Genomic DNA, 57671 nt, shown 5'->3' with positions numbered 1-57671 from the left:
GTCGCCCACTGCTCGACGGCTCTGGCGCTGCTGCACGGGCCGGAGTACGGCCTCGGCTTCCGGGAGCGCTACGCGGCACAGGGCGGCAGGCGCCTGGCCGACGGCGCCGGGCATCTGTACTGGCGGCTGCTCGACGCCCTGGCCTACGTCCCCGACGCGCCGAAGGTGGCGCGCCCCTGGCGCGATCTGGGCCGGACGGATCTGACGCCGGAGGTGCTGGGCGGGCAGCTGGAGGCGTATGTGGCGGGGCTGCTGGAGCGGTACGCCTGACGGGTGCGACGGGGTGATGGTCAGTGGCGTCCGCGATGATGCAGTCGGGTCCGGGCGTGAGGAGTGGAGGCCGTCATGGGTGGGCAGCGGTACATCGGCGTGATGGAGCGGCGGGCCCGGCTCGCGCTGCGCCAGCGGCTGGTCGGGCGGGCGCGGGCCGGGACACCCGAGGAGGTCGCCGGTTCCCTGGTCGCGCTGCACGGCACGGACCCGGCGACGGTGTATCTCGCGGTGGGAGCCCGGCTCGCGGACTCCGCAGGGACCGTCGAGGAGACCGGGCGGGCCCTGTACGAGGACCGTTCCCTGGTGCGGATGCACGGCATGCGGCACACGGTGTTCGTGTTCCCCACCGAGCTGGCCGCCGTCGTGCACGCCTCGACCGGTCTGGCGGTCGCCGCCCGGGAACGGGCGGCGCTGCTCGCACACATGGCGGCGGCCGGGGCGCCGGACGCGGCCTGGCTGAAGGACGTGGAGGACTCGGTGCTGGCCGCGCTCGCCCGGCGCGGGCAGGCGACCGCCGGCGAACTCGCTGAGGACGAGCCGCGCCTGCGGGAGCAGTTCGTGTACGCGGCCGGGAAGAGCTACGAGGGGATGCACACGGTCTCGACCCGCCTGCTGAAGGTGCTGGGCGTCGAGGGGAAGGTCGTGCGCGGCCGGCCGCTCGGCTCCTGGACGTCCAGCCGGTTCCGCTGGGCCGTGGCGCCCGAGCATCCCGAGCTGGACACGGCCGGGGCGCAGGCGCAGCTGCTGGGACGGTGGCTCGCCGCGTGCGGTCCGGCGACCGAGGCCGACCTGAAGTGGTGGACGGGGTGGCGCGTGACGGAGGTCCGCAGGGCTCTGGTCGCGATCCGGGCGGAGCCGGTGGCGTTGGACGAGGGCACCGGGTACGTGGCCGAAGGGGACGCGGACCCCGTGCCCTCGCCCGACGAGTCCTGGGCCGCGCTGCTGCCCGCTCTCGACCCCACCGCGATGGGGTGGCGGCAGCGCGACTGGTATCTCGCGCAGGAGCTGCGGCCCCGGTTGTTCGACGGCAGCGGCAACGTCGGGCCGACGGTGTGGTGGAACGGACGGGTGGTCGGCGGCTGGGCGCAGCGCCCCGACGGGGAGATCATCTGGCGGATCCTCGACGAGGAGGGCAACGGCCGGGAAGCCCTCGCGGCGATCGGGTCGGAGGCGGAGCGGCTCGGCGGGTGGGTGGGGGCGACCAGGGTCACGCCGCGTTTCCGCACACCGCTGGAGAGGGAGCTGACGGCGGGGTGAGGTGGGGCGTCGCCGTCCCGGGTGCCTGTCGGCCGGCCGGCACCCGGGACGGGCGACGCCCCTCACACACGCCGGGGCGTGTCCGTCTCCCGCGGCCGGGACCGGCCCGCGTCCCGTACGTACACTCCGGCTCCCGCCGCCGTCGCCGCCGCCTCGGCGGCCCGGTCGGCCAGGGCCTCGTCGAGCCGGCCGCCGCTGATCAGCAGGTGGTAGTAGAGCGGGGCGGAGACCGCGCGGATCACCTCGTGCGGGTCGGTGCCCTCGGGTGCCTCGCCCCGGTCGACGGCCTGCCGGACGCAGGGGGCCCACTCCCGGACGCGGATGTCGTAGAAGCGGTGCAGGGCCGCGGCCGTCTTCCCGTCCCCCGTGGCGGCGGCGATCAGGGCCTTGAACAGCGGCCCCTGCCGAGGATCCGTCAACGTCCGCTGCACGAGCCGGGCGTTGGCCGTCAGATCGCCGAGCAGTGAGCCGGTCTCGGTGCGCGGCGCGGACTGCTCGGCCATGTCCTCCAAGAGGTCCGCCACGAGACCCGTCACGGTCCCCCAGCGGCGGTAGACGGTCGTCTTCCCCACCCCGGCGCGGCGCGCGACATCGGCCAGGTCGAGGCCGGTGAGGCCCTGCTCGATCAGGGCGTCCTCGGCCGCCCGCAGCACCGCCTCACGCACCCGCGCCGTGCGCCCACCGGGCCGGATGGTCCCCGGCTCCCCTCCGTCATCCATAACGGCACTCCCGTTCCGTTAGCAGCCTCACCCTGCTACCTTAGCGACTACTAACGGAACCGCAGAACCGTTAAAGCGGGAGTCGCTCCTGAAAGGGGCCCGGAATGGAATACAGGCGATTGGGCGCGTCCGGACTGATGGTCCCCGCGCTGAGCTTCGGAGCCGGCACCTTCGGCGGGCGGGGCCCGCTCTTCGGCGCGTGGGGCACGACCGACGCGCAGGAGGCGCGCCGGCTGGTGGACATCTGCCTGGACGCGGGGATCACGATGTTCGACACCGCCGACGTCTACTCCGCCGGCGCGTCCGAGGAGGTGCTCGGAAAAGCGATCAAGGGCCGCCGGGAGCAGGTGATCGTCTCCACCAAGACGAGCCTGCCCATGGGCGACGGGCCGAGCGACGCGGGATCCTCCCGCTCCCGGCTGATCCGCGCCTGCGAGGACGCCCTGCGCAGGCTCGGCACGGACCATCTCGACCTCTTCCAGCTCCACGCGTACGACGCCGGGACGCCGGTCGAGGAGGTGCTGGCCGCGCTCGACTCACTGGTCCGGGCGGGCAAGGTGCGCTACACCGGCGTCTCCAACTTCTCCGGCTGGCAGGTGATGAAGTCCCTCGCGGCCGCGGAGCGGCACGGCCACCCGCGTTATGTGGCCCACCAGGTGTACTACTCCCTCGTCGGCCGCGACTACGAGTGGGAGCTGATGCCGCTCGCCCTCGACCAGGGCCTCGGCGCGATCGTCTGGAGCCCTCTCGGCTGGGGGCGTCTGACCGGCAGGGTCCGCCGCGGCACGCCGCTCCCGTCCGGCAGCCGGCTGCACCGTACCGCCGACCACGGCCCGCCCGTCTGCGACGAGCACCTCTACGACGTCGTCGACGCACTGGACGAGATCGCGCAGGAGACGGGCAGGGCCGTGCCCCAGATCGCCCTGAACTGGCTGCTTCGGCGGCCGACCGTGTCCTCCGTCCTCATCGGCGCCCGGGACGAGCGGCAGCTGCGCCAGAACCTCGGCGCCGTCGGCTGGACCCTCACCCCCGAGCAGGTGGCGAAGCTCGACGCGGTGAGTCACCGCCCGGCTCCCTACCCCTACTTCCCCTACGAGCGGCAGGAGGGCTTCGCCCGCCTGAACCCGCCGGTGTTCGCGGCACCCGGCCGGGCGGCGTGAGCGAGCGCCGGGCACCCCGCCGTCCGGGGCACCCGGCGCTCGGACCGGAGCGGACGGGTCAGCGGGAGTAGCGCATGAACGCCCGCACCATGTGGCACGTCGTGGCCGACGGCGGGTGGACGCCGATCAGTTCCGCCGTGTCGCGGATCGTCTCGTCACGGGCCTGGTTCGGCAGGTAGACGCCCGAGTCGAGCAGGGCGATGGCCAGGCGCATCGCCTTGAGGCGGCGGTTGTGCGACACGTACCACTCGCGGGGCCGGCCCGGCGGCAGCGGCCGCTTCTCCACGGGCACGTAGGGCAGGTCGAGCAGGACGGGACGCTTCGCGGTGGACTGGGTGGGCGACGGCTTCGACTTCAGGGCGGCAGCGGGCACAGGCATCCTCCTGTCGCGGTCGGGCGGCTCACCGAAGACGTCGGCATCCCCGGCGCCACCCTCGAACACTGCTTACAGTTTACCGCCCGGCACTGACAACAGGCAGTCCGTAGGGACTGATAAATGCCCAGGTGGGAATGGGAATTGGCAGCGTGTCACGGCTGAATCACGAGGTAAGGGAGGGGCTCCAGGAAATCGAACAGGAACGGTCGGCGCGTACCGTGTGCACATGGAGATCTGGATCAATCCCGCGTGTTCGAAGTGCCGCAGCGCCCTGACGCTGCTCGACGCCGAGGGCGCCGACTACACCGTCCGCCGCTACCTGGAGGACGTGCCGAGCGAGGACGAGATCCGCGGCGTGCTGGAGCGCCTCGGGCTCGAGCCCTGGGACATCACCCGCTCCCAGGAGGCGGATGCCAAGGAGCTCGGGCTCAAGGAGTGGCCGCGGGACGCCGGTTCGCGCGACCGCTGGATCACGGCGCTCGCCGAGCGCCCGAAGCTGATCCAGCGCCCGATCATCACCTCGGACGACGGCACGGCCGTGGTCGGCCGGAGCGACGAGGCCGTGCGGGACGCCCTGTCGCGCTGACCGGCCGCCAGACCTCGTGTGGCGCAGGTCACTTGAGTGACTCCTGTAACCGCTGAGTAACCGCGTTCGGTATCTCGTACATAGCGGCGTACGCTCCCCTACCTCTTCAGGAGGCGCGCATGTCGCGCAGGAGAACTCTCGGCACGAAGAAGAAGATCGCGCTGCTGGTGAGCGCGGCGACGGTGGCGGGAGGCGGGGCCTTCGTCATGGCGAGCACCTCGAACGCCGCGCCGACCCCCAAGTCGGCGTCGGAGTCGACGGTCTGCCTCGGCCTCGCCACCGCCCTCGGCAACAACCAGAAGTTCATCGCGGACCAGCGGGCCAAGCCCGACGCGCAGTCCGAGGCGCGGATCGCCAACCGCGAGGCGGTCGTCGCGGAGATCAAGCGGAAGCAGGAGGCGTCGGGGTGCGCCGTCGGGGAATCGGCTCAGGACTCCCAGACCGCACAGCCGTCGCAGCCCGCGCAGCCGGCACAGCCCCCCGCGGCATCGGCCCAGCCGTCGCAGCCCGCCGCCTCCGCCCCCGCGGGAGAACCCGGCGGCGCCGCGGCCTCCGGGCAGCAGGTGTGCAACGGCTCGACCGTCACGCTCTCCGGTGAGGGCGGCGCGCCCGCCGCGTCCAGCAACCAGTTCCCGGCCGGCACGAAGCTGAAGGTCACCAACCTGGACAACAACAAGTCCACGACGGTGGAGGTCACTTCGGTCTCCGGCAGCTGTGCGCTGCTCAACAACGCGGCTTTCGAACAGGTCCGTGAGCCCGGCAAATTCCTGATCCGCCGGGCCCTGATCGAGAAGGTGGGGTGAGGCGTAGTACCGACTGAACCGATGAGGCGGCGGCCACCCCCTCGGCCGCCCTCCTCGTACGTGTCACCGGTCCTGCCACCCCCGGCCAGGGGTGGCAGGACCGTCGCGTCCGGTCCGCGCGGCACGGGTCCCCGGCTCGACGGAGGGGAGCCGGGGACCCGTGCCGTCTTGGCACAGCTCCCTCCCGGCGTGAGGTGCGGCACAGCGAGACCAGGTAACACGGGGTTCACATCCGGGCAATGGCCGGGAAATCGCCTGTTGCGAGGCTGCCGGGCAGCAGACGCGGCGCATCGGTGCCGCAGCGCCGCAGCACCCGCGATACGCGCCCAGACACACCCCCGAAGGATGTGGCCCGTGACCTTCAAGGCTGAGTACATCTGGATCGACGGCACCGAGCCGACGGCCAAACTGCGTTCCAAGACCAAGATCATCGCGGGTTCCCCCGCCGGTCTCGACGCGCTGCCGATCTGGGGCTTCGACGGGTCCTCCACCAACCAGGCCGAGGGCCACGCCTCGGACTGCGTGCTGAAGCCGGTCTTCACCTGCCCGGACCCGATCCGCGGCGGCGACGACGTACTCGTCCTGTGCGAGGTGCTGAACATCGACCTCACCCCGCACCCCACCAACACCCGTGCCGCGCTGGCCGAGGTGGCGGAGAAGTTCGCGGCGCAGGAGCCCGTCTTCGGCATCGAGCAGGAGTACACGTTCTTCAAGGACGGCTACCCGCTCGGCTTCCCCAAGGGCGGCTTCCCGGCCCCCCAGGGCGGCTACTACTGCGGTGTCGGCGCGGACGAGATCTTCGGCCGTGACGTCGTCGAGGCCCACCTCGACAACTGCCTGAAGGCGGGTCTCGGCCTGTCCGGCATCAACGCCGAGGTGATGCCCGGCCAGTGGGAGTTCCAGGTCGGCCCGCTGTCCCCGCTGGAGGTCTCCGACCAGCTGTGGGTGGCCCGCTGGCTGCTCTACCGCACCGCCGAGGACTTCGACGTCGCCGCCACCCTCGACCCCAAGCCGGTCAAGGGCGACTGGAACGGCGCCGGTGCGCACACCAACTTCTCCACCAAGGCGATGCGCGAGGGCTACGACGCGATCATCACCGCGTGCGAGTCGCTCGGCGAGGGCTCCAAGCCCCTCGACCACGTCAAGAACTACGGCGCCGGCATCGACGACCGCCTGACCGGTCTGCACGAGACCGCCCCGTGGAACGAGTACTCCTACGGTGTCTCCAACCGCGGCGCCTCGGTCCGCATCCCGTGGCAGGTCGAGAAGGACGGCAAGGGCTACATCGAGGACCGCCGCCCGAACGCCAACGTCGACCCGTACGTGGTGACCCGTCTGATCGTCGACACCTGCTGCTCGGCGCTGGAGAAGGCCGGCCAGGTCTGACCCCGCACGCCACGGCTCCCGAGGGGGCGCCCACCGTTCACGGTGGGCGCCCCCTCGCGTGGTCAGTGGGCCGTGCCGGGGTGAGGGCGTGGAGATGCTCCCGTCGCGTCTGCTGACAGCAGATCCCGTTCCGTCCCCTCGCCCCACGGGGCAGAGTCACCGGCATGAGACTTCTGATGCTGGGTGGTACGGAGTTCGTGGGGCGGGCCGTCGCGGAGGCGGCGCTGGGGCGGGGCTGGGAGGTGACCGTATTCCACCGGGGCCGGCACGAAGCGCCGCCGGGCGTGCGGTCGCTGCTGGGCGACCGCACCGTTCCCGGCGGTCTGGCCGCCCTCACCGACGACCCGGGTGAGTGGGACGTCGTCGTCGACACCTGGTCGGCGGCGCCCCGCGCGGTGCGGGACGCGGCGCGGCTGCTGCGGGGCCGCGCCGGCCGGTACGTGTACGTGTCGAGCTGCTCGGTGTACGCGTGGGCGCCGCCCGCCGGATACGACGAGGACGCGCCCTTGGTGGAGGGCGCGTCGGCCGACGCGGAGCAGACCGCCTACCCGCAGGACAAGCGGGGCGGCGAGCTCGCCGTGCTGGACGCCTTCGGCGCGGACCGGTCGGTGCTCGTGCGGTCCGGGCTGATCCTCGGCCCGTACGAGAACATCGGCCGGCTGCCCTGGTGGCTGGGCCGGACGGCGCGCGGCGGCCCCGTACTGGCGCCGGGCCCGCGCGACCTGCCGCTGCAGTACGTGGACGTCCGCGACCTGGCCGGGTGGATCCTGCACGCGGCCGAACGGGAGGTGAGCGGGCCGTACAACCTGGTCGCTCCGCAGGGGCACGCCACCATGGGCACGCTGCTCGACACCTGCGCGCGGGTCACCGGCGGCGCCGCCGAACTGCGCTGGACCGAGCCCCGGGTGATCCTGGAGGCGGGCATCGAGCCGTGGACCGAGCTGCCGGTGTGGGTGCCGCCGGGCAGTGACCTGCACGACGCCCTGCATCGTGCGGACGTCTCCCGGGCGGTCGGGGCCGGGCTGGTCTGCCGGCCCGTCGAGGAGACCGTGGCGGACACCTGGCGCTGGCTCCAGGACGCCGGGGGCGTGGCACCCCAGCGCCCGGACCGTCCGCGCTCGGGCCTCGATCCGGAGGTGGAGGCGAAGGTGCTGGCGTCCGGCACCGGTGCCTGAACGACCCACCCGGGGTGTACCCAGCCCCCCCGGCCGGGTGCCCGGCCCGCGGTTCTCGCGTATCTCGACCACGGCCGGTGAAAACCGCACCGGTCTCCTCTCCCCTGCGGGTGATCGGCAACTCCCGATGCGCCAGAGGCTGTTGAGCACACGGAGTCCTCACGAATCTCGCATCAATTTCCGGGACCCCTGAACGCCCGTGGGACGGCCTGCGTATGGAAGGGAGCCGCTTCACTCCTGTCGGGCGCCTCGATGCCCCCGAAAAAGGAAGTCAGAGGAGTTCCATGGGACGCAACACAAGAAAACGCCGTACGCCGCTGGCCACCAAGGCCGTTGCCGCATCGGCGGCCCTAGCGCTCGGTGGGGGCGGGCTGATCTGGGCAAACTTCTACGCCTCGGCGCACGAGGAGAACCCAGCGAACCAGACGAAGTCCGCGGGCGCGCAGATCGCCACGATCCAGTGCCCGGACGTAGGACAGAAGCTGACCGATGTGCCGGACGGCGCTCGCCAGGGGGTGGACAAGGAGCTGGCCAACCTCGACAAGCAGATCACCGAGGCGTACTCCCGGCTCGCCTCCACGCGGCAGGCGCAGGCCGGTGACCCGGGCTTCGTCAACAACGCGATTCTCGGCCCGCTGAAGTCCAAGCGCGTCGCCGCCATCGACCGGATCGGGATCAACATCCGGCGGGTGGGTGGCAACGCCCCGGGCAACCTCGAACAGCTCGCCGAGTGCCAGGGCATGGGGGCCGAGCAGCCGCAGGCCAACGACGGTGACGGTGGTGGCCAGAACAACGGCGACCAGAACCAGGGCGGTCAGGACCAGAACCAGGGCGGCGACCAGAACCAGGGTGGCGGTCAGGACCAGGGTGGCGGTCAGGTCGGCGACAACGGCAACGGGGCCGCGGGCCCGGTGGCTGCCGACTTCGTGAACATCAACGACGTCCAGCCCAACTCCCGCGACCTGCCGAACGGTCTCGCCGCGAACGGGGACTCCGGTTCCACCGGCTCGTTCACCGCGAAGTGCGGTGTCAACGAGAACAACCTGTTCAACAGTGACAACCTGATCGTCGCCCCGGGTGTCGACAACGGTGCGCACCACACGCACGACTACGTCGGCAACCAGGACAACGACGCCTTCTCCAGCGACGAGGACCTGGCCAACGCCGAAACCTCTTGCCAGAACCAGGGCGACAAGTCCACCTACTACTGGCCCGTGCTGCGCCTCCAGGACGGCACCCAGGAGTTCGACGCGGGTGACCTGGGCGGTGGCGCCGAGGGCAACGTCGGCAAGATCCTGAAGGCCAGCCAGGCGGAGCTCAAGTTCGTCGGCAACAAGAAGAGCGACGTCGTCGCGATGCCGAAGTTCCTGCGCATCATCACCGGTGACGCCAAGGCCTTCACCAACGGCCTCGCCAACGCCAACACCTCGTTCAGCTGCACCGGCTTCGAGGACCGGCAGGTGACGGACAAGTACGTGATCTGCCCCGAGGGCAGCCAGGTGGTGCGGACGTCCAACTTCCAGAGCTGCTGGGACGGACAGAACATCGACAGCGCCAACCACCGCGACCACGTGGCGTTCGTCCAGGCCGACGGCAGCTGCCCGAACGGCTTCCAGGCGATCCCGCAGCTGCAGGCCCGCCTGGTGTACGACGTGCCGGCCCCGACCATCGAGAACGGTCAGGTGAAGGCCCCGTACGCGGTGGACGGCTTCCCGGAGCAGTTGCACAAGCCGATCACCGACCACAACGACTTCATCAACGTCATGGACGAGAACCTGATGAACCAGGTGGTGCAGTGCATCAACAGCGGCGAGGACTGCGAGTGACGGACCGCTAGAAAAGTCGGCGGTGGGATCTCCCACCGCCGACTTTCGCATGTCCCCCGAAGCGACGCGGTCAGTTGTCGTCGTGACCGGAGTGCGCCGGCTCGTCGCTCTTGCCGCCGCCGGGGGCGTGACTCGCGTGGTTGAGCCCCACCTCCACGGTGCCGCCCAGCGTGCCGCGCAGCGTCTGCAGCACATCCTCGTGGCCGACGGCCACCCACTTGCGGCCGACCAGGTAGAAACCGCCGTAGTCCTTGGCCGTGTTGATCCACTCGCGCTGCCCCCGGTCCGTGGCGAAGGTGGCGAGGACGTACTTCTCCTTGCCCTTCTTGCACAGCGCCTGGCGGATGGTGTCCGCGTCGGTCTGCATGTTCGGCTTGCAGTCGGCCTCGGCCGCGATGTGCTCCAGGCTGCCGGTCACCGCCTCGGGAACGGCAGCCTCGTCCTTGTCGCCGGATCCGCCGCAGCCGGTCAGCGCCAGCATCGCCACCGCGCCGCTCAGCGCGAGCATCGGTCGGGTCACCCTCATCTGTTCCTCCGGTCCTTGTCCGGCACGGTCCCTGTCACGGCACGTTCCGGACGCATGCCGCACGGAGCCCCGGCACGAGGCTCTCGCCCTCGATACGGCTGCGGCGCCCGCCGTGCTCAAAATCCCGCTGCCCCGGTGTGCACGCGTGTGCGAGGGTGTCCGGGTGGATCAGGACTGGGAAGACCGTGTGGCCGCCCTCTGGGACCGTTTCGACGACTACGCCGAGACGGAGGAGGACGAGGCCCGCTTCCGCTCCGACGTCGACGCCCTCGTCGCCGAGCTGCCGGAGGGCAGTCCGCACGGCCCCTTCGAGCAGGCCTGCGCCTGGGACTCCACGGGCCGCTCCGACAAGGCGGTCCCTCTGTACCAGGAGGCGCTGGGGCTCGGCCTGGCCGACGTGAGCCCCTACAAGGCCCGCCGGACGAAGATCCAGCTGGCCAGCTCGCTGCGGAACGTCGGCCGGGCCGAGGAGGGCGTAGCCCTGCTGACGCCCGAGCTGGTCGCGCCGTCCGACGAGCTGGACGACGCCGTACGCGCCTTCCTCGCCCTGTGCCTGTCGAGCCTCGGCCGCGACCGGGAGGCCCTGGCGCTGACCCTGGGCGCCCTGGCCCCGCATCTGCCGCGCTACCAGCGGTCCATGGCGCACTACGCCCGACTGCTCGTGGAGCCCGGGGAGCACCCGGGGGCGTGACGCTCCGCAGCCAGGTGACCATCCAACGATTCGCTCGTTCTGCTGAACGTGCAGTCACAGGATGTCGCCCAGCGCCCCGCACCCCCCGCCCCCGCCGGCCCGGTCGTCGACGTCGAGCAGGCCGAGGCCGCGCTCGTCGAGCACTACCCGCGGCTCGTCCGGCTGGCCTATCTGGCGCTGCCGCCGGGGCTGGGCCGCAGCCGCCGCGTCCTGACCGCGCACGCCCTCACCCAGCGGGCACTCCCCCGCACCCGCACACCGGCCCCGGTGATCCCGGCCCAGTCCACCGGGCGGGACGGTGACCCGGGCTACGCCCTGATCCGTGTGCACGTACTGCGCACGGCACTGGAGGCGGGGGTCCCGCTGAAGGTGAAGGCGTGGCCCAAGAGGTCCCAGCTGCCGCCGCTGCTGCCGCACGTGTGGGGCCTGAAGCTGTTCCCGCGCTCCGGCGGCGCGGACGAACTCGCCCTGGACCAGCGGCTGTCCACCCTGTCGGGCCCGGCCCGGGCCGCGTACGCGCTGCGTGGTCTGGAGCGGCTCACCGACGACGGGGTCTGCGAGGTCCTCGCCGCCGCCGGCGTCGCCGACCCGGAGGGCGCGGTGCTGGAGGCCGACGGGATTCCCGCCCAGTACGGGCTGCTCGACTCCCCCGAGTTCGACCCCTGTTCGCTCCAGGCCCGGCCCACCGACCTGATGCGCCGCCGTCAGCATCTGCGGGCCGCGCTGGCCGGCGGCGCCGCGCTGCTGGTGTGCGGGGCGCTGCTCGGTCTGCCCGGTGAGGGCTGGGGCCCCGAGGGCGCCGCGGCACCCCCGTACGCCCGCAACCCGGCCGCGCAGGCCGCCCTGGACCCGGCGAAGCTGACCCGAGTCCCGTCCGGCGTGTGGCGCAACTCGGCGCGCACCGACTTCTCCGTGTGGCCGGCCCGCGGCGACCGCACCGGCGACAAGGCCCTGCTGCGGCGCGCCCTGGCCGTGTGGGCCCGCCCCGGCGAGACGGTCCAGGTGTCGGTGACGCCCGGCACCCTCTCCGGCGGCCCGGCCGGACCGCCCCAGCTCCTGTTCGCGGGGACGGTCGACGCGGCGCGCGTGGTGATCCTCTACGACGGTCTGCGCATCGCCCGCTACGCCGAGCCGAAGGAGAGCACCCAGGGCGCCGCCCTCGACTTCGCCCGGGTCGACGGGGCCGGCCGGGCCGAGGCGGGCGCGCTGGTCCTGGGCCGGTCCGACGGCAACGTCCGCTACCTGACGGCCCCTTGGGTGACGAAGGCGAGCGAGCGGGACCTGATGAAGCCGGGGCCCGGCGCGATGGACCTCACGCTCACCGACGGGGTGACCGCGCCGCTGGCCAGTCCGGCTCTGCGGTCCGGCCCCTGTACCTCGTGGAATGCGCTGCAAGTGACCGACGGCTCCCGGACCCGGCTGCTGACCGACCTCGGCGAGCTGGTCCCGGCGCGGCTCACCGTCGGACGGCCGGGCTCCCCCGGTGAGGTGTCCGGCGCCGCGGCGCTGCGCACCTGGCAGCCGTTCGCCTGCTCCCTGGGCACGGTGCGCTCGGCGGGGGTGCGGAGCGTCAACGCCTGGGCGTTCAACGAGCAGCCGCTGCCCGACGCGAGCGGTTCGGCGGCGTGGGTGTGCACCCGGGCCGAGACCTGGCGGGGCGGCGGGGCACGGGTGCTGGCACAGTTCCACACGCCGGGCGGGGCGTACGGGGCGGTGGCGGCGAAGGCCGAGAACGTCCCGGCGTGCGGGGTCCGTGACCCGCATGTGCTGGCCGGTGTGCTGTGGAAGTCGAAGGGCGGCGACTGGTACCTGCTGGCCGCCGGCGGCCACAAGACCGCCTCGATCCGGGCGACGGGCGCAGTGGAGGGGGAGGCGCGGAGCAGTCTGCTGACCGTGCCGGCCGAGCAGGGAGCGCAGGCTGAGCTCAAGGGGACCCTGAAGGACGGGCGTTCGCTCAGCGGGCTGCACTGACGGGCGCTTCCGGCGCCCACCCGGGGGCCTCGGGTGGAGCTCCGCGATCGATCCGGCCCGTTCGAGGCCGGAATCAATCGGTAAGGTGTTCGTATGACTATCGGGGTTCGCCGCAGAATGGGAGTCGAGGAGCGACGGCAGCAGTTGATCGGCGTCGCCCTCGAACTGTTCAGCCGCCGCTCGCCCGACGAGGTCTCCATCGACGAGATAGCGTCGGCCGCGGGCATTTCACGCCCGCTGGTCTATCACTACTTTCCCGGCAAACTCAGCCTGTACGAGGCGGCGTTGCAGCGGGCCTCGGACGATCTGGCGGCCCGTTTCGTGGAGCCGCACGAGGGTCCGCTGGGGGCGCGGCTGCTGCGGGTGATGCGCCGCTACTTCGACTTCGTGGACGAGCACGGGCCCGGTTTCTCCGCGCTGATGCGCGGCGGCCCGGCGGTCTCCGCAGGCGGGGCCTGTTCGATGAGCACCATCTCGACGACCAACGCGCTCGTCGACTCCGTGCGGCAGGCCGCGTATGTCCAGATCCTTTCGCACCTGGGTGTGACCGATCCGCCAGCGCGCCTCGAACTGGTCGTGCGGTCCTGGATCTCGCTCGCCGAGTCGACGGCGCTGATCTGGCTGGACGGCCGGCGCATCCCGCGCGAGGAGCTGGAGCCGCAGCTCGTCAATGACTTCGCCGCCCTCGCCGCCGTCAGTGCCGCCTACGACGAGGAGATGGCCGAGCTGCTGCGCGCCATCATGAAGGACGAGCCGGCCGACGGGCCGTTCGCGCACCTGGCCGGCCGGCTCATCGCACTGGCGAGCTGAGCGGTCTCAGCTCTCGAACTTCGCGTACGAGGGGTCCAGGTCACGAACCTCGGCGGAGGCGTGCAGCGCGAGCCCCTCGGGCTGCTTCAGATACGTCCGCAGCAAGTCCAGTGCGGCCTGGGTGAGCCGGGCCTTCGTCTCGTCGGTGCGTCCGGCGAGCAGCGCGATGTGGATGTGCACATGGGCGTGCCCCTCGGCTTCGGGGCCGACGACGATGTCCTCGGTCGGGCGGAACCGGCTCTTGCAGGCCGGTGGCTTGGCGGCCGCGATCTCGACCGTCGCCTCGTGCAGCGCTTGGGCGAATCCACGCCGGTCGAAGCCGTCCGCGAGGTCGGCGGAATAGTCGACGGTGATCTGCGGCATCAGTACTCCTGTTCTGGACCAGTGGACTCACCTTAGACAGGCCCCAACCGCAGGGCCAGCATCGCGATGTCGTCCTCGCGGTCGCGGCCGAAGCAGCCCAGCAGCACGTCGCACAGGGGGTCGAGGCCGGCCGGGGCGTCGGCGGCGGCCGTGCGGAGCTGGTCCATGGAGGTCGTGAGGGGGACGCCGCGGGTCTCGATGAGGCCGTCGGTGACCATGAGCAGGCGGTCGGTGCGGTGCAGACGGCACTCGGTCGCCGGGGGCCGCTCCAGCCCCAGCCCGAGCAGCGGACCGCAGACGTCGGCGTACCGGGCAACACCCCCGTCGCGCAGGATCAGGGGCGGGATGTGGCCGGCGTTGGCGATCCGGACCCGTCCGCTGCCGGGGTCGACCAGGGCCAGGCACACCGTGGCCGTGACATCGGGGTGGTACCGCTGGAGCATCCGGTCGAGGCGGGCGGCCAGTACGACCGGGTCGCTCTCGTCGACGCAGTAGGCGCGCAGGGCGTGACGGATCTCGACCATGACGGTGGCCGCGTCCAGCGAGTGCCCGACGACGTCTCCGACCGCGGTGAGCACCCCGTCGCGGGTGCGCAGGGCGGCGTAGAAGTCGCCGCCGATCTCGGTCTGCTCGGAGGCGGGCACGTAGCGGACGACGATGTCGACGCCCGGCAGGTGCGGCAGCTTGTGCGGCCGGGGCAGGAAGCTGTGCTGGAGGGTGAGGGCGACGTGCCGTTCCACCCGGTACATCAGCAGCGGTTCGGCGGCGAGCGCGGTGGCCTGGGCGAGGCGGGCGCGCAGCCCGTCGTCCGCGGGGTCGCTGATCACCGTTCGCCGCACGGGCGTGGCGAGGCACACCGTGGTCCCGCCGTTCTGGGCGCTCGCCACGGTCAGGCGGGCGTCCTCCTCGACGCCCGGCCGGAAGATCCCGGCCGGCCACAGCGGCGCGGGGACGACACTGGTGTGCACGCCGGAGCGGCCCTCCGCGAGCCGGGTGACCAGCCGTGCCGCCGCCTGGTGTGCGTCGCCGTCCGCCGTGGGGCGGCCCCGGGCGGTGGCGCGGTGGGACTCGCCGTCCGGGTCGATGACGTACACCACGGCGGGCGAGCCGGTGAGGGCCGCTGTGCCGTCGGCGGCGGCGGTGGCGAGTTCCCGCGGACAGCGGGCCGCCTGCACGGCGATGATGGCCTCGGCCAGCAGCGTCAGCCGGTGGACGACGGTCTCGGCGCCCGTGCCGCGGCGGGCTCCGCGTACGGCGGCCCGGACGACGGCCTGGATCTCCAGCGGCTCGGCCGGCACGGTCAGATACGCGTCGCCGCCGGCGTCGAGTCCCCGGCACCGGTCGCCGGGCGCGGTCGCCGCGGCGGAGAAGTGGACGACGGGCAGTGCGGCCATGGGCGGCCGGGCCCGGACCCGGCGGCACAGTTCGAAGCCGCTCATGTCGGGCAGGCCGACGTCGACGAGGGCCACGTCGGGCAGGGTGCCCTCGCGCAGCCGTGCGTCGAGTTCGACGAGCGCCTCACCGCCGCTGGCTACGGGCACCACCCGGTGGCCGGCCCGTTGCAGCACCGCGCCCATGGCGTACCGGCTGGCCGCGACGTCGTCGACGACCAGCACGGTGGTGCCGGGGCTGTGCTGCCTGCCGCTGGCGTTCATGTCGGCGGCCCCTCGGGGCGTGTGGGTGGGGCGGACCGTGGGTCACGGCCCGCCCCACCCAACGTAGTGCGCTATCCGGCGGTCCGGGTGAAGACGGCGACCGTGCGCCCCGGAACGGCGAACGTGCCCGATTCCGCCGCGTAGGAGGAGGACTTGACGGTAGAGTCCGCCCCCGCCGCCTGCACCGGGTGCAGCCGGTAGCCGGTCCCGGCGAGCGCGGCGACCCGCTGTTCCCGTCGCTGTGGCGTGGCGTTGAAGACGACGACGAGGTCACCGAGCCGCATGGTGATCACGCCGGGTGTCTCGTCCTTGCCGGACAGCGGGAAGGAGAGCCGGGACTGCACCTGCTCGGCGGTGCCGAGGGAGAAGTCCTTCTCGGTGCTCCGGATCCGCAACAGGTCGCGGTACGCCGCCGAGGTGCCCTCGATCTGCTCGCAGCCCACCTCGACCGTGTTCAGCAGAGGCTTGGCGTACGGCCACTTGTCGGCGTTGTCGGCCGCCATGGGCAGCCCGCGGCCGAAGCCGTTGCCGTCCTCGCACCTCCAGTGGACGGCGTTGAACCAGTCGCCGCTGTCGTAGGAGTTGCGGTCCAGGGACTTGGAGCGCAGCAGGTCGGTGCCCGCCTGGGAGAGGGCCGGCCCCTGCGAGAGGGTGGCCGTCGCCATGGCGAGGACCTGCATCCGGGCCCGGTCGGCCGCGCTCGTCGAAGCGGGCAGTTTGAAGGCGAGCGCGTCGAACAGGGACTCGTTGTCGTGGGCGTCGGCGTAGGCGAGGGCGTCACCGGGGGCGTCGGCGTAGCCGGCGGGGGCGCCGTTGTAGTCGACCTCGGAGCCCGTGACCTCCCGGCCCGCGGTGTCGGTGAAGCGGTACCCGGCGAGGTTGCCGGAGAGCCCGACCTTGATGAGGTCCTGGTAGTGCCGCAAGCGGGCCTTCTGCTCGGCGGGAGTGCCGTTGTTCTTCGAGGAGTTGGGTGCGGTGTACAGACCGGACGCGAAGCCCTGGACGCCGGGGTCCTCGTCGAAGGGGCCGCCGCCGCGCACCGCGTCACGGGCACGGTCGGAGAAGGTGGCGATGCCCGTCCCGGCCATGTTCTTCTGCGTGGCCTGCGTGAACCGGGCGTCGTCGGCCACCTCGCCGAAGTTCCAGCCCTCGCCGTACAGGATGATCTTCTTGCCGTCGACGCCGTCCTCGGCGAGGGTGAGCGCGTCGAGGGCCTTCCTGACGGCCAGGATGTTGGCCTTCGGGTGGTGGCCCATGAGGTCGAAGCGGAAGCCGTCGACCTTGTACTCCTTGGCCCAGGTGACGATCGAGTCGACGACCAGCTTGCCCATCATGGTGTTCTCGGTGGCGGTGTTGGCGCAGCAGGTGCTGTTCGCGACCGAGCCGTCGGCGAGGAGCCGCTGGTAGTAGCCGGGGACGATCCGGTCGAGGACGCTCGTCTTCTCCTGGCCACTGGCGGCGGTGTGGTTGTAGACGACGTCCATGACGACCCGCAGCCCGTCGTCGTTGAGTGCCTTCACCATCTTGCGGAACTCGACCGTGCGGACCGTGCCGTCCGGGTCGGTGGCGTAGGAGCCCTCGGGGACCGTGTAGTGGTACGGGTCGTAGCCCCAGTTGTAGGCGTCCTTCGCGGCGATCTTCCCGACGCACTCCTGCTGTCGGTCGGAGTCGGCCGGGTAGGAGGCGAGGTCGCAGTCGGTCGTCGCCTGGTCGGCCTTCCTCTCCGGGATGGTGGCGATGTCGAAGGCGGGCAGCAGGTGGACGTACGACGTGCCCGCCTTCGCCAGCTCGCGCAGGTGCCGGGAGCCGTCACTGGCCTTGTCGGCGAAGGCGAGGTAGGTGCCCGGGTGCTTCGCCGTCCGGTCCTCGACGGAGAAGTCGCGGATGTGCAGCTCCTGGATCTGGGCGTCCCGCAGCGGCACGGCCTTCGGCTTGGTGTACGCCGACCAGCCGGAGGGCTTGAGCGCCGTGTCGTCCAGGTCGACGACGAGGCTGCGCTTGGAGTCGGCGGTGAGGGCGAGGGAGTAGGGGTCGGTGACCTTGTTGGTGACGACCTCGCGGACGCTGGGCGCCCACACCGTGACGACGTACCGGTAGGGCTTGCCCTTCCAGGACTTCGGGCCGGTGACGGACCAGACGCCGGTGCCGGCGTCGCGCCGCATCGGGACGGTGGAGTCACCGATCTCCAGGGACACCCGCTGCGCGGTGGGCGCCCACACGGACAGCGTGGGGCGGTTCTTGGGGAACGTCGGTCCCAGGTCGGCCTTCGTCGCGTCGTAGAGGTCGTCGAGGACACCGGCGATCTGGACGCCGGTCGCCGCGAGGACGGCTCCGTTGGCGGCGTGCTGGGCGGCGACGACCTGGCCGCGCAGGGCCTCGCGGACCCGGTCGCGGTCGCGCGGGTCGACGCTCCAGGCGTCGTACGCCTTCAGATGCGGGAACTTCGCCTTCTGCGCGTCGGTCAGCTCGCTCTTCGTCAGGCGCAGCCACTTGGCGTCACCGGTCAGGGCGCCGTCCTTGACCGCGAGGGAGCCGTCGCGGGAGTACAGCAGCTGGGTGGAGGCGGCGGCGTCGGAGCCGTTCCAGGCGAGGGTGTGCCGGTCGATCCAGACGGCCTTGGAGGTGGTCAGGTCGAGGGCGGCGGCGCTTCCCGCGGGCTGCGGGAGCAGGTGCTTCTCCTGGCCGCTCACCAGCCACACCTCGTGGCCGTTCGCCTTGAGGTCGAGCGACCGGTCGGTGGGCAGGTCCTTCTCGTCCCCCTTGTGCAGGATGTAGCTGAGGCTGGTGGCTCCGTCGGTGAGCGGTACCTCGAAGACTGCGCCATAGGAATCAGTCTTGACCGGCTTGAGGGGGTTCGACCAGTCAGTGGGGTCGGCCGCGCCGGTCCAGACGTGCAGGCCCCAGCCGTCGTAGTTCCCTCCCCCAGAGCCGAAAGCCTGGGAGGTACCCCCAGCCCGGTGGTAGTGCAGGACGGCCTTGCTCGTGTCGGGCGCCGGATACTCGGGGCGCTCGGTGGTGACGGTGTCCTTGCCCTGCTCGATCCAGACCTCGCCGGTCCTGGTGACGTCGATCGTGCGGTCGGTGGAGACGTCCTTGGTGCCGTCCTTGTCGATGACGAGGAAGCCGACGCTGGAGGCGCCGGGCTTGAGCTTGACCCAGGCGAAGGCGCCGTAGGCGTCCCGGCCGGTGAAGGGGCGGCTCTTGGGCCATTCGGTGGCCTCGCCCTCGGCGAGGTCGCCCCAGGCGTACAGGCCCCAGTCGGCGTAGTCGCCGTCGGCGCGCTTGTAGTGGACGATCGCGTAGTCGCGCATGGACGCGGTGGGCGGCTCCGCGGCGGGCGGGGTGCCGGTGGTGGAGGCGGCCAGGGCGCTCGCTTTGCGGCCGGCCGAGTCGACGACGACGGCCTTGTAGCGCAGGGCGGTGCCGGGCGGCACGTCCTTGCCGATGGTGTGGGTGACCTTGTAGGGGGCGTGGTCGGCGGAGCCGAGGACCCGCCACGTGCCGTGGCCGGTCTGCGCGGCGAAGACGACCCGGTTGAGCTGCCCGCCGTCGACGTCCGCGGTGACCTCGACCGTGCCGGTGGCGCCGGCCGCCGGGGCCTTCAGGGTGAGGGTCGGCTCGGTGGCGGGCGGGGCGAGCCGGCCGGCCGCCTTCAGCACGATCGCCGAGCCGGCCGGGACGGTGACGGTGAGCTTCTTGCCGCCGTCGCTCTTCGGGGCGGCGTCGGTGCCGTGGATGCTCTTGAAGGTCATGCCGGCCGAACCGGTCGGGAAGGTCGCGGTCTTCTTCTCGCCGGCGTTGTTGAAGGCGACGACATACTCGGTGCCGGTCCTGGCGTCGGTGCGGGAGAAGGCGTAGACGCCCGGGCCGTCGGCCGCGTACCGCTGTTGCTGGACACCGTCGGTGAGGGCCGGGTGGGCCTTGCGGAGTGCCGCGAGGGCGCTGATCCGGCGGTAGAGCGGTGCGCTCGTGTCGTAGGCGTCCTCGGCGTGGGTGCGGTCGGTGCCGATCCGGTCGTCGTCGAGGTAGTCGGCGGTGCGCGAGGCGAACATGCTCTGCCGGGCGTCCTTGTCGCCGCCCGAGCCGGTGAAGCCCTGCTCGTCGCCGTAGTAGACGACGGGGTTGCCGCGGCTGAGGAACATCAGCTCGTTGGCGAGCTGGTCCTTCTTGAGCAGTTCGGCGTCGGTGGCCTTCGGGTTGTCCTGGTTCAGGAAGAACCCGATCCGGCCCATGTCGTGGTTGCCGAGGAAGGTGACCTGCTCGTACGCGTTGGCCTTGCCGGTCGTGTACTTGTAGTCGTCACCGAAGACACCGGCGAGCTTCTGGGCGCTGCCGCCCTGTGAGGCGTACTGGCGGGCCGCCTCCTGGAAGGGGAAGTCGAGGGTGGCGTCGAGCCGGCCCTGGGTGACGTACGGGGAGGTGACGTTCGTGTCGGCCGAGTAGACCTCACCGAACATGAAGAAGTCGTCCCGGCCCCGCTTGGCGGCGTAGGCGTCGAGGGCGGTGGCCCACTGTGTCCAGAACTCCATGTTGACGTGCTTCACGGTGTCGATCCGGAAGCCGTCGATGTCGAAGTCCCGCACCCAGCGCTGGTAGATCTTCTCCATGCCGCGGACGACCTCGGGCCGCTCGGTCCACAGGTCGTCGAGTCCGGAGAAGTCGCCGTGGGCGGAGCTCTCACCGGCGAAGGTGGAGTCGCCGCGGTTGTGGTACATCGTCGGGTCGTTGAGCCACGACGGCACCTTGTTCTTCTCGGTGACCACCGGGGTGCGCGGGAAGGAGTCCCGGTCGACCGCGGGGAAGCCGCGCCGGCCGTCCGCGTAGTCGGCGTCGTCGAAGGGCACGCCGTCCTTCGTCAGGTACGGGAACGCGCCCTTGGAGAGGTAGTCGTACGACTTCTCCTTGTAGCCGACGACGTCGGCCGTGTGGTTGGTGATGACGTCGAAGAAGACCTTCATGCCCTTGGCGTGGGCCTTGTCGATGAGGGTCTCGAGGTCCTTGCTGGTGCCGAAGTGCGGGTCGACCTGGGTGAAGTCGGTGATCCAGTACCCGTGGTAGCCCGCCGACGCGTTCGCCCCGGTGCCCTGTACGGGCTGGTTCTTGAAGATCGGGGCCATCCAGAGGGCGGTGGTGCCCAGGCCCTTGATGTAGTCGAGCCTCTTGGTCAGGCCCTTGAGGTCGCCGCCCTGGTAGAAGCCCTTGTCGGTGGGGTCGTAGCCGGTCGACAGGCGCGAACCGGTCAGGCCGCCCTTGTCGTTGCGCGGGTCACCGTCGGCGAAACGGTCCGGCAGGACGAAGTAGAACTGCTCACGGGTGGCGTCGTGCCGGGCGGGCTCGGCGGCCAGCCGGGCGTCGGACGGAGGCGCCGGCGGGGTGGCCGCCCCGGCGGCGAGCGGCTGGACGAGTGCCGCGGTCAGCGCGGTCGCCATGACCGCGGCGACCCGTCCGGCACGGGCGGTTCGGCGCCTTGAGGGCGCACGCCATCTCGGTATCACTGACGTGGACTCCTTGCGTTGCGGCTCTCTCGGGTCCGACCCCGCGCGACCGTATCGCCGCCGAAACCCTTACAGCAAGAGTTCTGAAACCATTGGAAAGAACTTTCAGCCACCGGAGTTGGTCCGGCACGGCGGCCCCAGCCGTCACAGGACGTGCCGCGGGGGCCGCTCGCACCGGGAAGGGGTGTTCTTCCGCGTCAGCAGGCGGACTTGCCCACGTGGATCGCCAAGGCCGTGCGCGCGCCCAGGGTCGCCGTGAACCGGCCGCCGGAATCCACCGTCACCAGCGTGTTGTTCTGCACGTCGCAGTACGTCCCCGCCGGCAGCGAGGTCCGGTAGGTGCGGGTCAGGGAGCCGGACTCGTGGTTGACGGCCACGAAGCCCTTGCCGCCCCGGCCGAAGGCGATGGCGTCGCCGCCGTTGTCCCACCAGTCGGTGACCGCCTGGCCCCGGGTGGCGTTGCGGAAGCCGACCATGGACTTGATCTCCGGCCAGTTGTGCTGGCACTTCCAGCCGTCCCGCCAGCAGGCGTTCACCTGGCCGCCGTTCGGCGGACCGGCGTCGTGGTCGGTGAACTCGTAGCCGGAGTTGATGTCCGGGGCGCCGTAGGGCCAGGCCAGCATGAAGACGTTGGCCAGGGTGTAGGTGGCGTTGTCCTTGTAGCTGAGGGTGGAGCCGTTGCGCTCGGTGTCGTGGTTGTCGACGAAGACGCCGGAGACGCCGCTGTTCATGTAGCCCCAGCCCTCGCCGTAGTTCTTCAGGTAGGCGAGGTTCTCGTGGAGGAAGACCCGCTTGAGGTCGTAGGCGTAGCGAAACTCCTGGACGTCGCCGTTGCCGGTGTACTCGGTGGGCTGGACGGCCTCGCCGGCGCCGTGGATGACCTCTTGCTTCCAGTACACCGACGGATTGTTCAGCCGGGACTTGATGTCGGCGAGGTCGGCCGCGTCCATGTGCTTGGCCGCGTCGACGCGGAAGCCGTCGACGCCGAGGGAGAGCAGGTCGTTCATGTACCCGGCGATCGCGCCGCGGACGTAGCCCTCACCCGTGTCGAGGTCGGAGAGACCGACCAGCTCGCAGTGCTGGACGTTCCAGCGGTCCTGATAGTTGCCGATCCGGCTCGTGCAGTCGTCGAAGTCGGGCGCGGAGTACAGGCCGGGGTAGGTGTACTTGCCGTACGACGAGCCGCCGGTGCCGGTGCCGCTGCCCGCCGCCATGTGATTGACGACGGCGTCCACGACGACCTTCACCCCGGCCGCGTGACACGTGTCCACCATGTTCCGGAAGGCCGTGCGGTCGCCGAGCCGGCCGGCGATCTTGTAGCTGACCGGCTGGTACGAGGTCCACCACTGCGGTCCCTGTATGTGCTCGGCAGGTGGGGAGACCTGCACGTAGCCGTATCCGGCGGGGCCGAGGGCGGTGGTGCACTCGCGGGCGACCGAGGCGAAGTTCCACTCGAAGAGGACGGCGGTGACGTCCTTGGTGCCAGGCGGAGAGGCCTGCGCACCAGTCGGGTTCATGACAACCGACGCCGCGGTGAGCGCGGCGACGGCGAGGTATCTGCGTGCCATGTGGGGCTTCCTTCTTCGTTGAAGGTTCTTGCTGCAAGGTTCACAAAACCTTGCGGTGACGCAGATAGTAAGGGCCCGCCGCCCGAAAGGGCAGCGGGCCGTACGGAATTCAAAGGAAAATCAGGCGCGGTCCCCCGCGGTCGCGGTGGTCCACCACACCGTGGTGTCGGCCGGCACCTTGGCCTCGTCGTCGACCTCGACGATCTCCCCGCTGGCCAGCAGCACCCGGCCGTACGCCGGCATCGCCACCGACTCGCCGGTGGTGTTCGCGACGCACACGAACTCCCCGCGCCGGAAGGCCAGCACGCCCTCGGGCGCCCGCAGCCACTCCACGGACGTGCCGGCCCCGAGGCCGGCCTGCTCACGGCGCACCGCGAGCGCGGCGCGGTACAGCTCCAGGGTCGAACCGGGCTCGCCGGTCTGCGCCTCGACGCTCAGCTCGCCCCAGCCCTCCGGCTGCGGCAGCCAGCTGCCCCCGGCGCCGAAGCCGTACGACGAACCCGTCCGGGTCCACGGGATCGGCACCCGGCAGCCGTCGCGGAAACCGTCCTGACCCGCGCCCCGGAAGTACGCCGGGTCCTGGCGCACCTCGTCCGGCAGGTCGACGACGTCGGGCAGGCCGAGCTCCTCGCCCTGGTAGATGTAGGCCGAGCCGGGCAGCGCCAGCATCAGCAGGCTCGCCGCCCGGGCCCTGCGCAGTCCCAGTTCGCGGTCGCCGGCCAGGCGGATCTGGGTGCCGAGGCCGGGCGGGTTGGCGAAGCGGGTGGCGTGCCGGGTGACGTCGTGGTTGGAGAGCACCCAGGTGGCGGGGGCGCCGACCGGGCGCATGGCCTCCAGGGTCCGGTCGATGACCTCGCGCATCTCCGCCGCGTCCCAGTGGGTGCTCAGGTACTGGAAGTTGAAGGCCTGGTGCAGCTCGTCCGGGCGGACGTAGTTCGCGGTGCGCTCGATGGTGGGAGTCCACGCCTCCGCCACGAAGATCCGCCCACCCGTCTCCCGCCACCACCCTTCTGACGAAGGCCCTTCGGGCCCCTTCCTTTCCGCGTACTCGTCGAGGATCAGCCGCCACTGCCGGTAGATCTCGTGCACACCGTCCTGGTCGAAGAACGGCATGACATCGTTGCCCAGCAGTTTCAGCTGATCGTGGGATCCAAGGTCGGGCAGCCCTTCCGCCTTCACCAGGCCGTGGGCGACGTCGATCCGGAAGCCGTCGACGCCCATGTCGAGCCAGAACCGCAGGATGGAGCGGAACTCGTCGCCGACGGCCGGGTGGTTCCAGTTGAAGTCGGGCTGCTCCGGGGCGAAGAGGTGCAGATACCACTCGCCGGGCGTGCCGTCGGGCTCGGTGACCCGGGTCCAGGCCGGGCCACCGAAGATCGACTCCCAGTCGTTGGGCGGCAGTTCGCCGTCCTTCCCCTTGCCGGGGCGGAAGTGGTAGCGCTCCCGCAGGGGGGAGCCGGGGCCCTCGGCGACGGCCCGCTTGAACCATTCGTGCTGGTCGGAGGAGTGGTTGGGGACCAGGTCGACGATGATCCTGAGGCTCAGCCGGTGGGCGTCGCGGATCAGTGCGTCGGCGTCCAGGAGGTTGCCGAACATGGGGTCGACAGCGCGGTAGTCGGCGACGTCGTAGCCGGCGTCGGCCTGCGGTGAGGCGTAGAAGGGGCTGAGCCACACGGCGTCCACGCCGAGGTCGCGCAGGTACGGCAGACGGGTGCGGACACCCTCCAGATCGCCCATGCCGTCGCCGTTGCTGTCGGCGAAGCTGCGCGGGTACACCTGGTAGATCACCGCGTCCCGCCACCAGTCGCGGCGCTTGGCGACGGCCAGTGCGGACATGGGGGTGGGGGCAGGTGCGGCTGAGTGCTGGCTCATGTCGTCCTTGATGCGTAACAGGAGGTCGGTCATGGAAGGCGTGGGTGGGGTGACGAGGCGGCCGCGGCACAGCGGGGTCGGATGGGCGCCGCGGCCGCCTCGGGCTTGTGACGTGCGGTTCGGGCGTACCCCGAGGGGCGCGCCGTCACCCCTTCGTGCCACCCGCGGTGAGCCCGGTCACCAGGTTCTTCTGCACGAGGTAGAAGAACAGGGCGGCCGGTATCGCGATCAGCACGGCCGTGGCGGCCATCAGGTTGCGCTGTGCGTCGTGCTCGCTGACGAACGTCTGCAGACCGACGGCGAACGTGTACTTGTCGTCGCTCAGCATGAACGTCGAGGCGAACGCGACCTCACCGAAGGCCGTGAGGAAGCTGTAGAACGCCGCGACCGCGAGGCCGGGCTTGGCGAGCGGCAGGATGAGCCGCGCGAACGTGCCGAAGGGGGTCAGCCCGTCGACGCGCCCGGCCTCGTCGATCTCGAACGGGATGGTGTCGAAATAGCCCTTCATCAGCCAGGCGCAGTACGGCACGGTCGTCGTGCAGTAGACCAGGATGAGACCAAGGTAGCTGTCGATGAGCTGCAGATCCGAGAGGATCTGGTACATCGGCACGATCAGTACCGCGATCGGGAACATCTGGGTGACCAGCAGCACCCACATCAGCTTGCGGTAGCCGGGGAACCGCATGCGGGAGACCGCGTAGCCGGTGGACGCGGCGACGATGACGCCGATGAGCGTGGCGCCCAGCACCACGACCAGCGTGCTCTTCAGCCAGTCGAAGAAGCTGGTGTCCTGAAGGACGAACGCGTAGTTGTCGAGCGTCATCTTGCCCCAGATGCGCCCGGGGTGGAGGTAGTCGTCCTTGTCCGGGCCGAGGGACAGGAAGACCAGCCAGGCGACCGGGAAGAGCGCGGTCAGGCTCGCGAGGATCAGCACGGCGTGCGAGGCGAGCGAGGCCCTGCGGCTGCGTTCGCCGCGGTGGCGGACCTTGCCGGGGGTGGGCGCGGGACGCCGCTCGCCGGCCGGGGCGGAGGTCTCGACGGTGGTCGTACTCATGGGGAACTCCTGCCTCAGATCGCGAGCTGCTGGTCGTTGCGGTTCAGCCAGCGGCGGTAGAAGGAGGTGAAGACGATCAGGATGGACAGCAGCAGGATTCCGTAGGCGGCGGACTGCGCGTAGTCGCGCGGTTGCTGCCCGAAGCCCAGCTGGTAGGCCCAGGTGACGAGGATCTGGGCATCCGGCGCGGTGTTGCCGAACAGCAGGAAGATGATGGCGAACTGGTTGAAGGTCCAGATCACGCCGAGGAGTACGACGGTGGTGCTGACGGACCTCAGTCCGGGCAGGGTCACGTACCGGAAGCGCTGCCAGGCGTTGGCGCCGTCCATCTCGGAGGCCTCGTACAGGCTCCCGTCGATCGACTGCAGGCCGCCGAGCAGCGAGACCATCATGAACGGCACGCCGCACCAGGTGTTGACCATGATCGCGGCGAACCGCTGCCAGAAGGTGTCCTCCAGCCACATCGGAGTGGGCAGGCCCAGGCCTCCCAGGGCGGTGTTGATGACGCCGCCGTCCGCGAGCATGAACCGCCAGCCGAAGACGGTGACGAAGGTCGGCACCGCCCAGGGAAGCACCAGCAGCATCCGGTAGAGCGTGCGGCCGCGCAGCTTCTGGTTGAGCAGCAGGGCGAGGCCGAGACCGAGGCCGTAGTGCAGGGCGACGCAGGCCGCCGTCCAGAAGACCGTCCACAGGAAGTGCGACCAGAAGCGGTCGTACGCCGTCGGGCCCCACAGGATGTCGGCGTAGTTGTCCAGGCCGATGAACTTGTAGGTGGCGTCGATCTCGTTGACGCCGATCGTGCGGGCGGTGTTCAGGCTGGTGGCGTCGGTGAGGGTGAGGTACAGGCCGTACCCCAGCGGGTACAGCACGAGGACGCCGAGGACGATCGCCACCGGGGCGATCATCGCGTAGGCGTACCAGTGCTTGTGGAAGCCGTTCTTCAGCCGCTGGGCCGGTCCGGGTCGCGGTTCCCGCTCACCGTGCCGCTTGCCGGTCGCTCGGTCGATGGCGACTGTCATGGTTCGACACCTTCTGGAGGTTCAAGGAGGTCAGGGGGGCGTCTGATGGATTTCCGCGGGCGCCGCGGAGATCCGTCGGGCGCCCCCTGGGGGCTGCCGGGCTGCAGGCGCGGGCCGGTGGCCGCCGGGTCCCCCCATGACAGGGGGACCCGGCGGCCAGGCGGCTGTCACTTGGAGAAGTCGGGCACCAGCTTGGCGATGGCGGTCTCGGCGTTGCCGAGGCCCTTGTCCAGGGACTCCTTGCCACCGGCGATCTTGATGAGCTCGTCGTCGAGCGGCCCCCACAGGGAGCTGTACTCGGGCAGCGCCGGGCGCGGCTGGGCGCTGGCCAGCACGCCCTGGTAGCCGGCGATACCGGGGTCGGCCTTGACCTTGTCGGTGTAGGCGTCCTCGCGCGTGGGGAGCGTGGAGTTCTTCAGCGCGATGGTCTCCTGGGCCTTCGCCGAGGTCATGAAGTTGACGAACTTCATCGAGGCCTTCTGGTGGGCGGCGTCGGAACCGGCGTAGACGGAGAGGTTGTGGCCGCCGGTCGGGGCGCCCGCCTTGCCGGTGGAGCCGGCCGGGACGGTGGCGATGCCGAGGTTGTTCTTGTCCTTGAAGGCCGAGCCCTTGTAGAAGTTGGTGATCTCCCACGGGCCCTGGACGATCGAGGCGACCTTGCCGCTGACGAACGCCTCCTGGATGTGGGCGTAGGCGTCGGCGGTGGTGTCGGCCCTGTGCAGGCCCTTGCCGGAGAAGAGGCTCTTCCAGGTGCCGTACGCCTTCTTCGCCTCGGGCGAGGTGACGGTGATCTTCTTGGCGTCGACGTCGACGGTGTCGGTGCCCTCGCCGTAGAGGAAGGACTGGGCGTAGTAGGCCTGGGTGGAGCCCCAGTAGCCGTCGACGCCGGTCTTGTCCTTGATGGTGGCGGCGGCCTTCTTCAGGTCGTCCCAGGTCTTGGGGGCTTCCTTGATGCCGGCCTTCTCGAAGAGTTCCTTGTTGTAGACGAGGGCCAGGGTGTCCGTGGTGAAGGGGACGCCGTAGGTCTTGCCCTCGTACGTGGCCTGCTCGATCAGGCTGGGCTGGAACGCGGCCTGGTCCTTCAGGGCCTCGGTGCCGTCCAGCGGGGCGAAGAAGCCCTTCTTGGCGAAGGCGGGGGTCCAGCCGACCTCGGAGCGCAGCACGTCGGGGGCGCCCTTGGAACCGGCGGCGGTGTCGAACTTGTTCTGCGCCTGGTCGAAGGGGACGTTGACGTACTTGACCTTGATGCCCTTGTTGGCGGCCTCGAACTCCTTGACCAGGGCCTGGTAGGTCGGCGCCTCGTTGGTCGCGTTGGAGGTGTCCCACCAGGTGATGGTGACCGGACCGTCGGCCTCGTCGCCGCTGTCGCTTCCGCCGCAGGCCGTCGCCGCCAGGGCGAGGGACGCCACCAGAGCGGTGGCCGCTATGCCACGCCGCATGAGTTCTCCTTGAGGGTGAAGCCCGTTCGTGCTGCCGACTGCGCCGTTGGCCGCCGGGCGTCGGTGAGATTAGCCGCGCTGCAACGCGTTGCGAAAGACCTTGCAGCAAAAAGGTGCAAGAGGTGTGGATGGTTATCCCGCCGTGACCTCCCCTCGACCGCCCTGAAGCCCGGACTCACGGCTGTTCGGCGGGGAGTCGGACAGCTGTGCAAGACTCTGCAAGCACTTGCCATCCGTTTCCGCCGGGGGAATCATCCGTTGCGGATCGGACGCCGACCACGACTTCGAGGGATCGCGATGACCCAGCAACCCGCAGCGGGCCGTGCGACGGCGCGCCCCCGGCGTCCCGTCGGTGTGCAAGGAGATTCCCGGCCGCTACAGTCCAGTGCTGTGACCACACGGCTTGCCGACATCGCTGTGCAGGCGGGGGTGAGCGAGGCGACCGTCAGCCGCGTCCTCAACGGCAAGCCGGGCGTCGCCGCCACCACCCGCCAGTCCGTGCTGGCCGCTCTCGACGTGCTGGGCTACGAACGCCCGGTCCGCCTGCGCCAGCGCAGCGAGGGACTGGTCGGGCTGATCACCCCGGAGCTGGAGAACCCGATCTTCCCGGCCCTGGCCCAGGTCATCGGCCAGGCGCTGACGCGGCAGGGCTACACGCCGGTGCTGGCCACCCAGACCCCGGGCGGCTCGACCGAGGACGAGCTCACCGAGATGCTCGTGGACCGCGGGGTCGCGGGCATCATCTACGTCTCCGGACTGCACGCGGACACCACCGCCGACATGCAGCGCTACGACCGGCTGCGGGCCCAGGGCGTGCCCTACGTGCTGGTCGACGGTTTCTCGCCGAAGGTGCAGGCGCCGTTCATCTCCCCCGATGACCGTGCGGCGATGAGCCTCGCGGTCACGCACCTGGTGTCCCTGGGGCACACCCGGATCGGCCTGGCCCTCGGGCCCAAGCGGTTCGTACCGGTGCAGCGCAAGATCGAGGGGTTCGTGCGCTGCGTGCAGGACCAGTTGGGCCTGGGCGCCGAGACCGTCGAGACGGAACTGGTCCAGCACTCGCTGTACACGCTGGAGGGTGGCCAGGCGGCGGCCACGGCGTTGATCGGGCGCGACTGCACGGCCGTGGTGTGCGCCAGCGACATGATGGCGCTGGGCGCGATCCGGGCGGCCCGGCAGCTCGGTCTGGACGTGCCGAAGGACATCTCCGTGGTCGGCTTCGACGACTCCCCACTGATCGCCTTCACCGACCCGCCCCTCACCACCATCCGCAAGCCGGTCCCGGCCATGGGTCAGGCGGCCGTGCGCACCCTGCTGGAGGAGATCGGCGGGACTCCGGCGCCGCACAGCGAGTTCGTGTTCATGCCGGAACTGGTGGTGCGCGGTTCGACCGCTTCGGCGCCCGGGGAACGCGGTCGTTCCTGAGGCCTGTGGCCTGATGCCGCCGTAGGACATGCGGCCCGGGCGGAGCCGCGGGATGATCGGTGGGTAAGTCCTTTTCTGGCAGACTTTACGCCTATGGGTGAAACGACCGTAACGAAGCCGGAGGGCCTGGAAGCGGCCCTCCCGGACCCCGTTGCGGCCGATACGGGGCGTGGTCCGCTGCGCCGGCTGCGCACCCCCCGCCGGCCCCGGTTCTGGTTCGAGATCCTGCTGATCGCGGTGAGTTACTGGACGTACTCGCTCGTCCGCAACGCCGTGCCCGAGCAGAGAACCGAGGCGCTGCGCAACGCCGACTGGATCTGGCAGGTCGAGCACCATCTGGGCATCGCCGTCGAGGAGTCGGTCAACCACGCCGTGAACTCCGTGCATTGGCTCATCGTCGGGATGAACTACTACTACGCGACGCTCCACTTCATCGTCACCCTGGGTGTCCTGGTGTGGCTGTACCGTCGCCATCCCGGCCGCTACGCGGCGACCCGTCTGGCCCTGTTCGCGACCACGGCCGTCGCCCTGGTCGGTTACTACCTGTATCCGCTGGCGCCCCCGCGGCTGATGAACGGCGGCGACTTCATCGACACGGTCCTGGTCCACCAGACCTGGGGTTCGATGGCGTCCGGCGACCTGAAGCACATGTCCAACCAGTACGCCGCGATGCCGTCGATGCACATCGGCTGGTCCCTGTGGTGCGGGCTGACGATCTTCGCCCTGGCGAGCGTCCCCTGGGTGCGGGTGCTGGGCCTGCTGTACCCGGCGCTGACGCTGGTGGTCATCGTGGCCACGGCCAACCACTTCTGGCTGGACGCGGTCGGCGGCCTGCTGTGCCTGGCCTTCGGGTTCGCGGTGGCGACACTCTGGTACGGACGTCAGCCGTATGCGCTGCCGAAGGTGGTGCCCACGCGCAGGCCGGGCGGGACCCGGCCGGCGGCCGAGCTGTCGGACGCTCCCTAATGTGCTGCGCCTGAAGTTCCCAGGCGGTTCCGGCTGAGCCACGGACGCTCGACGCGCCTGGTTTGGCGGCGGGAATCCGACCGCAGAGGCGAGAGAGAGTTGCGGACGGATTCAGGCGCGGCACACTAGCGTTCGGCGACGCCGTAGAACAGTTCCTCCACGACGCCGCGCGCCCGGCGGGCCGTCCGGCGGTAGGCGTCGAGCATGTCGCCCGCGTGGCCGGGGCCGTACCCGAGGTACCGGCCCACGGCGGCCAGTTCCCTCGGCTCCGTCGGGAAGGTGTCGCCGGCCCGGCCGCGCACCAACATCACCGCGTTGCGGACGCGCGTGGCGAGGACCCAGGCCTCGTCGAGGATCGCCGCGTCCTCGTCCGTCATGAGCCCGGCCCCGCGGGCGGCGGCCAGGGCCTCCCGGGTGCGCGTGGTGCGCAGGCCCGGCTCCGCCGAGCCGTGCCGCAACTGCATGAGCTGCACCGTCCACTCCACGTCGGACAGGCCGCCCGGGCCGAGCTTGGCGTGCAGCTTGGGGTCGGCGCCGCGCGGCAGCCGCTCGGACTCCATGCGGGCCTTCAGCCGCCGGATCTCGCGTACCGCCTCCTCGGCCAGCCCGTCCGCCGGATAGCGCAGCGGGTCGATCAGCTCGATGAAGCGGCGCCCCAGCTCCTCGTCGCCGGCGACCGGCTCGGCCCGTAGCAGCGCGTGCGACTCCCACGTCAGGGCCCACCGGCGGTAGTACGCCTCGTACGACTTGAGGGTGCGGACCATCGGGCCCGACTTGCCCTCCGGGCGCAGGTCGGCGTCGATCAGCAGGGGCGGGTCGGCGCTGGGGATCTGGAGCAGCCTGCGCATCTCGGAGACGACCTTGTTGGCCGCCTGGGACGCCTCCCGCTCGTCGACGCCGTCGCACGGCTCGTGCACGAACAGCACGTCCGCGTCCGAGCCGTAGCCCAGCTCATGCCCGCCGAACCGGCCCATGCCGATGATGGCGAAGCGGGTGGGCAGGCCGTCCTTCCAGCCGTCGCGCACGACAGCGCGGAACGTGCCGGCCAGGGTCGCGGCGGTCAGGTCCGACACCGCGCCGCCGACCCGGTCCACCAGGGCGCCCTGATCGGCCTCGGCGGGCTGCTCCTCGGTGCCGTAGGAGCCGACGATGTCGGCCGCGGCCGTACGGAACAGCTCGCGGCGGCGCACACCCCGGGCCGCGGTGACCGCCTGGGCGCCGCCGTCGGCGCGTCGCACCGCGGCGAGTATCTCCTGCTCCAGGTGGGCGCGCGGCCGGGGTTCCAGGCCGCCGCCGTCCCCGTCGCCGAGCAGGGCGACCGCCTCCGGGGCGCGCATCAGCAGGTCGGGCGCGAGACGGCCGGCGGACAGCACGCGGGCGAGGTTCTGCGCGGCGGCGCCCTCGTCGCGGAGCAGCCGCAGGTACCAGGGCGTCTTGCCGAGGGCGTCGGAGACCTTGCGGAAGTTGAGCAGGCCCGCGTCCGGGTCGGCCGAGTCGGCGAACCAGCCGAGCAGCACCGGCAGCAGGGTGCGCTGGATGGCGGCCTTGCGGGTGACGCCCGAGGCCAGGGCCTCCAGGTGGCGCAGGGCGGAGGCCGGGTCGGCGTAGCCGAGGGCGACCATGCGTTCCCGGGCCGCCTCGGTGCTCAGCCGGGCCTCGCCGGTGGCGAGTTGGGCGACCGCGTCGAGCAGCGGCCGGTAGAAGAGCTTCTCGTGCAGCCGGCGTACGACGGTCGCGTGCCGCCGCCACTCGCGGTGCAGATCGGCGACCGGGTCCTTGCGCAGTCCGAGGGAGCGTCCGATGCGGCGCAGCTCGGCCTCGTCCTCCGGGACGAGGTGGGTGCGGCGCAGCCGGAACAGCTGGATGCGGTGCTCCATGGAACGCAGGAAGCGGTAGGCCTCGTCGAGCTGGGCCGCGTCGGACCGGCCGACGTAGCCGCCGGCGGCGAGGGCCTCAAGGGCATCCAGGGTCGTACCGCTGCGCAGAGAGGTGTCGGCCCGGCCGTGCACCAGCTGGAGCAGCTGCACGGCGAACTCGACGTCCCTGAGGCCGCCGGGGCCCAGTTTCAGCTGGCGGTCCACCTCGGCGACGGGGATGTTCTCCACGACCCGGCGGCGCATCTTCTGTACGTCGGACACGAAGTTCTCGCGCTCGGCGGCCTTCCACACCAAGGGCTGGACGGCGGCGACGTACTGCGCGCCGAGGTCGAGGTCGCCGGCCACCGGGCGGGCCTTGAGGAGCGCCTGGAACTCCCAGGTCTTGGCCCAGCGCTGGTAGTAGGCGAGGTGACTGGCGAGGGTCCGGACGAGGGGGCCGTTGCGGCCCTCGGGCCGGAGGTTGGCGTCGACCGGCCAGATGGAGCCCTCGACGGTGGTCTCGGAGCAGATCCGCATCATGTGCGAGGCGAGCCGGGTGGCGGCGCGGACGGCCTTGGTCTCGTCGGTGCCCTCGGTGGCCTCCCCGACGAAGATGACGTCCACGTCCGAGACGTAGTTCAGCTCGTGGCCCCCGCACTTGCCCATCGCGATGACCGCGAGCCGGCACAGGGCGGCGTCCTCGGGCGCGGCCGCCTCGGCGATACCGAGGGCGGCGCGCAGGGTGGCGGTGGCGAGGTCGGCGAGCTCGGCCGCGGACTCGGCGACGCCGGTCGTGCCGCAGACGTCCCGGGCGGCGATGGACAGCAGACAGCGCCGGTAGGCGACGCGCAGGGAGACCGGGTCGGCGGCCTCGGCGAGACCGGCCTCGAACTCCTCCACCCCGGGGTGCAGGTCGTAGGCCTCGTACATGACGAGCGCCTGCCAGTCGTCCGGGTGCCGGGTGAGGTGGTCGGCGAGGGCGGTGGAGGCGCCGAGCACACCGAGGAGGCGGTCGCGCAGGGGCTTGGCCGCGATCAGGGTGTCGAGCAGTTCCCGGCGGGCGCCGGGGCTCTGCTGGGCCTCCAGCAGCCGGACGAGGCCGAGCAGCGCGAGATCGGGGTCGGCGGTGGCGCCCAGCGCCTCCAGCAGCACCGGGTCGTCGCGCAGGGCCACGAGCTCGGGGCTGTCCAGGAGCCGCTCGGCGGCGGAGGCATCGGTGAAGCCATGCCGCAGCAGTCGTGTGAAGGTACTGCTCCTGCGCCCCGGCGCCGCCGTCATCCGGGCCTCCCTCGCACTGTTCCTCGGACGTCCATCGGATCAAGGTCGTACGGCTTTGAGCCTAACCGCACGGGCCTGGGGAAGCGCCGGTGAGTTCGGTGGGCGGACGGGGTGCGCGCGGCGTCCGGGGCGGGGCGCGGCTACGGGGACCGGGCGCGGCGAGGGAGGAACGGTACGGCGGTTTCCGGCCACAGGGGGTATGCGAGGGCCATTTCCCGTACGGCGCAGGCCGTGCGGCCGTCCACTCGGTGGCGGCGCGCATCGTTTTCGGCTTCGGTGAGGGGAGCCGTTCAGCCGGCTTCGACCGGACGGGGCGGCTTCTCATGAGGCCGGACGAAGGAGTCACGCCATGGACATCACCCTCGAAGTCATCCCGCTGCCCGTGACCGACATCGATCGCGCCCGGGACTTCTACCGGGACAAGGTCGGCTTCCACGTGGACATCGACCAGGAGGTCATGCCCGGGATGCGGATCGTGCAGCTGACCCCTCCGGGCTCCGGCTGCTCGATCGCCCTGGGCGAGTCGATCTGGCAGATGACCCCCGGCCCCACCCCGGCCCCGGGCTCCTACCAGGGGCTGCAACTGTGCGTGGCCGACATCAAGGCGGCCCACGCGGAGCTGGTCGCGCGCGGCCTCGACGTCTCGGAACCCGTCCAGTACTCCCCGGACGACGGCGCCACGTTCATGCACTTCCAGGACCCGGACGGCAACGGGTGGGCGGTGCAGGAGTACCGGCGCAGGGCCACGGAGCCGCTGCACCAACTGCTCGCGGATCTGAAGCGGCGGCAGGCCTGAGGAGCCCGGAGAAGCCGGTCAGGAATCGAGAAGCACGGGTGCCGGAGCGCGGTTAGCGTCGTTGTCATGACTTCCCTCGCATCCGTCACCCTCGAGGTGGCCGACCCCGCCGCCGCCGGCCGCTTCTACTCGACCGCGTTCGGCCTGGACGACCGGCTGCGCCTGCGGGCGTCGGAGGCACCGACCTCCGGCTTCCGCGGGTTCACGCTGTCGCTGGTGGTCGCCCAGCCCGCCGATGTGGACGCCCTCGTCGAGGCGGCCGTGCGGGCCGGCGCGACGACGCTGAAGCCCGCCGCCAAGTCGCTGTGGGGCTACGGGGGCGTCGTGCAGGCCCCCGACGGGACGATCTGGCAGATCGCGTCGTCGTCGAAGAAGAACACCGGCCCGGCGACCCGGCAGGTCGACGAGGTCGTCCTGCTGCTCGGCGTGGAGGACGTGAAGGCCAGCAAGCGGTTCTACGTGGAGCACGGTCTGGCCGTGGCGAAGAGCTTCGGCGGCAAGTACGTCGAGTTCGCCACCGGCACGGGCCCGGTCAAGCTGGCCCTGTACAAGCGCCGCGGCCTCGCCAAGGTCGCCGGTGTCTCCCCCGACGGCACGGGCTCGCACCGCCTCACCATCGGCGCCGACGCGGAACCGTTCACCGACCCGGACGGCTTCGCCTGGACGACGGCGTCGCACAACGCGTCGGTGTGAGCGCGCCGGGGACGTCCGCAGGCCCCGGCGAAGGGGACCTGCGCGGGCCGGGCCCGTGCAGCGGAACAGGGTACGGCCGGGGCTCGTCCAACGGAACCGGGCGCGTTGGGGCTCGCCCAGCGGAACCGGGCGCAGCCGGGGCTCGTCCAGCGGAGGGGGCCGACGGTTCGTGACCCGCCGGCCCCACTCACCGGACAGCGCTCACCCCGCTCCGGCGGGCGCTACAGCGCCGGAAGGTTCTTCCGCAGCTCGAACGCCGTGACCTCGCTGCGGTACTCCTCCCACTCGGACTTCTTGTTGCGCAGGAAGTGACGTCAGACCGGAGCGACCTCGCGCGATCGACGTCGACACAGCGCTGACCTGTGCTCGGGCGGTCGTCATTGGTCGTTGTTGGTCGCTGCGGGCCGCCCTTCGACGGCCCAGAGACGGCCCGGCGACACTGCAAGCCCTGACCTCTTCATCACGACCCGATCAGCCTCGTCGCTGTTCTTCCTTCGGCGACGTGACCTGGCCGTGGGCGATCAAGGGGGCGCCTTCAGGCAGGATGAATCTTCGACGCCAACGAATTCCAATCCGCGACGGATTGCCGCACTAGGGCAAGGTAGGGTCGATCCTTTTTGATCATATCTATAAGCGCGGTCCCTGCGGGCAGGCCAGCAGCCACCAGCAGGCGCAAGGCGATGATAGATCTTGTGATCTGAACAATGCCAACAAGGGCTTCAAAGTCGTACTCCACGCCATGAGTTGTCCTATATCCGTGACTCAAGGCATTTCGGACTGTTGAGCTGACGATAGCCCATTTCTCGACGTCTCCCTGTAGGTACCAGTCGCAAAAGTCGCTTCCTAGGGCGCCCGCCAGCTCCTCTAGCCTATTCTTCAGTGAGTATTCCGTGAACTTAACCGCTGAGCGTACTCTCTCGCGGTCTTTCCGACTGAGCCCCTCAGCACCCTTCGGCAGGGCGGCCCAGACTTTCTCAGCGAAAGGGAAGTCCTCAGGTTCCCCATGTAGGGATCGATGAAGGGTCTCTGCCGCATTGACGCACTCCACCACCTGTTCTTGCAGTGGACCTCTGCTGTCGCTTGGTTCAGCAGCATAGACAGGGACGATGTTCCGACGGACCAAGCTGATCCAACTACTTATAAGCGACTGCACGTCCACTTGATCAGGAGTAAAAATGACCTGACCGTACGGCCTGACGTCCTCCCTCTTTCGCATCCCAGGGTCAACCTCGATGGGGAAGGTGGGATCGTAGGTCTCACCGATAGGCTGCAACTTCAAGTTAAAGCACTCGGCGCGCTCGTGGGTCACGATCGAGATGAGAGTACGCAGCGGCATCATCAACTCATCTTCCAGCACGGGCAATGTGAACCCGGAATCCCGCTCGACTAGAACAGTGGTCCATTTACTGATGGTATGCGAATATGCGTCTGATGACTCCATCCCGCTGACGCCAATTTTGACGACCCATCCATCTTCACATTCGGCAATCGCGTGCACTTCGGAAAGGGAATTTCGGTCATCTTCAGGGCCCGGGTAGGTATTTGGCCACCATTTATTCAAGCCGCTAATTTCGAACATCGCCGCTCCATAGCTGGCGCTTTCCGGTAGCACGTCGCCCAAAATCAGGCTGTACCCTTCCCAAAGTTGGGAATATTGGTCATCGGCGCGATCGCGGTCATCTAGGGGGACATCGAAACGCCGAGATGGCCCTTTGGAGCGCCTGAGATAAGCGTGGCGAAGTGTGTATCTCCTCCCAAGGCAGGCGCCGTAAATTGTTGCAGGAGGCACCAGAGAGAGCCCATCCGACTGCGTGTTATCGGCCGGCAGCCTACCTACGAGGTTCAATTGCCACAATTCGCCAGTGTATGCAAGGGTACCAGCGACCCGCTTATCTGGGTTCCCGTCAACCCACCAAACTCCGCTAATTGCTTCCATACTTTGTGTCCTCACCATTGACCCCTTGCGCCCAACTTTCACGGCCGCTCGTGGTGAAGGGACCCGGACACTGTGTCCGGGTCCCTTCACCACACAGCACTCACCCTTGATCTGGCCCGGTGCGAGCAAGGCCGACTACCTGCCCTGTCACTTGATCTGTACCGTGAGTTGGGCTTCTACAACCGCAGGAGGCAGCACGTAATGCGTGGTCTTGGAGATCACCTCAGCATCGGCGAACGCATCGCGTTCTACCGGAAGCGTCGCGGCTACACGCAAGAGGTGCTCGCCGGCCTGGTCGGGCGCAGCACCGACTGGTTGGCAAAGATCGAGACGGGGCGCCGGAAACCTCCCCGCATTGACATGCTCGCGGAGCTCTCGCGCATCCTGCGTGTGCCCCTCGGGGATTTGCTCGGTCAGACCGTGCTCATGGAGGACGAAAAGCAGCAGGACGACGTTCCGGCCGTGCGCGACGCGCTCATGAGCCCGCGCCGACTGTCTCGTCTGCTCTTCGGCCCCGAAGCTGAGGTGCAACTCCCCACGCCGGCGCCTGTTGCCATGCGTGTCGAGCAGGCCTGGAATGACTACCAGGGTGGGCGACTCGGCAGCGTCATCGCCGCCCTTCCTGCGCTCCTGCGCACTGCCCAAGAGCTGGAGGAGCGAGCCGCACGGCGCGGCGCGGACCGAAGCGACTGCTGGGCAGTGTCGGCCCGCACTCACCATCTCGCAGCAACGACCCTCGCGAAGATCGGCGAATCGGACCTCTCATGGCTCGCTGCCGAGCGTGCGATGCGCGCCGCTGACGAGTCTGACGACCCGCTCGTGTTGGCGTCCGCCGCACGGTCCGGCACGCACGCCCTGCTGGCCAACGGCCGGTACGACGACGCGTTGGAGCTGGGCAACACCGCCGCAGTATGGCTCTCGTCTCAGGTGACCGACAACGACCCTGCGGCACTGAGTCTGCTGGGGATGATCCACCTGCGGGCCGCTGTCGCGGCGGCCCGTCACCAAGACCGGCCCACCGCAACCGGCCTGTTGGACCGAGCCGAGGACCTCGCGGATGACCTCGGCTCGGATGAGAACTACTGGCAAACCGGGTTCGGACCCACAAACGTCCTGCTTCACCGTCTGTCAGTTGAGCTGGACCTCGACAACGTCTCGTACGTGGTGGAGCACGGCCAGATCAACGTCGACCACATGCCGCAGGAACGCAGCGTCTCGCACCGAATCGACTATGCGCGCGCTCTGTCACTCGCCGGACAAGGTGACGCGGCGTTCACGGAGCTCCGAACGGCCGAGCGCACCTCACCGCAGCTCGTACGCAACAATCCCAGGGTGCGCGAGACGCTGCGTGACCTGATCAAACAGTCTCCGGTCACGGGCGGCTCGCGTTCGTCCGAGGTGTTCGTGATGGCTCAGAGGTGCAGGGCGGTGCAGTGAGTTCAGGCATGCGGGGAGTGCTCGGGGTCGTCGGATCTGCGGCCGGAGGCGTCGAGTCGCTGCGTACCGGTCTCGTAGAGCCCGCGATGGATCGCGGATGGCAGGTGGCCGTCACGCTCACCCCGACGGCAGGTCAGTGGCTACGGCTCAGCGGCGAAGTCGGGCGGCTGGAGAAGCTCACCGGGCTGCCCGTCCGCGATGAGCCGCGGTTGCCCGGCCAGGCCCGACCGCACCCGCCGGTTGACTGCTACGTCGTCGCCCCCGCGTCAGCCAACATGGTTGCCAAGCTCGCGACCGGCCTGATGGACAACCAGGCACTGACGCAGGTGGGTGAGGCCATTGGCACCCTCGGATTGCCCGTCGTCGTCTTCCCTCGGGTGAACGCGGCGCACGCTCGCCATCCGGCTTGGCAGCACCACATCGACACTCTCCGGGCGGGGGGCGTGCATGTCGTCTACGGCCCGGATGTGTGGCCGCTGTATGAGCCTCGGGAAGCGCCGACCGGTCGCCCACTCCCCTGGTCGGCAGTGCTGGACACAGTGGATGCGGCTACCCGATGACGATTCGTCAACACGCCTGACCTGCAAGGAAAGAGGACCCGGACAGTCTGTCCGGGTCCTCAGGCGTTCCGGGCCACATCCTCATTGGCATGCCAGGGATCAATGAGCAAAGCGGCGAGCTGGAAGGCCTGACTCCCGCCGAACTCGCTTTGATCAAAGCGAGTCTGAGTGAGGCGCGCGCCAGCGTCGAACGACTGCTGAGGCGCGCGGACGAACTCACGGCGACGGTGGAGTCCCGCTACCCACAATCCGCTCAAGACGATCAAGTCGCTCGCCAAGTAGTCGCAGGGCGTCATGAATCGTGTTGAGCTCCGCCGCCAAGGCAGTGAATGCCGGGCTACTGCCCGGCTCGGTGCCGAGGGGCACGGAAGGATCGCGGACGAACGTGCCGCGGCCCTGCTGGGTGAGAACCAGCCCCTCGTCACGGAGCTGACCGAACGCGCTCTGAACAGTCATGAGCTGCACGCCAAGTTCCTTGGCGAGCTTGCGAGCGGCTGGGAGCTGATCGCCCGGCTCGTACTCGCGGTCGGGGCCCGCGATCTTCTCGCGGAACTGCGCCGCGATCTCCCTGGCCGTGGGCGTCTGTTTGGGCGCTTCGGGGCTCTGGTCCATGGCATCGAGAGTAACCGGACCTAGGTCAATCTCTGATTCTTCGGCGACTCTCTTGACAGCCAGATTGACCTAGGTCAATCTGAAGTCATCGCCGGAACGGGCGACCCGCAAGGGCTGCACCTCCGTGCCGGTGCACGACAACTCCACAGCGTGATCCGTCACAGACGTGACGGCCGTGACCATTCCGGCCGAGGTGAGCGGAGACCAGTCGGTCATCTCCCGTCAGGGACACGTGCCGACTCAAAAGAACGGATCTGCCCAAGGGCACGGACGCCGCGCGAAGAGACCGAGATGCGATTCCTCGGAGGAGCGGGACTGAGGCTCAGATCCATATCGCGCAGTACGGGCCGTCACCTCCCGCAAAAGGTGTCCGGCGCGGCTCAGGTCCGCGCATCTCTGACCTCCGCCACGACACGGCGGCCGGTTGCCTCCGCTGCTCGTCTCGTACGAGCAGCGCTGAGGGGAGCCGCGAGGGCTTCACCAGCCGAGAGGACTGTTCATGGACCGCCTGAAGACTCAGGCCGCGAAGAACCGTGAGGCGGCGAAGGTGCTGCGGCGCCGGGGCAAGGACACCGCCGCGAAGGAGATGGAGGCCCGGGCCGACGAGTTGGAGTCCGGTCGGGTCACCGACTGCACCGACGCCGTCACTGGCCTCATCTCCTGGGCCTTTCGCCGCTGACCTCAGACCTGCTTCACCCATAAACGGCGCGCGGCTCCCGGGGTGCCTCCCGGGAGCCGCTGTCGGGCCGTTCACCTGTGAGAGGACACACGACCCAATGAGCCACATCGTTACTGTTCAGGACGCTGTTACCGCGTTCGCCGACTGGATTGAGCCGACGGACGCCGAGCTGGACGCGATCGAGCAGGAGATCCCCGTCATCCTGGCGGACGTTGACCTGCTGGACGCGCAGATCATCACCCTGGACCGCATCCCGACCGAGCTGGACCACCAGCGCCTTCGCCGGGCCCGCCGCCGGGCCCTGGCGGCCCGCGTGGCCCTGGCCAACCGCACCGCCAGCGCTGCCCTGCCCGGGGGTGCGGCATGAGCGCCACCACACGGAGCCTGACCGCCGCGCACGCTGAGGTGAAGGCGGAGATCACGCGGACCGACACCAAGACCGGTCTCCTGCTGGCGTTCGTCGGCGCCGTGCTGGCCGGTGCCTGGACGGTCGCCCGGGACCTGCCGCTGAACCTGCCCTCCTACCTCGTGGGCGGGACCGGCATCGCGCTGCTGGTCGCGGCGGCCGGGCTGCTGCTGCGCTCCACCCGGCCGAACCTTCGCGGCCGGCACGGTTTCCCGCTGTGGGCCACGCTCACCGCCGAGGAGATCACCGACGCCGTCGCGACCGACCTGGCCGCCGACATCGCCGGCCTGTCCCGACTCGCGGTCGCCAAGTTCACGGTCCTGCGCCGCGCGGTCGACCTCACCCTCGCCGGTGGGGCGCTGCTCATCCTCGCCGCCCTGCTCACCGTGGGGGGTGCCCGGTGAACCCCACCAAGCTGACCCACGTTCAGATCGGGGTGCTGACGGCCGCGTTCGTGCCGATGCTCGCCACGGGCGTGTTCGGCGGGATCGGCACGTACAGCAACATCGGCCACGCCTACGGCAAGGGCACCGCACTGGGAGCGCTCGCCGCCGGTGAGGGCGCCACGGCCGTGCTCGCCCTGGTCCTGTTGGGGCTGACCATGCTGGGGCAGTCCTCCCCGCGCATCGTGCGGGTCGGGCTGTGGGCGCTGCCGGCCGCCGCCGCCGTCATGGGCGCCATGGCCGCCCCCGATCCGGGCCGCACCGTCATCTACGCCCTGACCCCGATGGGCATGTCCGTCTCGGCTGAGGGCATGGCGTTCCTCGCCCGGCGGATCGTCGTCCACACCGACGGCCGCGACGCGGAGAACGAGCGCCGCACCGCCGACCTGGTCCAGGCGCTCGCCTACCACCGCGCCCGCGCCACCCAGCACCCGAGCAGTCGAGTCAGGACGTGGTCGGAGCGTAAGTCGTGGCGGCTGGCCCGCAAGGTCGGCGTCGGCGACACGGCGCTCGGATCGAGGCTGCTCGATGTGCAGCGGGATCGGGTGACCGCCGGTGCGGATGCCGCGCTCGCCTCGATGTTCGGCGGCGCCACCACCACGCCCGCCCTGGATCCCGCGCACTCCGCGAATGTGGAGGAATCCTCCGAGGCCGCCATGAAACGGTCTACGGCTGAGCTGCGGGAATCGACTCCGGATCCGGTGGTGACGCTGACCCGGCTGAGTGTGCCGGATCCGGTCGCGGTCGACCTGGGCAAGTCGATTCCTCCGCTCAAGCCGGTGCCCGCGATCCCCGCCCCGATCGAGCCTGTGGCCGCCAAGCCGGTGCGGGCGGTAGCGGCGGAATCAATCCCGCCGCGTCGTCGGGCGACCGGTCGACTCCCCGAGGTGGCCCGATCACCCCGACCCAAGCGCACCCCGGATGAGTTGCTCGCCGAAGCCCGTGAGGCGACGGCCGATTGGCCGGACGCGAAGGTGACTGCCGAGGGCATCCGCCGCGCGCTCCACACCTCACCGGCCAACGCCCGCATGCTGCGCGACACGCTCCTCGCCGAACGCGCCAGCGGCGGTGACGCTGAGGCGGCGGCCTGATGTCCGCCGCGTTCGGCAAGTGCTTCGACCCCGCCGGCGCCCGCTACGGCGTCCCGACCTACCCGTGGCGCTACGCCCCCAACGGGTTGGCCACGCGGCGGCAGTTACGGGCCCTGGGCTTACGGCCCGGGGGTCAGCCGATAGCGGCGCAGGTCATGCGGGCGTCCCGCAGGTCCGGCGCCGCCCGCGTCGCCTACCTCTACCGCGTCGACCTGGCCAAGCCGGTGCGGCCGATGACGTCGCGGAAGTGGGGGGCTCTGGCGCTGGCGATGCTCGCCCGCCGCACCTGCCCCGGCTGCCGACGGGACGCGGGCTACGTCATTCCCACGTCGCTCGGCATGTGCGTGACCTGCGCCTTCCCTGACGAGTGTGCCGCCTGAGCTGCGGTCATTTCCTGAGACGGAGATCTGTCGTGAAGACATCCGTGAGCACGCACAAGCTGCCCGGCTACGGCTCCACCCTGCGCACCGCGAAGCGGTTGACCGAGCAGGCCGTCAAACTCGTGAACCGCTCCGTGCCCGGCCGCATGCCGGACGTGGAAGTCATCCTGACCAACGAGCGCGGCATGGCCGAACTGATCGTCGCCGCTGACATCGCCCTGGCCGGCGCCGCCGACCGCCGCGCCCTCAAGCGCGCCGCGCAAGGCGCCAAGCGGACCGCCCGCGAGGTGCAGGCAACGGCCATCCCGCGTCCGGACGGCTCGACGCTGATCCTGATCGACGCCAACAAGCACCCCACGCCAGCGGACTTCGCCGTGACGCTCGTGCACGAGCTGGTGCACGCCATGCAGTTCAGCCGCAAGGGCGTGCTGGAACGGATCGTGCGCAACACCCGCGACGGGCTCGGCATCGAGCGCCAGTCCCGCCGCCAGGCCCGCGAACACGAGCGGCTGGTGGAGCTGGACGAGAACGAGGCACACAGCCGCGAGTACCTCGCCGAACAGCTCGTTCCCGGCGCCCGCGCCGCCTGACACACCCCTGCACTGCTGCCCGGGGGTGGCCCCTTGTCTGCCAGGACCAGGCCACCCCCGACGCCTCCCTCAACTCCCGCCCCTGCTCGGGGCAGTCAGGAGAACCCTCAGCATGTCCGACAACGTCGTACGCCTCCACAAGACCCCCGAACCCCCCGCTCAGGACGCCTCCGTGACCACCCTCACCGTGGTGCCCGACCAGCCTGCCCCGGCCCCGGTGCCGCTGTGGGTGCGCTCCGGGCGGGCCGTCAAGCGCATCGCCACCGACGAGCGCACCACGGCCACCGTCCGCGCGGTGGCCCGCCACGGGATGTACACGTTCAACGGCGGCCGGATCGTGGCCCGCCGCACCTGGGACGGCCGCACCGGCTCCCGCTACGAACGCATGATTCGCGCCGCCGAAGCCGCCGGCAACCACGAGCTGGCCGAGGAGTGGGAGGAGCGCTTGCAGCGCTTCCGCGACGCCCGGCACCGCCGCCGCATGGACCTGCTCACCTCGCCCGTCGACGTGGCCAAGGGCGCCGCCATCGGCACCGGGATGAGCATCGGCACCCTGGTCGCCCTCGGCATCGTGATGGCCCTCAACACCAAGGACGTCACCGACGTCATCACGCCGCTGACTGCAGTGATCGAATTCATCGGCCTGCTCATCACCATCGTTCAGGTCGTCTGGCCCTACACCGTCACCCTCGGCCCGCTGTTCGCCCTGCTCGCCCTGTGGTCGGTCGGCCACAAGCAGCAGGCCGCCCCGAACTGGGCACTGCCCGACAACGTCCGCAACGGTGAGGGGGAGCCGATCACACCGTCCATCGTGGTCAAGGCCCTGCGCGACCTCGGCGTACCCGCCCTGCGCAACGCCATCAAGGAGATGGGCGACGCCGGCGCATCCATGCTCGGACCCATCCGCATCGCCGGATGCGGCGTGGAAGTCGACGTGACCCTGCCCTCTGGGGTGTCCACCGTGGAGGTGCAGAACAAGCGCCGGAAGCTTGCCGAGAACCTGACCCGGCATGAGCACGAGGTGTTCATCACCATCCCTCAAGCGGCCCGCACGGTGCGGTTGTGGATCGCCGATTCCGGGGCGCTGGACGAGCCGATCGGCCCGTCGCCGCTGGTCGTCGACGAGTCGCTGACCGCCGACTACGCCAAGGGCCGCGCCCCCTGGGGCCAGGACCTGCGCGGGGATGCAGCCCTGCTGAGCCTCTATCAGCGGATGCTGCTGGTCACGGGCCTGTCCAACCAGGGCAAGACGGCCGCGCTGCGAGCGCTCGCGCTGTGGCTCGCCTTCGACCGCACGGCCGAGTTCCGCATCGCCGACCTCAAGGGCGTGGGCGACTGGGCCATGTTCGACGGGCTCGCCACGGTGCTGATCCAGGGGCCGACCGATGAGCACGTGATCGAGGCGACCGAAATGGTCGAGGACGGGGTGGAGGAGATGAACCGCCGCCTCCAGGCCCCGCCCGGCACCGCCTTCCCGCCACTGGTCCTGGTGGTGGATGAGGCGCAGGTGGCGTTCATGTGCCCCGCCAAGGACGACCAGAAGCGCCCCTACGGCGGGTCCAGGAACGAGTCCCGGTACTTCATGGCCTGCCGGAAGGTCCACAACCAGGGCCGGGCGGTCAACGTGCTGCTGTGGCAGGGCACGCAGGACCCCACCGACCAGAACCTTCCCAAGCTGGTCCGCGAGGGCGCCCACACCCGCGCCTCCCTCGCCCTGGGCACCGAGTCGCAGGCCCGCATGGCGCTGGGGGACAAGGCCGTCGACGGTGGCGCCGCCCCGCACCTGCTGCGCCAAGGCCTGGACAAGGGAACCCTGGTCGTCGCCTCCGATGGCATCGACATCCCGGCCGGGCAGGCGTCCATCACGGTGCGCACGCACTACATCAGCACCGACGACGCAACCGAGATCGCCGAGCGGGCCCAGGCCCTGCGCGACGGGGTCACCACCCTGCACGTCATCGAGCGGGGCGAGGAGCGAGACCCCCTCGCCGACATCGCCTCTGTCCTCGGCAACGCCTCCCGCGTCCTGACCGCCGACGTCCTCAAGCGGCTGTCCGCGCTCAGCGAGGACGCCTACGGCCGGTGGACACCCGGCGACCTCAAGCGCGTGCTGGAGGACGTCGGCGCCGAGCCGTACAAGTCCGAGGGCCGCATGGTCGTCGGCCGCGACCGCGTCGCCCGCGCCCTCACCAACCGCGACACGGAAGGTTCCGCTTCCGCCGACGGATGACAGGGAGCCGAGCTCCAACGGGCCGGGGAGGCAGGGAGAACTCCCTAACCGCCTCCCTGACTCGCCTCCCCCTACCTGAGCTGCGCAAATGATCGCCCAGGGAGGCAGGGAGGCGCGCAGGTCAGACCCCCGAAACACCCCTCCACAACGCCCCCGGCAGGGGGTGTCCCCGCCTCCCTGAGCAAGTACCGGAAGGGATTCCGCATGTACCCCGACCACACCCACCAGCCGCCCGATGAACGGGCCATAGAGGTGCACCAGCCGACCCCACTCCCGCCCGCCGTCACCTTCCCGGCACCGGTCGTGCCGGTGCAGCCGGGCAGTGTTCCGGCGGTGGCGAGCATCGTCCTGCCCGACGGCCGCGTCGTCACCGGCTACGCCATCAACCCCGTCCACCCCGAGCCGGTCGCCGCCAAGCCGGCCGTCTCCCGCGCCGCGGTGAACGTCGCCCTCGGAGGCGTCGGGTTCCTCGCGGTGTGCGGCGGGCTGATCCTGCTCACCTCGTTCATCGCCGCGCTCACCGCATTCATCACGCAACTGATCATTCTGGCCGCCGTCATCTTCGGCGGATGGATCGCCGTGCAGATCTTCAGCGCGAGCGGCCACCAGGACGGCACCACCGTGAACATCCGCAAGGCCACGTTCAAGCGCAACCACTTCCACGGCTGAACCGGCCCGACCACGAAACGAGAGCTGAACACATGACCGAGACCATCGAGACCATCCGCTACACCGCCGACGTGGTGTGCATCCGGGGCGGTGCCGTCCTGCTGATCGAGCGGGGATGGCCGCCGCACAAGGGACGCCTTGCCCTCCCGGGCGGACACGTCGACCCCGGCGAGACCTCCCGCGCCGCCGCCGCGCGCGAACTGCTGGAAGAGACCGGCGTCCACGTCGACCCGTGGGACCTGACCCTCATCGGCATCTACGACGCCCCCGACCGGGACCCGCGCGGCCGGTACGTCACCGCCGCCTACCTGGTGACCGTCCCCGACAACACCACCGCGCAGGCCGGAGACGACGCCGCCGCAGTCCGCTGGATCCCGCTCGAAAACGCCCGAGGCCTCGCGTTCGACCACACCGACATCGTCACCACCGCGCGTTATCGGCAGAACAGCCCCTTCTAGCTACGCCAAGGGCGGCCCCCTCGTCTCGCCAAAGTCGCGGGGCCGCCCTTGTCCACCTGCCAACCACTTGACCTGTGGAGGTCTCCCAGCATGACGCAACCGACCCTGATCCGGCGAGGGCGCGGCAGCATGAGCGCGCTGACCGGCCCCCAGCGGACCGCGCTGACGCTGGCCGCTGTCGGTATGCCGGTGCTGCCCCTGCGCGCGGGCAAGGCGCCGTTCGGCAACTGCCGCACCTGCGCGGGCAACGCGTGCGGCGGCCGGCCGAACATGAAGAGCGCGGGCCCCTGCCGCTGCCCCGGCGTCTGCCACGCGTGGGCCGCCGCCACCACCGACCCGGCCGTCCTCACCTCCCCGGCCTGGACGGCCGCTTGGCAGCGGGCCGTCTGCGTGGCCTACCACCCCGGCGCCGCCGGGCTGGCCGTGGTGGACTTGGACGACGCGAGCGCCATCGCATGGGCCCGCGCCACCCTGCCCGCCACGCGGACCGTGTCGACGACGCGCGGTGAGCACTGGATCTACCGGGGCGCCATGACGTCGCACAACGCGGTCCGCCCCGGCGTCGACATCAAGTCGACCATGGCGTACGCCCGCTATCTCGGGCCCGGCGTAGGCACCATGACCGACCTGCCCGACGCCGTCCGTACACTGGTCGTGAAGGAACCGCCCGCCGTCCGCCCGGCGCCCCGTTCCGACTCCCTGCCCGCACGGGCCGGCGGCGGGCAGTGCCCGCACCGCACACCCGTCTTCCTGGAACGCGGCATCGCCATGGCGGAGCAGCGCATCACCGCTGCCCGAAGTGCGATCCACGCGACCGTGTACGGGACGTTCCTGGCCGTGCTGTCCACGCACGGCCGGTGCGGCTGCCTCACCGACACCCACGTCGCCCGCCTGTTCACCGCCGCGCAGGCCAAGGGCGAGACCCTGCGCCACTGCACGGACGCGTGGACCAACGCGCGCACCACGTTGGGGCTGTGACCATGTCCGACGACGACAAGAACCCCGCCCGCGAAGTCATCACCGACTATGCGCAATCCCACTTCCGGTACTTCCGCACCGCCGACGGCACCGTATACGCGCAGCGCAACGGCCACCCCGTGGCCCGCCCGATCCGCTCCCAAGGCACCACGGGAAGTCACAGGCAGGAACTCATGGTCGGTCTCTTCCGCGACGGACGCGGCGTCTTCAACGGAACCGCCATGAAAGAGGCGCTGGACTTGATCGAGGCACTCGCGCTGACCGAGGACGTGCAGCCCGTGCACATCCGCGTGGCCCCCGGGTTCGACGGGGCGACGTGGCTGGACCTGGGCCGCGACGACGGGCAGTCCGTACGCATCCACCCCACCGGCTGGGACATCTGCACCCCCGACCCGCGTGAGGTCTGCTGGCGCCGCACCCAGCTCACCGGGGAACTGCCCCTGCCCGCCAAGGACACCAACGGCAAGGGCATCGATCGGCTGATGCGGCTGTGCAACTTCGCCACCGCGGAGACCGAGTGCCTGGCCATCGCCTGGCTCATCGGCTGCCTGGGGCCGACAGTCCCCGTCCCCGCGCCGTTCCTCACCGGTCCGCAGGGTGCGGGCAAGTCCACCGGTGGGCGGATGCTCGTGCGGATCATCGAGGGCATGACCGGTGACCTGCGCCGGGCCCCGAAGGATGAGGAGAACCTGATCACGGCAGTGGCGGCCGGTTGGGTCACTGCCTTGGACAACCTCTCCCACATGACCCCGGAGCTGTCCGACGCGATGTGCTGCATCGTCACCGGTGCCGAGAACGTCAAGCGCGCCCTGTTCACCGACGGGGACGTCTTCCGCATCGGCTACCGGCGCCCGCTGCTGCTGACCGGCATCGATGTCGGAGTCATCCGGCCCGACCTCGCCGAACGGCTGTTGCCTCTGCGGCTGGAACGCCCCCGCGTCCGGCGCACTGAGGCGGAATTGTGGTCCGACTTCGCAGAGGTGCTGCCGGTCATCCTCGGCTCGCTCCTGGACCTCACCGTGCAGGTGCGCGCAGCGGAGGCGGACATCCCGACGGACCTGCGCATGGCCGACTTCGCGCACCTGTGTGCACAGCTCGACGCGGCCACCGGTCTAGGGGCGCTCGCCGCCTACCGGGCCAGCCTGGACGACCTCAACGACGACGTCATCGAGGGTGACTTGCTGGCGCAGACCGTGCTCAAGCACGCCGCCGGCATCGACCCCGGCACCGAGCAGCGGATGACATCGGCCGAGTGGCTGCACTGCCTCACAGGCCTCTACGCGGGCGAGGACTTCCGTCCCCTGCCTAAAGGGTGGCCGACCACCGGCAAGGTCCTCTCCGACCGCCTCAAGCGTCTTCAGCCCACCCTCGCGGCCCGGGGCGTCCTCATCGACTGGGGGCGCACCAAGACGTCCCGCTACATCGAGATCGCGCGGCCGTCCGCCGCACCGCCCCCGCACGAGCAGAAAGCGGCTTTCTGACCGCGCGGCACCACGACCGCCCGTACAAGCCAAGAGGAGCACCCGGCCCGGCGTGCTCCTCTTGCTGTTCGGCGGCAGCGCCGCCTTGCGATGGTCGCGCCGCGAAGCGGCCCGTTCTTCACTCTGCGAGCGCGCACCACAACAGACAACACCCCCTCTCTTGTCCGAAGTAGGAAGACCCTGCGTCACCTGCGTCACCCACACCCCCGAAACGGGCGCTGACCTGCTGAAAGAGGGGTGACGCAGACGGCCCATTTCTGCGTCATCCCGCGTCACCTGCGTCACCCGATGACGAAGGTCTGCGTCACCAGTGACGCACCCCCCAGGTCCTGCGTCACCTCGAAACCGCAGGTCAGAGGCGCGAATGACGCAGATGACGCGGGTGACGCAGAAATCCGCACCTCGGACAGACGCGGCCACGCCCTCCCCCTTGGAGTCCCCATGGCAAAGCCGACAGATTCCGACCCTCGCGCCACTCTCCGAGGTGGCCTCCCGGACCGGTATCTCACCCCTGACGACATCGCCGAGATGTTCGAGGTGCCCCTAGAGACCGTCTACCAGTGGCGCAAGAAGCGCACCGGCCCGCGCGGTTTCCGTATCGGCAAGCACCTTCGCTACGACCCCGCCGACGTACGGGCCTACGTCGACCAGCGAAAGCACGCCGAAACCGCCGCCGCCTAACCGAACACCCACCACACGGCAGGGAGAGCCGCTCGGGCGGCTCTCCCTGCCGTATGTCGAGAGGACCACTGCCTGATGGCAGGCCACATCCAAGACCGGTGGTACAAGACCGAACCCGACGCAGCCGGCAAGCCCCGCCGCGTGCGCACGGACCGCTACGGCACCGGGATGCGCTACCGCGCCCGCTACATCGGCCCGGACGGAACCGAGAAGAGCAAGTCATTCCCTGACGGACAAAAGCGACTGGCCGATCAGTGGCTCGCCCACATCGAGGCGGACATGTCTCGGGGGCAGTACGTGGACCCGGCCGCGAGCCGCGTGACGTTCCGGCAGTACGCCGAGAAGTGGCTGAACACGCAGACCACCGACATGACCACGCGCGAGTCGGTGGAGTCTGCGATTCGCGGTCACGCCATCCCCTACCTGGGTCCGCGGCCGCTCGGCTCGTTCAAGCCGGAACACATCCGGGATTGGCTCAGCGCGCTGGAACGGGCTGTCCCTGCGTCGTCGTACCGGCGCGTGATCTACAACAACGTGTCGACGGTCCTCAACGCGGCCGTGGACGACGGTCACCTGTCGAAGAACCCGTGCCACGCGCAATCGGTGCGTCCGCCTGCTGCGGGAAGTGGCCGCGTTGTGCCGTGGAGCGCAGAGCGCGTCTTCGCTGTACGAGCGGCGCTGCCGGAGCGATACCGCGCGATGGTGGACCTCGGAGGCGGATGCGGGCTCAGGCAAGGGGAGATCTTCGGGTTGCCCTTCGATGCAATCGGATTCGACTCCGGGTGGCTGCATATCGCGAACCAGGTGAAGGTGACGAAAGACGGTCTCGTGTTCGCGCCGCCGAAGCGGGCCAAGATCCGCGACGTTCCCTTGCCGGACCGCATCGCGCACGTCCTCAAGCAGCATATGGAGGCCTTCCCCCCGGTAGAGATCACCTTGCCGTGGCTCCGGGTGGACGGTCCGCCTGTCACGAAGCGGCTGCTGTTTACGCGCCTCGACGGCGGGGGCCCGGTTCGTCGTACCGACTTCAACGACCGCGCATGGAAGCCTGCTCTTGTCGCGGCCGGTGTGATCCGACAGCCGAATCCTGGTGAACGACACCAGGCTGCCCGCGAACACGGAATGCACGCCTTAAGGCACTTCTACGCCTCTGTTTTGCTAGACGCTGGCGAGAACATCAAGGCGCTGAGCCACTATCTCGGACACAGTGATCCAGGGTTTACGCTTCGCGTTTACACCCATCTTATGCCGAGTATCGATGCGCGGGCACGTAAGGCCGTGGACAGCTTGTACTCACGCATCATCGAAGTACGCTGAGACAGCCGGGTGCTGCCGGTCGTACGACAGCACCCGCAAACTGCAACCTTTAATCCAGGAGGTCCTGGCGACGTTCAGCTTGCCAAACCTCCATCGCCAGGTTCTTGAGCCCCTCCAAGCGGACCCAGAAAGGCTCTCCGCGTGGCGATGTGTCAATCACCGGCGACGACTCATTGTTCATTCTCACTGTGGAGAGGAGCTCCTCGAAGTATCGATCGTACATCATACATGCGTCACTCAACGCATGGTCACGATCACCTGTTTCAGGTCTTGTATTCCGAGTGCTGTCAACAACAGCGTCGCGAAATCCTTCGATGATCGACACTAGTGCTCCAGCCGCCAGGGTTCGCGGCAATGACGCCGCCACATTTTTTCTGGTCGAGGAGTGTTTTGATCGCAGGAAAGTCTGCCGTAGATCCGCCTGCACTGAATCCTCTAGAGAGCTTGCTTCATTCAAGGCCTTGCGGAAAACCTCAGCGGTCGCAGCAGAGAGACGCCACGAGGATGCGATAGGATCAGGACGCCCCGCGACCTGTCCGAAAGCCCGACGAATTCCTCCCTCGACAGCCAATTCAACGCTATCTGGCGAAATTGAATCTTGCTGCACAGCGTCGACAGCACGACGGACGGATTGCGTCTGTCGCAACAGTTGGTCAAGCTTCGATTCGACCAGACCGAGGCGATCCTCGTTCGACGCGGACTCGAGCCGATTAACGAAGGAACTGATGGCCGCGGAGAAGTCCTCTGAAAAGCGCATCGGAGAGTACGTCATGACGCGCGAAAACGACGAGTTCACTTGGTTAGCTAGGGGCTCAGCCAAGTAGCCGTTGACGATCAGGACCGTAGCTACATTTCCTCGACCCTTTTGGAACGCTTCAGCAGCCTGAGCTAGCCGTTCAGCCTCTGGGGCGTGCAACACCGACTGGGTGATTTTGATTGCACACCCAGCGCCCTCACTGCCGACCGGTAGCCAGTAATCAGCGACAAACGACGGCTTCTTCGACATCCTCTTAGAGCGCTCGAAGATCAGTCCGTTCGAATCAAGGATGCGAGCAACGTCAGACAGCACATCGTCAGGCGTGGAAACCTCAAACTGTTGCCGCGCAACCTCGCGCACCATAGCGCGGGTAACATCAGCACCTGATCTGGCACTAGCTTCGTAGGCGTGATAACAGAGACGAATAACCTTACGCGCGTTGCCGCCAGCCAACTCGACCAGATATGAGATCGAGTCGTCGCTAAACGGCGCGAGATCCTCGGACCCTCGACCTAGCGCGTTATTAACGTATTGGCATGCATCGTCAAACGACAAAGCCGTAGGACGCACGATTGAGGCAATCCTCTGTCTAGCGTCGGTGGGTAGGACCTCCATAAAGTCAGGAAGTCCACTAAGAACAAGAAGAGATCGTGATTGGCTGAAAACTTCCAGCAACTTCTTGAACGCTAGTACCGCCGGCCCATCAGTAGCACTGCGCGTCTCGCGGGACATGACCTTTTCGAACTCATCAACGATGAGAACGAATCGATGATGCTGCCGGCCGTACAGAAAGGCAAAAACACCAATTGCTTCAAGTGCAGAGATATCGTCATCGATAGTCCGATGGATTCCCCGCTCCTGCAACACTGGATCTGCCGGATGCCCGGCCAACCACTCCCATACAGCCGCTTCAAATTCTGGCCGCATAAAGAGGCCAAGAGCCGTACCGAATTCTTCGTGTTCTGTGATACTTCGGAGTCGCTCCTGCAGACGCTGCTGGAATGTAGACTCTCGCAGGCCGAACCGCTGAACAATCTCGTGCGGTGACGCCTGACGGTCGACAAGCAGCCTAGCTACATTTTCCGTGAGCGGGGACTCGTCGAGTTCCTCCGCCACCACATCCGCATAATACTCGGCGACTCTCTGGAGGACATCCCGACGATCTAGCTGTCCGAAGAATCGATCGCGATAAAGCGCCAGAAAGTTGTCGGCGGGCGCGTCCACATAAAAGACGTGGAGCGCATCGTCGTCGTTGCTCTGGATACGACGCAGCAGCTCGATAGACAGGTGAGTCTTCCCTGTTCCATACTCGCCGACTACCGCAATTACATTGCCATTGACAGGTCGCGTCCGCCGCTTGTCCGCCTGCCCGCTCTCACCCGACTCCTCCGCTAGGTACTGATCGACGTACGCTAGCGCCTGCGCCATAGCAGGCGTCTGAATGCTGAATGATTCTCCATTGAGAGGAGAGAAGCGGGCGACAGCAGAAACAGGAAAAGGATTCTTGCCCCAACGTGCTGAGGCTTGTCCGCCTTGAGACGTCATGACAAGAGCGCTTTCTCTGCGTAATATTGAGTGAAGTCCGAGTAATTAATGCGATCACTTTGGGAGGAGAGGGCCGCCTCGAATACACTTTCGCAAGTCATCTGGAGTTCCCTAATCGTTGTCTGCCCTCGCCCCCTTATGCGCGCCTGCATGAACTGACGGATTGTAGTCTCATCGGTTGTCGGGCAACCCGAATTCTGCGACGCTATGCGCGCAAGTCGGGCGCTAACAAAATCCCAACCGTCGCTCTCTAGCAGCACGTCAAGCGTAAGGTGAATGAGCGGCTTAGCAGCTGGATTCGTTTCGATTCCAGCGACCGACTCGTACGACGATTCACAAAAGAAACCCAACATTCTTTGCGTGTAGCCTCCGTAGTTACGCACCTCCTCGACTAGCTCCGACGATGGCAATAGGACAAGAATCAAAAGCTGCTCAGCTAGTAGCAATCTCGACAAGTACGGGTAGAACTGGGCTGGCTCTTCGCTTCTCTTTTCGATTTCTTCATAATGCCTGTCCGTTTGAAAAGTCTGCCGAAGATGCAGCTCGTCATGCACACGTCGACAGACGTGTCTAGCGCGAGCTTGCGTGTCCGAACCTACAAGCCCATCCGAGGTAAGATCGAGAATCTCAACCTTGAGTGGCGATTGCAACGAGGCAAGGTACTCCCGAGTCTCCCAAGCGCATCGATGTACGAGTGATGTCTTACCAGAGCCCTGCGGTCCCGTGATCAGGACCAGTTTTCCGCTCTTTGTGAAGTCGCAATCGGCTCGCAACGCGTCTCTGTAAGCGGCGAAGGCTTGCTGGCTATGATCAACCGGAACATAAAGCTCCGCATGCTCCGCCGTCTCCCATGGGCAAAGTGGCCGACCATCCGCTCGTGAGCGATCGGGAAGGGTAAATGGATTTAGCACAGGGTCTCCGTGACCAGGGGAAATCGCTGTCTATCGTGGACTTACAGAAGAAGATGAAGGAGAATTTTTTCGAGAGGGGTGCATCCATAGAGGAGTCATTGAAGCAATTGTGGAAGCTACTAGCTCGGCGTCCGCTTCCAGGCAACCCAAGTGTCTTCTCATTTCTTCAGCCTTCGCCTGCTTACTGCTTAGCGGTCCCGTCCATCCCTCATCGATCTCCCTACCGTACCGAGGCTCTTCCAGGTGACTGATAAGACGGCCCACGAAGGGCCAATTGCCGCGGAGGCTGGCCTTGCGTAGAGTGACAATCAGTTGCAAGCGGCGCTGGTCGACCTGGCCAGTGCTGGGCTTGCCTCCTGGTGAGGATTCGAGCCAAGACGTCACGTATTGATTCAATGCGTCCCGGAAGTCTGCCGCCGCTATCCGTATTTGTTCTGCAGCCGCAAGTTTTCGTGCTCTTGCCCCTTGCATTTCGGTAGCGAACATAGTCAAAAGGGCACCAATGATAATTGGAAGCAGCCAGGACATGAAGCCAAGCTTCGACTCTTCCTTGGGGCTGTTTCCCTGAGAAAGGGCCGTCGATGCAACTAGGGATTTGCAAGCCTGGTCGAAGTCTTTAGGAGCTTCGCTCCGCCACGACTCAATTGCGGTGGTGCCGGAAAACTTCCGGCGCTTAGTGGTCAGGGCGCCAGGTGTACTACCTGCGGACAAAACCCGAAGCGCAGCGCCGGCCTCTACCAGGTTCTTACGGTTGGCAGCAGAAAGACAGAAAACTGTTTCCGAATCTGTCGCCGCCTCAGCGCGAGCTGGGAGACATGAAAAAGTAGCGAGCAACAGCACGCCAGCTACTACTAAAAGGCGCATGCTCGGTGCTGCTGGCACAAACGCTCTCCGAGGGTTCGTCTGCGATCTGGGCTCTCTTCATGGTGCAGTCATACTGTGCCACGTCGCGCAGAGGCGTGCAGGTAGTCAGCCGAAGGTTCACCGCTCGCCGAGGAGACTTGTCGGCCCCTAGACCCACAGCTAGCTCCCTCAACAGGGGGGCCGCGCTCTAGGCGGCAGTCGCCCGCTCCGGGCTCTCACTCAACTCTGGCTGAACCCTTCGGCTGCCTTCCTTCCCTTCGTTGCGCCAGTCAGCAGCGCTGCGCGCTCTTCGCCCCTTAGCCGGCCGCAAGGGCCGGCACTGCGCTGGGGACGAGGTCATCGTCTGACGGCCCAGGGACGGCCCCAACGGAACGATTGACGATCGACTCGTTCTTCCAGTGCGTATGGGCCATCAAATACGACCCACATCAGCGCAGATCACAGCGCCGGAAGGTTCTTCCGCAGCTCGAACGCCGTGACCTCCGAGCGGTACTCCTCCCACTCCTGGCGCTTGTTGCGCAGGAAGAAGTCGAAGACGTGCTCGCCGAGGGTCTCGGCGACCAGGTCGCTGCGTTCCATCAGGGTCAGGGCTTCGCCCAGGTTCTGGGGGAGCGGCTCGATGCCCATCGCGCGGCGCTCCGCGTCGGAGAGGGCCCAGACGTCGTCCTCGGCGCCCGGCGGGAGTTCGTAGCCCTCCTCGATGCCCTTGAGGCCGGCGGCCAGCAGCAGGGCGTAGGCCAGGTACGGGTTCGCACCGGAGTCGAGGGAGCGGACCTCCACGCGTGCCGAGCCGGTCTTGCCGGGCTTGTACATCGGGACGCGGACGAGCGCCGAGCGGTTGTTGTGGCCCCAGCAGATGTACGAAGGGGCCTCGCCGCCCGCGCCCGCCGTGCGCTCCGCGCCGCCCCAGATGCGCTTGTAGGAGTTGACCCACTGGTTGGTGACCGCGGAGATCTCCGCCGCGTGCCGCAGCAGGCCCGCGATGAAGGAGCGGCCGACCTTGGAGAGCTGGTACTCCGAGCCCGACTCGTAGAACGCGTTGCGGTCGCCCTCGAAGAGCGACAGGTGCGTGTGCATGCCGCTGCCGGGGTGCTCGGAGAACGGCTTCGGCATGAACGTGGCATGTACGCCCTGCTCCAGTGCCACCTGCTTCATGACGAGGCGGAATGTCATGACGTTGTCGGCGGTGGAGAGCGCGTCGGCGTAGCGCAGGTCGATCTCCTGCTGGCCCGGCGCGCCCTCGTGGTGGGAGAACTCCACGGAGATGCCCATCGACTCCAGCATGGTGATCGCCTGGCGGCGGAAGTCCATGCCGACGTTGGTGGGGGTGTGGTCGAAGTAGCCGGAGTTGTCGGCGGGCGTCGGGCGGCTGCCGTCCAGCGGCCGGTCCTTCAGCAGGAAGAACTCGATCTCCGGGTGGGTGTAGAACGTGAAGCCCAGGTCGGAGGTGCGGGCGAGGGCCCGCTTGAGCACGTAGCGCGGGTCGGCGAAGGACGGGGAGCCGTCCGGCATGAGGATGTCGCAGAACATGCGGGCCGTGCCCGGGGCCTCCGCGCGCCAGGGCAGGATCTGGAAGGTCGACGGGTCCGGCTTGGCGATCATGTCGGACTCGTAGACCCGGGCGAAGCCCTCGATCGCGGAGCCGTCGAAGCCGATGCCCTCGTCGAAGGCCTGTTCCAGTTCGGCCGGGGCCACGGCGACGGACTTGAGGAAGCCCAGCACGTCGGTGAACCACAGGCGTACGAACCGGATGTCGCGCTCCTCCAACGTCCGGAGCACGAACTCCTGCTGCTTGTCCATCTTCCGCTTCCCCATCCTTGCTGGTCAGGCCGCCTGTCTTCCGTACCACGGGAGGCGGTCGGGCACCTGAGCATCCCACCACACCACCATTTCGAACGCGTTGCGGACCATGATCGCCCGGCCGACCCGGGGTCGAACGCCTCGCCTACGGCAGGTGAACTGCTCTTCCGCCCATAGTGCCTGCTCGCGCCGACATCCGTAACGGCCGGTTCCTCTCATCGCGCGTCCACTCGATGTGCAGCCTAGGCCCCGCGGGGATCGGCGCCCCGCGAGACGCCCAGCAGCAGAGTCCCGGTCGGCCCGCCACGATGTCCTCCACCGTGACCGGGTCCAGCGAGGCGAAGAACGCCTCCTGGGCCCGCGCAGGGCGGTGCGCAGCCGACAGGTGGAGTGGAGGGGGCAGGGGGTGGTGCCCTCGCAGTCGACGACGTCGCCGCTGCCCTCGAAGGCGCGGACGACCGCTCCGACCGAGGCCGTACGACCCCGCTCTGTGAGGGTGAGGCCGCCGCCGCGGCCACGGCGGGCCGCGAGCAGACCCATGCGCTGGAGCTCGGCGACGACCTTCGCGAGATGGGTGTAGGGCACCTCCATACCGTCCGCGACCTCCCGGGTCGTCGGGCTGGACCGGCCCGCGACGGCGAGCCGCATCAGGACCCGCAGGGCCAGGTCGGTGGAGCGCAGCAGCCGCATGCGGGCAGGCAGGCGGGCAGGCGGGCAGGCGGGCAGGCGGGCAGGCGGGCAGCTTAGAGGTTGCGCAGATAGGCGGGCGCTCATGGGCGTTGCTTGGGGCGGTCGTCCCAGCGGTGGG

Annotated in this window: 46 protein-coding genes and 2 pseudogenes (1 of these 48 running past the window's edge); 30 read left to right on the top strand and 18 right to left on the bottom strand. The window is 69.1% G+C overall.

Going from position 1 to position 57671, the window contains the following annotated elements:
• Together QNO09_RS09020 and QNO09_RS09015 are read left to right on the top strand one after the other, a co-directional pair.
• Nucleotides 1-270 carry the 3' portion of an alpha/beta fold hydrolase gene (locus QNO09_RS09020; RefSeq protein ID WP_283969558.1) on the top strand. 1353 nt of this gene lie to the left of the window's left edge, so the window shows 270 of its 1623 coding nt (coding positions 1354-1623); its start codon lies beyond the left edge, outside the window; its stop codon occupies nucleotides 268-270.
• Between the two features lie 75 nt (nucleotides 271-345).
• Entirely contained in the window at nucleotides 346-1530 is a 1185-nt protein-coding gene (locus QNO09_RS09015) for a winged helix DNA-binding domain-containing protein (protein ID WP_283969557.1), read from the top strand.
• Nucleotides 1531-1592: 62 nt separating this feature from the next.
• Here QNO09_RS09015 and QNO09_RS09010 read toward each other — a convergent pair whose 3' ends face one another.
• Nucleotides 1593-2249 carry a TetR/AcrR family transcriptional regulator gene (locus QNO09_RS09010; RefSeq protein ID WP_283969556.1) on the bottom strand — a complete coding sequence of 219 codons (657 nt, stop codon included), beginning with the start codon at nucleotides 2247-2249 and terminating at the stop codon, nucleotides 1593-1595.
• A gap of 104 nt (nucleotides 2250-2353) precedes the next feature.
• On the opposite strand from QNO09_RS09010, the gene QNO09_RS09005 reads away from it, so the two are divergent.
• On the top strand, nucleotides 2354-3409 hold the full coding sequence (locus QNO09_RS09005; RefSeq protein WP_283969555.1) for an aldo/keto reductase: 1056 nt from the start codon (nucleotides 2354-2356) through the stop codon (nucleotides 3407-3409).
• Between the two features lie 58 nt (nucleotides 3410-3467).
• On the opposite strand, the gene QNO09_RS09000 is transcribed toward QNO09_RS09005, so the two are convergent.
• A complete protein-coding gene (locus QNO09_RS09000) occupies nucleotides 3468-3782 on the bottom strand; it encodes a hypothetical protein (protein WP_283969554.1) in 315 nt (104 codons plus the stop codon).
• Between the two features lie 229 nt (nucleotides 3783-4011).
• Here QNO09_RS09000 and QNO09_RS08995 point away from each other — a divergent pair, with 229 nt between their 5' ends.
• From QNO09_RS08995 to QNO09_RS08975, 5 genes are all read left to right on the top strand, one after another.
• Nucleotides 4012-4371 carry an arsenate reductase family protein gene (locus QNO09_RS08995; protein ID WP_283969553.1) on the top strand — a complete coding sequence of 120 codons (360 nt, stop codon included), beginning with the start codon at nucleotides 4012-4014 and terminating at the stop codon, nucleotides 4369-4371.
• Nucleotides 4372-4490: 119 nt separating this feature from the next.
• Entirely contained in the window at nucleotides 4491-5174 is a 684-nt protein-coding gene (locus QNO09_RS08990) for an SCO2207 family protein (RefSeq protein WP_283969552.1), read from the top strand.
• A gap of 354 nt (nucleotides 5175-5528) precedes the next feature.
• Entirely contained in the window at nucleotides 5529-6560 is a 1032-nt protein-coding gene (gene glnII, locus QNO09_RS08985; RefSeq protein WP_283969551.1) for a glutamine synthetase, read from the top strand.
• 164 nt (nucleotides 6561-6724) lie between these two features.
• Complete coding sequence (locus QNO09_RS08980; protein ID WP_283969550.1) at nucleotides 6725-7735, top strand: SDR family oxidoreductase; 1011 nt, start codon at nucleotides 6725-6727, stop codon at nucleotides 7733-7735.
• Between the two features lie 284 nt (nucleotides 7736-8019).
• Nucleotides 8020-9561, top strand: coding sequence for a DUF1996 domain-containing protein (locus QNO09_RS08975; RefSeq protein WP_283969549.1), 1542 nt, complete (start codon nucleotides 8020-8022; stop codon nucleotides 9559-9561).
• A gap of 70 nt (nucleotides 9562-9631) precedes the next feature.
• Here QNO09_RS08975 and QNO09_RS08970 read toward each other — a convergent pair whose 3' ends face one another.
• Nucleotides 9632-10087 (bottom strand): hypothetical protein, encoded by a 456-nt coding sequence (locus QNO09_RS08970; protein ID WP_283969548.1) that lies wholly within the window; start codon nucleotides 10085-10087, stop codon nucleotides 9632-9634.
• Between the two features lie 163 nt (nucleotides 10088-10250).
• Here QNO09_RS08970 and QNO09_RS08965 point away from each other — a divergent pair, with 163 nt between their 5' ends.
• From QNO09_RS08965 to QNO09_RS08955, 3 genes are all read left to right on the top strand, one after another.
• On the top strand, nucleotides 10251-10778 hold the full coding sequence (locus QNO09_RS08965) for a tetratricopeptide repeat protein (protein ID WP_283969547.1): 528 nt from the start codon (nucleotides 10251-10253) through the stop codon (nucleotides 10776-10778).
• 48 nt (nucleotides 10779-10826) lie between these two features.
• Nucleotides 10827-12749 carry a hypothetical protein gene (locus QNO09_RS08960; protein ID WP_283969546.1) on the top strand — a complete coding sequence of 641 codons (1923 nt, stop codon included), beginning with the start codon at nucleotides 10827-10829 and terminating at the stop codon, nucleotides 12747-12749.
• A 93-nt stretch (nucleotides 12750-12842) separates the two neighbouring features.
• Nucleotides 12843-13559, top strand: coding sequence for a TetR/AcrR family transcriptional regulator (locus QNO09_RS08955; protein WP_283969545.1), 717 nt, complete (start codon nucleotides 12843-12845; stop codon nucleotides 13557-13559).
• Nucleotides 13560-13565: 6 nt separating this feature from the next.
• Here QNO09_RS08955 and QNO09_RS08950 read toward each other — a convergent pair whose 3' ends face one another.
• The 8 genes from QNO09_RS08950 to QNO09_RS08915 form a co-directional block, all read right to left on the bottom strand.
• Nucleotides 13566-13922 (bottom strand): 5-carboxymethyl-2-hydroxymuconate Delta-isomerase, encoded by a 357-nt coding sequence (locus QNO09_RS08950; protein WP_283969544.1) that lies wholly within the window; start codon nucleotides 13920-13922, stop codon nucleotides 13566-13568.
• Between the two features lie 32 nt (nucleotides 13923-13954).
• Nucleotides 13955-15577, bottom strand: a complete 1623-nt coding sequence (locus QNO09_RS08945) for a SpoIIE family protein phosphatase (RefSeq protein WP_283969543.1) — start codon at nucleotides 15575-15577, stop codon at nucleotides 13955-13957.
• A 71-nt stretch (nucleotides 15578-15648) separates the two neighbouring features.
• Nucleotides 15649-21072, bottom strand: coding sequence for a pullulanase-type alpha-1,6-glucosidase (gene pulA, locus QNO09_RS08940; protein ID WP_283969542.1), 5424 nt, complete (start codon nucleotides 21070-21072; stop codon nucleotides 15649-15651).
• Between the two features lie 197 nt (nucleotides 21073-21269).
• Entirely contained in the window at nucleotides 21270-22640 is a 1371-nt protein-coding gene (locus QNO09_RS08935; protein ID WP_283969541.1) for an alpha-amylase, read from the bottom strand.
• 120 nt (nucleotides 22641-22760) lie between these two features.
• Nucleotides 22761-24545, bottom strand: a complete 1785-nt coding sequence (locus QNO09_RS08930) for a glycoside hydrolase family 13 protein (protein ID WP_502962270.1) — start codon at nucleotides 24543-24545, stop codon at nucleotides 22761-22763.
• Between the two features lie 112 nt (nucleotides 24546-24657).
• The gene (locus QNO09_RS08925; RefSeq protein ID WP_283969540.1) at nucleotides 24658-25566 is read right to left on the bottom strand and encodes a sugar ABC transporter permease; all 909 of its coding nucleotides are present in this window, start codon (nucleotides 25564-25566) and stop codon (nucleotides 24658-24660) included.
• A 14-nt stretch (nucleotides 25567-25580) separates the two neighbouring features.
• Nucleotides 25581-26585, bottom strand: coding sequence for a carbohydrate ABC transporter permease (locus QNO09_RS08920; protein ID WP_283969539.1), 1005 nt, complete (start codon nucleotides 26583-26585; stop codon nucleotides 25581-25583).
• A gap of 167 nt (nucleotides 26586-26752) precedes the next feature.
• Complete coding sequence (locus QNO09_RS08915; RefSeq protein ID WP_283969538.1) at nucleotides 26753-28024, bottom strand: extracellular solute-binding protein; 1272 nt, start codon at nucleotides 28022-28024, stop codon at nucleotides 26753-26755.
• A 390-nt stretch (nucleotides 28025-28414) separates the two neighbouring features.
• Here QNO09_RS08915 and QNO09_RS08910 point away from each other — a divergent pair, with 390 nt between their 5' ends.
• Both QNO09_RS08910 and QNO09_RS08905 read left to right on the top strand, forming a co-directional pair.
• The gene (locus QNO09_RS08910; protein ID WP_283969537.1) at nucleotides 28415-29449 is read left to right on the top strand and encodes a LacI family DNA-binding transcriptional regulator; all 1035 of its coding nucleotides are present in this window, start codon (nucleotides 28415-28417) and stop codon (nucleotides 29447-29449) included.
• Between the two features lie 93 nt (nucleotides 29450-29542).
• Nucleotides 29543-30415 carry a phosphatase PAP2 family protein gene (locus QNO09_RS08905; RefSeq protein WP_283969536.1) on the top strand — a complete coding sequence of 291 codons (873 nt, stop codon included), beginning with the start codon at nucleotides 29543-29545 and terminating at the stop codon, nucleotides 30413-30415.
• 125 nt (nucleotides 30416-30540) lie between these two features.
• Here the strand turns inward: QNO09_RS08905 and QNO09_RS08900 are convergent, their stop codons facing one another.
• Complete coding sequence (locus QNO09_RS08900) at nucleotides 30541-33549, bottom strand: bifunctional [glutamine synthetase] adenylyltransferase/[glutamine synthetase]-adenylyl-L-tyrosine phosphorylase (protein ID WP_283969535.1); 3009 nt, start codon at nucleotides 33547-33549, stop codon at nucleotides 30541-30543.
• A 349-nt stretch (nucleotides 33550-33898) separates the two neighbouring features.
• Between QNO09_RS08900 and QNO09_RS08895 the strand changes: the two genes are divergently transcribed.
• Both QNO09_RS08895 and QNO09_RS08890 read left to right on the top strand, forming a co-directional pair.
• On the top strand, nucleotides 33899-34345 hold the full coding sequence (locus QNO09_RS08895; RefSeq protein WP_283969534.1) for a VOC family protein: 447 nt from the start codon (nucleotides 33899-33901) through the stop codon (nucleotides 34343-34345).
• Nucleotides 34346-34411: 66 nt separating this feature from the next.
• On the top strand, nucleotides 34412-35038 hold the full coding sequence (locus QNO09_RS08890) for a VOC family protein (protein ID WP_283969533.1): 627 nt from the start codon (nucleotides 34412-34414) through the stop codon (nucleotides 35036-35038).
• A 221-nt stretch (nucleotides 35039-35259) separates the two neighbouring features.
• Here the strand turns inward: QNO09_RS08890 and QNO09_RS39890 are convergent.
• Both QNO09_RS39890 and QNO09_RS08885 read right to left on the bottom strand, forming a co-directional pair.
• Nucleotides 35260-35346, bottom strand: a pseudogene (locus QNO09_RS39890) (glutamine synthetase); the annotation flags it as partial.
• A gap of 227 nt (nucleotides 35347-35573) precedes the next feature.
• Complete coding sequence (locus QNO09_RS08885; RefSeq protein ID WP_283969532.1) at nucleotides 35574-36974, bottom strand: HEPN domain-containing protein; 1401 nt, start codon at nucleotides 36972-36974, stop codon at nucleotides 35574-35576.
• 201 nt (nucleotides 36975-37175) lie between these two features.
• Here QNO09_RS08885 and QNO09_RS08880 point away from each other — a divergent pair, with 201 nt between their 5' ends.
• Complete coding sequence (locus QNO09_RS08880) at nucleotides 37176-38411, top strand: helix-turn-helix domain-containing protein (protein WP_283969531.1); 1236 nt, start codon at nucleotides 37176-37178, stop codon at nucleotides 38409-38411.
• 104 nt (nucleotides 38412-38515) lie between these two features.
• Entirely contained in the window at nucleotides 38516-38971 is a 456-nt protein-coding gene (locus tag QNO09_RS08875) for a flavoprotein (RefSeq protein ID WP_502962269.1), read from the top strand.
• Between the two features lie 216 nt (nucleotides 38972-39187).
• On the opposite strand, the gene QNO09_RS08870 is transcribed toward QNO09_RS08875, so the two are convergent.
• The gene (locus tag QNO09_RS08870) at nucleotides 39188-39583 is read right to left on the bottom strand and encodes a GntR family transcriptional regulator (protein ID WP_283969529.1); all 396 of its coding nucleotides are present in this window, start codon (nucleotides 39581-39583) and stop codon (nucleotides 39188-39190) included.
• 499 nt (nucleotides 39584-40082) lie between these two features.
• Between QNO09_RS08870 and QNO09_RS08865 the strand changes: the two genes are divergently transcribed.
• From QNO09_RS08865 to QNO09_RS08805, 13 genes are all read left to right on the top strand, one after another.
• Nucleotides 40083-40262, top strand: coding sequence for a hypothetical protein (locus tag QNO09_RS08865; protein ID WP_283969528.1), 180 nt, complete (start codon nucleotides 40083-40085; stop codon nucleotides 40260-40262).
• 97 nt (nucleotides 40263-40359) lie between these two features.
• Nucleotides 40360-40629, top strand: a complete 270-nt coding sequence (locus tag QNO09_RS08860) for a DUF6284 family protein (protein WP_283969527.1) — start codon at nucleotides 40360-40362, stop codon at nucleotides 40627-40629.
• Nucleotides 40626-41072 (top strand): Pycsar system effector family protein, encoded by a 447-nt coding sequence (locus QNO09_RS08855; protein ID WP_283969526.1) that lies wholly within the window; start codon nucleotides 40626-40628, stop codon nucleotides 41070-41072. The genes QNO09_RS08860 and QNO09_RS08855 overlap by 4 nt, the downstream gene beginning before the upstream one ends.
• 56 nt (nucleotides 41073-41128) lie before the next feature.
• A complete protein-coding gene (locus QNO09_RS08850) occupies nucleotides 41129-42202 on the top strand; it encodes a conjugal transfer protein (RefSeq protein WP_502962274.1) in 1074 nt (357 codons plus the stop codon).
• A complete protein-coding gene (locus QNO09_RS08845) occupies nucleotides 42202-42582 on the top strand; it encodes an RRQRL motif-containing zinc-binding protein (RefSeq protein WP_283969524.1) in 381 nt (126 codons plus the stop codon). Before QNO09_RS08850 ends, QNO09_RS08845 begins: the two co-directional genes overlap by 1 nt.
• 32 nt (nucleotides 42583-42614) lie before the next feature.
• Nucleotides 42615-43172 (top strand): hypothetical protein, encoded by a 558-nt coding sequence (locus QNO09_RS08840; RefSeq protein ID WP_283969523.1) that lies wholly within the window; start codon nucleotides 42615-42617, stop codon nucleotides 43170-43172.
• 112 nt (nucleotides 43173-43284) lie between these two features.
• Entirely contained in the window at nucleotides 43285-45402 is a 2118-nt protein-coding gene (locus QNO09_RS08835) for an ATP-binding protein (protein ID WP_283969522.1), read from the top strand.
• Between the two features lie 204 nt (nucleotides 45403-45606).
• Complete coding sequence (locus QNO09_RS08830; protein WP_283969521.1) at nucleotides 45607-46071, top strand: hypothetical protein; 465 nt, start codon at nucleotides 45607-45609, stop codon at nucleotides 46069-46071.
• Between the two features lie 32 nt (nucleotides 46072-46103).
• On the top strand, nucleotides 46104-46529 hold the full coding sequence (locus tag QNO09_RS08825; protein WP_283969520.1) for an NUDIX domain-containing protein: 426 nt from the start codon (nucleotides 46104-46106) through the stop codon (nucleotides 46527-46529).
• 90 nt (nucleotides 46530-46619) lie between these two features.
• Nucleotides 46620-47507, top strand: a complete 888-nt coding sequence (locus tag QNO09_RS08820) for a bifunctional DNA primase/polymerase (protein ID WP_502962268.1) — start codon at nucleotides 46620-46622, stop codon at nucleotides 47505-47507.
• A 2-nt stretch (nucleotides 47508-47509) separates the two neighbouring features.
• Nucleotides 47510-48988 carry an AICE element replication initiation protein gene (locus QNO09_RS08815; protein ID WP_283969822.1) on the top strand — a complete coding sequence of 493 codons (1479 nt, stop codon included), beginning with the start codon at nucleotides 47510-47512 and terminating at the stop codon, nucleotides 48986-48988.
• A 441-nt stretch (nucleotides 48989-49429) separates the two neighbouring features.
• Nucleotides 49430-49669 (top strand): helix-turn-helix transcriptional regulator, encoded by a 240-nt coding sequence (locus tag QNO09_RS08810; protein ID WP_283969519.1) that lies wholly within the window; start codon nucleotides 49430-49432, stop codon nucleotides 49667-49669.
• A gap of 75 nt (nucleotides 49670-49744) precedes the next feature.
• Nucleotides 49745-50986: a tyrosine-type recombinase/integrase gene (locus QNO09_RS08805; protein ID WP_283969518.1), complete on the top strand. Its 1242-nt coding sequence runs from the start codon at nucleotides 49745-49747 to the stop codon at nucleotides 50984-50986.
• 49 nt (nucleotides 50987-51035) lie between these two features.
• On the opposite strand, the gene QNO09_RS08800 is transcribed toward QNO09_RS08805, so the two are convergent.
• The 3 genes and pseudogenes from QNO09_RS08800 to QNO09_RS08790 form a co-directional block, all read right to left on the bottom strand.
• Entirely contained in the window at nucleotides 51036-53288 is a 2253-nt protein-coding gene (locus QNO09_RS08800; protein WP_283969517.1) for a hypothetical protein, read from the bottom strand.
• A gap of 2213 nt (nucleotides 53289-55501) precedes the next feature.
• Nucleotides 55502-56863, bottom strand: coding sequence for a gamma-glutamylpolyamine synthetase GlnA2 (gene glnA2 / locus QNO09_RS08795; RefSeq protein ID WP_033312643.1), 1362 nt, complete (start codon nucleotides 56861-56863; stop codon nucleotides 55502-55504).
• 242 nt (nucleotides 56864-57105) lie between these two features.
• A pseudogene (locus tag QNO09_RS08790) lies at nucleotides 57106-57553 on the bottom strand (RrF2 family transcriptional regulator).
• Nucleotides 57554-57671: the final 118 nt, after the last annotated feature.

It is taken from the genome of Streptomyces sp. 378 (assembly GCF_030124145.1).
Classification (GTDB): Bacteria; Actinomycetota; Actinomycetes; order Streptomycetales; family Streptomycetaceae; genus Streptomyces.
This window is presented reverse-complemented; position numbering and strand designations above follow the sequence as displayed.

Bases quoted from the DNA above. Each gene is read 5' to 3' on its own strand.
- QNO09_RS09015 (WP_283969557.1), top strand. From the start codon at position 346: ATGGGTGGGCAGCGGTACATCGGCGTGATGGAGCGGCGGGCCCGGCTC.
- QNO09_RS09010 (WP_283969556.1), bottom strand. From the start codon at position 2,249: ATGGATGACGGAGGGGAGCCGGGGACCATCCGGCCCGGTGGGCGCACG.
- QNO09_RS09005 (WP_283969555.1), top strand. From the start codon at position 2,354: ATGGAATACAGGCGATTGGGCGCGTCCGGACTGATGGTCCCCGCGCTG.
- QNO09_RS08995 (WP_283969553.1), top strand. From the start codon at position 4,012: ATGGAGATCTGGATCAATCCCGCGTGTTCGAAGTGCCGCAGCGCCCTG.
- QNO09_RS08990 (WP_283969552.1), top strand. From the start codon at position 4,491: ATGTCGCGCAGGAGAACTCTCGGCACGAAGAAGAAGATCGCGCTGCTG.
- QNO09_RS08980 (WP_283969550.1), top strand. From the start codon at position 6,725: ATGAGACTTCTGATGCTGGGTGGTACGGAGTTCGTGGGGCGGGCCGTC.
- QNO09_RS08975 (WP_283969549.1), top strand. From the start codon at position 8,020: ATGGGACGCAACACAAGAAAACGCCGTACGCCGCTGGCCACCAAGGCC.
- QNO09_RS08970 (WP_283969548.1), bottom strand. From the start codon at position 10,087: ATGAGGGTGACCCGACCGATGCTCGCGCTGAGCGGCGCGGTGGCGATG.
- QNO09_RS08955 (WP_283969545.1), top strand. From the start codon at position 12,843: ATGACTATCGGGGTTCGCCGCAGAATGGGAGTCGAGGAGCGACGGCAG.
- QNO09_RS08950 (WP_283969544.1), bottom strand. From the start codon at position 13,922: ATGCCGCAGATCACCGTCGACTATTCCGCCGACCTCGCGGACGGCTTC.
- QNO09_RS08945 (WP_283969543.1), bottom strand. From the start codon at position 15,577: ATGAACGCCAGCGGCAGGCAGCACAGCCCCGGCACCACCGTGCTGGTC.
- QNO09_RS08935 (WP_283969541.1), bottom strand. From the start codon at position 22,640: ATGGCACGCAGATACCTCGCCGTCGCCGCGCTCACCGCGGCGTCGGTT.
- QNO09_RS08930 (WP_502962270.1), bottom strand. From the start codon at position 24,545: ATGACCGACCTCCTGTTACGCATCAAGGACGACATGAGCCAGCACTCA.
- QNO09_RS08925 (WP_283969540.1), bottom strand. From the start codon at position 25,566: ATGAGTACGACCACCGTCGAGACCTCCGCCCCGGCCGGCGAGCGGCGT.
- QNO09_RS08920 (WP_283969539.1), bottom strand. From the start codon at position 26,585: ATGACAGTCGCCATCGACCGAGCGACCGGCAAGCGGCACGGTGAGCGG.
- QNO09_RS08915 (WP_283969538.1), bottom strand. From the start codon at position 28,024: ATGCGGCGTGGCATAGCGGCCACCGCTCTGGTGGCGTCCCTCGCCCTG.
- QNO09_RS08905 (WP_283969536.1), top strand. From the start codon at position 29,543: ATGGGTGAAACGACCGTAACGAAGCCGGAGGGCCTGGAAGCGGCCCTC.
- QNO09_RS08900 (WP_283969535.1), bottom strand. From the start codon at position 33,549: ATGACGGCGGCGCCGGGGCGCAGGAGCAGTACCTTCACACGACTGCTG.
- QNO09_RS08895 (WP_283969534.1), top strand. From the start codon at position 33,899: ATGGACATCACCCTCGAAGTCATCCCGCTGCCCGTGACCGACATCGAT.
- QNO09_RS08890 (WP_283969533.1), top strand. From the start codon at position 34,412: ATGACTTCCCTCGCATCCGTCACCCTCGAGGTGGCCGACCCCGCCGCC.
- QNO09_RS08885 (WP_283969532.1), bottom strand. From the start codon at position 36,974: ATGGAAGCAATTAGCGGAGTTTGGTGGGTTGACGGGAACCCAGATAAG.
- QNO09_RS08880 (WP_283969531.1), top strand. From the start codon at position 37,176: ATGCGTGGTCTTGGAGATCACCTCAGCATCGGCGAACGCATCGCGTTC.
- QNO09_RS08870 (WP_283969529.1), bottom strand. From the start codon at position 39,583: ATGGACCAGAGCCCCGAAGCGCCCAAACAGACGCCCACGGCCAGGGAG.
- QNO09_RS08865 (WP_283969528.1), top strand. From the start codon at position 40,083: ATGGACCGCCTGAAGACTCAGGCCGCGAAGAACCGTGAGGCGGCGAAG.
- QNO09_RS08860 (WP_283969527.1), top strand. From the start codon at position 40,360: ATGAGCCACATCGTTACTGTTCAGGACGCTGTTACCGCGTTCGCCGAC.
- QNO09_RS08855 (WP_283969526.1), top strand. From the start codon at position 40,626: ATGAGCGCCACCACACGGAGCCTGACCGCCGCGCACGCTGAGGTGAAG.
- QNO09_RS08850 (WP_502962274.1), top strand. From the start codon at position 41,129: ATGCTCGCCACGGGCGTGTTCGGCGGGATCGGCACGTACAGCAACATC.
- QNO09_RS08845 (WP_283969524.1), top strand. From the start codon at position 42,202: ATGTCCGCCGCGTTCGGCAAGTGCTTCGACCCCGCCGGCGCCCGCTAC.
- QNO09_RS08835 (WP_283969522.1), top strand. From the start codon at position 43,285: ATGTCCGACAACGTCGTACGCCTCCACAAGACCCCCGAACCCCCCGCT.
- QNO09_RS08830 (WP_283969521.1), top strand. From the start codon at position 45,607: ATGTACCCCGACCACACCCACCAGCCGCCCGATGAACGGGCCATAGAG.
- QNO09_RS08825 (WP_283969520.1), top strand. From the start codon at position 46,104: ATGACCGAGACCATCGAGACCATCCGCTACACCGCCGACGTGGTGTGC.
- QNO09_RS08820 (WP_502962268.1), top strand. From the start codon at position 46,620: ATGACGCAACCGACCCTGATCCGGCGAGGGCGCGGCAGCATGAGCGCG.
- QNO09_RS08815 (WP_283969822.1), top strand. From the start codon at position 47,510: ATGTCCGACGACGACAAGAACCCCGCCCGCGAAGTCATCACCGACTAT.
- QNO09_RS08810 (WP_283969519.1), top strand. From the start codon at position 49,430: ATGGCAAAGCCGACAGATTCCGACCCTCGCGCCACTCTCCGAGGTGGC.
- QNO09_RS08805 (WP_283969518.1), top strand. From the start codon at position 49,745: ATGGCAGGCCACATCCAAGACCGGTGGTACAAGACCGAACCCGACGCA.
- QNO09_RS08800 (WP_283969517.1), bottom strand. From the start codon at position 53,288: ATGACGTCTCAAGGCGGACAAGCCTCAGCACGTTGGGGCAAGAATCCT.
- glnA2 (WP_033312643.1), bottom strand. From the start codon at position 56,863: ATGGACAAGCAGCAGGAGTTCGTGCTCCGGACGTTGGAGGAGCGCGAC.